This window comes from Pseudomonas sp. EL_65y_Pfl1_R83 (assembly GCF_963970695.1).
Taxonomy (GTDB): Bacteria; Pseudomonadota; Gammaproteobacteria; order Pseudomonadales; family Pseudomonadaceae; genus Aquipseudomonas; species Aquipseudomonas tritici.
In genome coordinates this window covers 57672-114109 of the sequence record NZ_CAXAQI010000019.1, presented here as the reverse complement: position 1 = coordinate 114109, position 56438 = coordinate 57672, and the positions used below count along the sequence as shown (strand labels likewise).

Here is a 56438-nt window from a genome sequence, read left to right as displayed (position 1 = left end):
TCGGCAACACGCCGCTGGTTCGGGTCAGCGGGTTCGACAAGGTGCGCCAACGCAGCGCCGGGCACCGCTTCAGCTTTGTCGACCTGAGTGATTTTTTGGCGTTTGAGGCCAGCTTGCAGGACGACACGCGCATGGTCTGGGTCGAGACCCAACCCCCTGCTGAGCCTCACCGACCTTACCCGGGCCTGGCGTCCCATCCGCAGCATGAGCTGGCACGAAAACAGATGCGTGGGTTTGGCGCAGGCCCTGGCAAAAATCTAACAGCAGAAACCGATCACATGTGGGAGCTGGCTCCCACAGGCGTTTGCGTCAGGCTGAGGTGATCTTGGCCCGCGCCGAATGCAGCTTCTTGTAACTCTCGATTAGGCGCTGATGCCGCTCCAACCCTTCCAGCTTCATACTGGTCGGCGTCAGGCCATAGAACCGCACATCGCCCTTCACCGAACCAATCACCGCGTCCATCCGCTCATTGCCAAACATGCGGCGGAAGTTGGCTTCGTAATCCGCCCGTTCCAGGTCGTCGTCCAGTTCCATCTCCAGCACCGCATTCATCGCTTGATAGAACAGGCCACGCTCAGCGGTGTTGTCGTTGTACTGCAGGAACATCTCCACGCACTCTTTGGCTTCCTCGTGTTGCTGCAAGGCGAGGAAGATCAGCAGTTTCAACTCCAGAATGGTCAACTGACCCCAGGCGGTGTTGTCGTCGAACTCGATGCCGATAAGGGTGGTGATATCGGTGTAGTCGTCCAGCTCGCTTTCGATCAGACGCTCGACCAACGCTTGCAGCTCTTCCTCATTGAGGCTGTGCAGGTTGAGGATATCCGCGCGGAAAAACAGCGCCTTATTGGTGTTGTCCCAGATCAGGTCATCCACCGGGTAGATTTCCGAGTAGTCCGGCACCAGGATGCGGCACGCGGTGGCGCCGAGGTGCTCGTACACCGCCATGTAGGTTTCTTTACCCATGCTTTCAAGGATGCCGAACAGCGTCGCGGCTTCCTGGGCATTCGAGTCTTCGCCCTCGCCGGAGAAATCCCACTCAACGAACTCGTAGTCCGACTGGGCACTGAAGAAGCGCCACGACACTACGCCGCTGGAGTCGATGAAGTGCTCGACGAAGTTGTTCGGCTCGGTCACCGCCTGGCCTTCGAAGGTCGGCTGCGGCAGATCATTCAGACCCTCGAAACTGCGGCCTTGCAGCAGTTCGGTGAGGCTGCGTTCCAGTGCCACTTCCAGACTCGGGTGCGCGCCGAAGGAGGCGAAGACGCCGCCGGTGCGTGGGTTCATCAGGGTCACGCACATCACCGGGAATTCACCGCCCAGGGACGCATCTTTCACCAATACCGGGAAACCTTGGGCTTCGAGTCCCTGGATACCGGCGAGGATGCCAGGGTACTTGGCCAGCACCTCGGCCGGTACGTCCGGCAAGGCGAACTCACCTTCGATGATTTCACGCTTCACCGCGCGCTCGAAAATCTCCGACAAGCATTGCACCTGGGCTTCGGCCAAGGTGTTGCCGGCACTCATACCGTTGCTGAGGTAAAGGTTTTCGATCAGGTTGGACGGGAAGTACACCACCTCACCGTCGGACTGGCGCACGAATGGCAGCGAAACAATCCCGCGCGCTTCGTTGCCGGAGTTGGTATCGAACAGGTGCGAGCCACGCAGTTCGCCATCGCGGTTGTAAACCTTGAGGCAGTAAGCGTCGAGGATTTCGCTTGGCAGCGCGTCCTTGGGACCTGGCTGGAACCAACGCTCATCCGGGTAATGCACGAACGCTGCATTCGCCAGCTCTTCACCCCAGAACTGGTCGTTGTAGAAGAAGTTGCAGTTGAGCCGCTCGATAAACTCGCCCAACGCCGACGCCAAGGCGCCCTCTTTGGTCGCCCCCTTGCCGTTGGTGAAGCACATCGGCGAATGCGCATCGCGAATGTGCAGCGACCAGACGTTGGGCACGATATTGCGCCACGAAGCGATTTCGATCTTCATGCCCAAGCCGGCGAGAATGCCGGACATGTTGGCGATGGTCTGCTCCAGTGGCAGGTCTTTGCCGGCGATGTAGGTGCCGCCCTCGGCCGTAGAACCTGGCATTAACAACGCCTGGGCATCAGCGTCCAGGTTCTCGACTTCTTCGATGACGAACTCAGGCCCGGCCTGCACCACTTTTTTAACCGTGCAACGGTCGATGGAGCGCAGGATGCCCTGGCGGTCCTTGTCGGAGATATCCGCCGGCAACTCGACCTGGATCTTGAAGATCTGGTTGTAGCGGTTTTCCGGGTCGACGATGTTGTTCTGCGACAGGCGAATATTGTCCGTGGGGATATTGCGTGTTTCGCAGTACAACTTGACGAAGTACGCCGCGCACAACGCCGACGACGCCAGGAAGTAATCGAACGGCCCCGGTGCCGAGCCATCGCCTTTGTAGCGAATGGGCTGGTCGGCAATCACCGTGAAGTCATCGAACTTGGCTTCAAGCCGGAGGTTGTCGAGAAAGTTGACCTTGATTTCCATGGGGGCACACCAGAATAACGGCTAAACAAAAATGGCCGCCATTATGAGGGGTTTCATCTGCAAGTTTCAGGCTTTTGACCAGTGGCTGGCGAATTAGCCAACGTGTATTAACCTTTTTGCAGTTGGCGCCGATGGACTGAAGGCAACCAGGGAGTAGTCTGAATGCGCAATAACCAGCCTGTAACACAACGCGAGATTTCCCTCGCGCCGCAACAAAAACTCATCTCCGCCACGGATGTGCGCGGCGTCATCACTTACTGTAACGACGCCTTTGTCGAGATCAGCGGCTTTGAACGCGCCGACCTGATCGGCGCGCCGCAGAACATCGTACGTCACCCTGATGTGCCCCCCGCGGTTTTTGCGCACATGTGGAGCGCGCTCAAACAAGGCCAGCCGTGGATGGGCATCGTCAAGAATCGCTCGAAAAATGGTGACCACTATTGGGTCAACGCTTATGTCACGGCGATTTTTGAAGACAATAAGGTTGTCGGCTTCGAGTCAGTGCGGGTCAAGCCCAGCGACGACGAAATCCGCCGGGCCCAGGCCCTGTATCAGCGTATCAGCCGGGGCAAACCGGGCGTGCCACGCCAGGATGCCTGGCTGCCGGCCGCCGTCAGCTGCGTGCCTTACGTGGCAACCGGACTGGCTGGCAGCCTCGCTGGATTATTCCTCAGCGCACCGCTGGCCATTGCGGTGGCCGTCGCCGTCGCCGTGCCGGTCGGTATGCTTTGCTCACGCTGGCGCCAAGGCAGCACCTTGCGCCTGCTGCAAGGTGTCGAACCCTCGACTTCGGATGCGTTGATCGCGCAGATGTACAGCGACGCCCGGGGGCCACAGGCACGCTTGGAAACAGCGTTCCTCAGCCAGAGCGCGCGCCTGAAAACCTGCCTCACCCGCCTGCAGGACAGCGCTGAACAACTAAGTGCCCTGGCCGGGCAATCCGATCAGTTGGCCACTGCCAGTTCCAACGGCCTGGACCGCCAGCGTGTCGAAACCGAACAAGTCTCCGCCGCCGTCAACCAGATGGCCGCGACCACTCAAGAAGTCGCCAGCCACGTACAGCGCACTGCGGATGCCACCCAGCAAGCCAACGTGCTGACCGGACGCGGTCGTGAGGTGGCGCGGGATACCCGTGAAGCCATCGAGCGCCTGTCCACTGTCGTCGCCGAGACTGGCGTCACCGTGGCGCAATTGGCTCGGGACAGCGACGAAATCGGCAGCGTGGTGGATGTGATCAAAGGCATCGCCGACCAGACCAACCTGCTGGCGCTCAACGCGGCTATCGAAGCGGCCCGCGCGGGTGAAATGGGCCGCGGCTTTGCCGTAGTCGCCGACGAAGTGCGCCAACTGGCGCAACGCACCTCCCAATCCACCACCCAGATCCACGGGCTGATTACCCAGTTGCAGGTGTCCTCCAACAACGCCGTGAACAGCATGGCAAACGGTCAACGCCAAGCGCAGGAAGGCGTCGCTTGGGTGCTCGAAGCTGACCAGGCTCTGGTAGGCATCAGCGAAGCGGTGTCCCATATCACCGACATGACCACCCAGATCGCCGCCGCCACCGAAGAACAGAGCGCGGTCGCCGAGGAGATCAGCCGCAACATCACCACCATCGCCGAACTGGCTGACCAGACCTCGATACAAGCCCATCAATCCACAGACCTGAGCAAGGAGCTGACGAGTACCGCATCCACCCAATATGCGTTGGTTGAGCGGTTCAATCGCTGATCAGCAGTCATCCAGCACCCGTCATCGAAACGACGACGGGTGCACGCCGCAGATATTTTTCGACGAATTCAGCGCTATGTCCTAACCTTGCATAGCGCCTCGACGGATCATACCGTTGGTTGCTGAACTCATGGATGAGAGAAGGACCAGCCGTAGCGGAAACGGGTCGTTGTCCCCAGTGGTAGCACAGCTCGTTGTGTGCAGGGCGAAACTTGGCCTATCACCGCAATCCTCCCCTGAATGACCCCCTCCGCATTATGGCTTCGGCTTCGGCGAATAATCATTCCGACTCTCTCATTTAAAGGAATTTACCCATGAGCGATACACTAACGCCCGCCGCAGATGATCAACCCTTCGTACCCGATGGTCCCCCCCTGACCTCTCGCGGCGGCAGCCAATCCCCTCCGGATGACGAGTGGCTCAACCTTGAGCTGGAATATATCGACGACGACGGTAAAGTCAGGAAAGGCCATGCTTACTTTGTTGGTACCAATCCGACGTGGAGCTTCTACGACTACATCAGCGCAACCGCGTCCAACGGTCCGAAAGCCAAGTTCAAGAAAGTCTCCAACGATGGCAACTTCTTAGTCCTTGAGACTCAGGACGGCAACTATCTGTCCTGCCGAGCGGCCCCTCGCTGGTGGGTTTACCGCTCCTCGGCCTACCCGTTAGGCTGGGAGATTGTTGACGGGAAGTTGTACACCAACTATCACGACGGCGCCGTGGGTACAGTTCACCAGCGTAATGGTGCACCGGATGCCTATTACTTGCGCGTGAATGGTGGAAATACGCTGACAAACTGCAAATGGGTCAAGGCCGACAATTGACCGCTCTGTAGCCGGCAAAGGTGCCCGTTTACCGGTCACCTTTGCCGGCGTCAACGTTCCCCCTCACCGGGCCCCTGCCACCCCGTATGGGCGTGCGTGAGTTGACGCCTGACCACGCTCAGCTCGGAGGGAAAAGCGTTCTCCGGCCGCCCGCGAACCGCTGAAGAAATTGCTGTTTATGCTGACGGAATGGCTGATATGTTTCAGGCCTACGTAATCGCGCTACCCAGCAACTGGAGAGCCACGGCGTACTCTCCCTGGAACTGCCCGGTTTCAGCCAATCGCACTTGATGAGCGATCAACTGCCCCACCTGTTTGTCACCACTGACGACGCCGCCGGCGTACTGCTCGGCGGCCCAGCTCCAGACTTCCCTACCCGCCTCGACGACATGCCGCTGTCACCGGTACACCTGGTGCCGGTGGTGCTGATCACGGCTGCGGTTGGAGTATGTGCGTACCGGCGGGCGCGCGGCGCGGGAGGATCTGGTGGCACGGTTGCAGGCGGCAGGGGTTGGGCATGTCAGCAGCGTATATCGGGAGAGTGTGGTCTAGCCTCGTGAGCCGCCTGGGAGATCACCCGCTGATGAAAGCGGATGTTGAGTCGAGAATCTAAAGACGGGAGCGCCCGGCCCGATATTCCTCTTGCGTTATCTCATCGCCGAAGCGGAGCGCTTCATTAAACAGGCGATTGTCGTGAGGGACTGGCTGGCTACTTTCGGGATCGCCGAAAAACCGCACAAACACGCGTTTTGAACGATGATCCCAGCGAAACATGACTTCTTCGTAAGGATAGGCTACGAAGATATCTTCTGTTTCGAATCGTTTGCCTTTACTTAATCCCATTAAGGCTTCCTACCGTGGCGTAGTTTGTCATCTGGCTCGCCACCGAGCCCATGGAAATGCGCGCCGTTAAACTGCGCGTACGCCATTGCGATGCACGTGTATAGGTGAAATGGAATCACTGCGTCGACACGTGGGAACCTACCCGCCGACTCATCTGTAGTTTGGCAACATTGCACCGTCAACTGAGCCGCGCACTAGCCCCTCTACATATGAAACTGCTTCACGAGCCTATTCAATTCGACCGCGAGTTTGGTCAGTTCAGACGTTGCAATAGCGGTCTGACTTGAACCCTCTGAAGCTTGACTTGATAGATCTCGGATGCTGATCAGGCTGCGATCCACCTCCCTGGCAACCTGAGCCTGCTCTTCCGATGCAGTTGCGATCAAAACATTGCGCTCGGTGATATTATCGATAGAGTCGGTGATTTCCACCAAAGCAGTACCGGCGCCTTGAGCTGTGTCAAGCGTTCTCTGAGCTTGGGCGTTGGTGTGGGTCATTGCCGAAACAGCCGCTCCAGTGCCTTTCTGAATCGAGCTGATCATCTGTTCAATCTCACTGGTCGACTGCTGCGTACGATGAGCCAAAGCTCTTACTTCATCCGCCACTACCGCGAAGCCTCGACCTGCCTCACCGGCACGAGCAGCTTCGATAGCAGCGTTCAATGCAAGAAGATTGGTCTGCTCGGCGATAGCCCGTATCACATCCAGAACCTTGCTGATGTCGGTCGCCATCACGGCGAGCCCCTGTACTTCTTGGGAAGCGTCTTCAACATTTGCGACCATTAAGCTGATGGCCTGAACGGTTTCATCTACGCGTGAACGACCTGCCAATGCGGCGGAGTTGGATCGATTGGCTGCTTCGGAGGCTGCTGAGGCATTTCTAGCCACTTCCTCTACGGCTGCGCTCATCTCGGTGACCGCAGTAGCGGCCATCTCGACCTCGTTATTTTGGCGCAGCATGCCTTTATTAGCATCCTCAGTGACGGCATGCATTTCTTCAGAAGTAGACGCTAACTGGCTGGACGAATCAGATATCAAAGAAAGCGTATTTCGCAGCCCCTGTTGCATGGCCTTCAAAGCCTGCATGAGCCTGGCAACTTCGTCGCTTCCTTGCACCTCAATGACCTCGCTGAGATCGTTTTTGGCAATACGCTCAGCGATGGCCAGTGACTGGCTGACCGGGCTAGTCACGCTGCGGGTATACATCAGAGCGAGAGTAATGGCAGCCAATGTGCCGACCAAGATAAAGCACCCAACAATAATTTTGGCCTGATCGTAGATGAGAGTAGCTTCCTCGCCTGCTTTTTTAGCTTTGTTGGTGTTCAGTTCAATAAGTTTTTTTATATCCCGCTCCACAGTGTCTGCCGATTGCTTCATTGCTTCGTTAGACAATTTCACAGCGTCATCAAGACTGCCAGAAGAAATAAATGACAGGTATTGATCTTGTACTTTTTGGTAAGCGGAATAGCTTTGAGACAATTCACCGAAAACCTGTATCCCCATAGCGGTGACTATGTACGGCTCAAGCGTCGAAAGTGTTTCTTGGACGCTTGCGCGGGCTTTACTTACGTCCTCAAGTGCTTGAGTTTTACGATTTTCTGGCTCGACAGGATTACGCAACCGCGCGTTGCTACCTCTAATACTAATAAAATCCCGGTCAATCGTTCCCAGCAAAGAGATGCTAGGCACTACGTTGGTTTCTACGAACTTTTCAGAAGCGTTCAAACTTGCCATCTGGTTAAGGGCGATGAGCCCCAACGCAATAATCACTAGGCAAAATAACCCGAAGCACAGGGCCGAGCGGGGAGCGAGATTGAGCTTGCGCAGTAACATAGGAAAACCTCTCTTCGTTTTATCTCTCTCGACGCTTCTGAACAGACCTGAAGCGCCGCCCGTCGCCCAAATGAAAACAGTCCATAAACGCGAGCGTTCAAAGAAAAAAAACATGTATCTAAATGTTATTCTTGTTAGCTCAAAGCCGAAGGCTGACTCAGCTAAGTATGGTCTGAAGTAGCCGCCTATTTCATGTTTTTTGCTGCTGCGAGTGCCTCCTAGCAGCCATTTCCCCCATTACGGACGCACCTGTCCCACGCCGCAGAGTAAATGTCGACGCGCCATCCACAGGTTCGACAAGGCGAACAGCGTCACCAGCTGAGCAGTGTTTTTCACCAAGCCCCGGAAGCGCACTTTCGTGTAACCAAACTGGCGCTTGATCACCCGCAATGGATGCTCAACCTTGGCGCGAACCTGAGCCTTGGCTTTATCGATCTTGCGTATCGCTTTGTACAATACGCGGCGTTTGCCATGTTTTTTGTAGGTGCTGCGCCGGGCTGCAATCTGCCAGATCTCGTGGCGTCCCGCATGCTCTTCGCGCTTCTCGACACCGGTATAGGCTGCATCGGCGCAGACCACGTTCTCAGCACCGTGTAGCCGTTTGTCGACTTGGGTTATGTCCGCGACGTTGGCCGCAGTGACCGCCACGCTGTGCACCAGCCCTGACCCATCGTCGACACCAATGTGAGCTTTGGCACCGACTTAGTTTTTCAGCATGAGCGTTGGACGGCCGAAGGTTTGGAAAAAGCTGACGCGGTGACGTAGCGGAGCCTAAAAAGCACAGTCAGAACGTGTATTTCAATTTGCGATCCAGTGCCAGGCTGCCGCTGCCACGCACAGCGATGTACAGGGCGAGAAACGTCATCAGTACCGGGTATTCAATTCCCCGGTCGACCCACGGCCACGTTGGGCCGAGAGCGCAACTGATCCCTACCATTTCCAGAGCGACGATCAGAGCAACTGGTCGTACCCACAAGCCAACGGCGAGCATAAAAGCACCCAGGGTCTCCAGTAGCATGACAAGAAACGCAAGCTCGCTGGCGAACGGCAGCCCCAGGACGTTCTGCATAAGGTTGATGGAGCCTTCCATGGGATTTGCCATGGAGCCATGCGATATTCCTAACGCTTTCGGCAGGCCGTGAGTAAACAAAATAGCGCCGAAGGCCGCGCGCAAGACGGCATACATAACCGGCTCTCCCCGCGCATACAGGGGCGCTAGCGCTGGGAACAACAGGCGCTCCTGGCGGCTTACACTCTCAGTTAACAGCTGAACATCGTGTATTGATTTTTTCATATCCATACTCCTTAGAACCATTAAGCAAGCCCCGCCCCGATCAGATATAAATCCCGGTGGTTGCGAGGCGTTCTAGGGTTAGGCACTTAACGTCCCTGAGTTGGGGAACGCGTTTGCAGTGACCTTTTTAACCGACCTGGGGCCCAGCAAGTTGATCAGTTCACTGAGCGCAGGGTGGCAAAAGTGGCGCTCCATGGCCTGAGGCGACTCCCACAGGCCGGTCATAATCCAAAGGTCCTTTTTCGTATGACTTTGAAGCGCTTGATAAGTGATGCATCCAGGCGAGCCCAGGATGGTTGTCGCCAAGGATGACAAACGCGACTCGCACGACGATGACGCCTCGGTCTGCACGTGGACTTCAATAATGCTGATCGCTTCAGTCACAACGGTATTGCTCGATGACTCGCCCGTTTCAGTCAACATTTCGCTTCTCCGGATACCTGCGAGGCGCGACCACCGTCAGTCGTGCGCATGCTGGCGTAGACAATATGGCCTGCGTCGGCCAACGCGCTCGCGCACATCGCGCCGAACCCACTGGATGCTCCGGTGATCAGAATAACTTGGCTCATGACATGACTCCTTGGTTGACTTAGGCGAAACCGCCATTGCTGCGAAGCACGTGCGAATTGATCCAGCCGCCGTCCGGTCCTGCCAGGAAGGCCACCGCACTGGCGATGTCCTCTGGGGTTCCCAAGCGTTCCAGCGGCGCAAGGTTGGCGATCTGCGCTATTTGTTCCGGGCTCTTGCCCTCAAAGAACAAATCAGTACCGACGGGTCCGGGTGCAACGGCGTTGACTGTGATGCGACGACCTCGCAGCTCGTTGGCAAGCACGTGTATAAGTCCTTCAACGCCTGCCTTAGACGCGATGTAGGGACCGTAGGAGGGGAACGATTTGGCGATCACGCTGGTGGACAGCGCGATAATGCGACCGCCGTCATCGACATGTGCAGCCGCTTGACCCAGTACCAGAAACGCACCCCGCAGGTTGGTGGCAATGACTTTGTCGAAGTCAGCCAGACTGCTTTCTCTGATGGTCGCCATCGGCATAATGCCTGCGCTGTTGACCACGACATCAATCCTGCCGAAAGCCTCTTTGGCGGCCGTGAACAAGGCAGCTACGTCCTCCGGATTGCCGACGTCACCCTTGACTGCGATGGCTCTGCCGCCGACAGCCTGGATCGCTGCAACTGTTTCTTCTGCCTTTGCGGTGTTGTGAGCGAAGTTGACCACCACAGCAAAGCCGTCGGCGGCGAGGCGCATGGCGATGCATTGGCCGATGCCACGAGAGCCTCCGGTAACAAGGGCCGTTTTCAAACTATTGTCAGTCATACAGGACTCCTGATTTGCAAGTCAGTGGGCGACAGTGCCCTTGAGTCCTATGTTGCTTGTTTGCCAGAACTGGATAAATACAGCTAAATGGCCAATAAAATTCCACCAGGAACAACAATAGATGGATCGCTTCGATTCACTCCAGCTGTTCGCGCGTATCGTTGAGTTGAGCAGCTTCAGCCGCGCAGCGGCAGCGCTCGACATTCCACGTGCCACCGCGACTCACGCCATCAAAGAGCTGGAAAGCCGACTGGGGATTCGACTACTGGAACGCACCACTCGGCATGTGCGACCGACAGTCGACGGGCAGGCGTTCTACGAGCGATGTGTTTTCGTGCTGAGTGAACTGGACGATGCCGAGTCATCATTGCGCCACGTAGCGTCTAATCCGCAAGGATTGCTGCGCGTGGATATGCACGGTACTCATGCGACCAAGATTGTGCTGCCAAGGATTGATGAGTTTCGGGCGCGCTATCCAGGAATCGAATTGACAGCCAGTGGTGGTGATCGCTTGGTGGATCTCGTTCGGGAGGGGGTAGATTGCGTCGTGCGCGCAGGCACCCCCCAAGACTCGACTCTGGTAGCCAGGCCTCTTGCGGTAATGCCCCAGATCATTTGCGCGAGTCCTGAATACCTGACGCGTTTCGGCAGCCCTAAAAAACCTGAAGATTTGGCCGTGCATCAAACAGTAAAGTTCTTTTCGAGCAATGGCTCCTCGAATCTTCCTTTGGAATTGGTCCTCGGTGGCCAGATACGCCAGTTCACACTCAATGGCTGGATGGCAGTGAACGATGCTGAAAGCTACGTCGTATGTTCATTGCGTGGCTGCGGTCTGATTCAGGTGCCTCGTTACCACATTGAAGAGTATCTGGAAGCGGGGCGCCTGGTGGAAGTCTTGAGCGATTGGAAGAGCCCCGGCCTGACGGTTTCTGCCATGTACCCGCATCATCGGCACCTGTCGCCACGGGTACGCGTTTTCATTGACTGGCTGGGTGAGATCTACAGCGACATGTTTGGCACACTTCCAGCCAACTACTTGCAATCGACTTGAGACGCTGGGGTGTCCAGTCGCGATGAGTTTTGTGCGATGCCGGCATATGTTCGCTTTGGGGGCTGTAGGCGCCGCGCGAGCAACAGGTGGGTGGCGACCCGGCGATGGCCGTGCAGGATCTCGACGGCATGGGCGCTCACCCGGGCGTCAACGCTTTGCCGGACCAAGGCGCGTTGCTCCGCTATTGCAGCGGAATATACACATCTGTTTGCCATTGATCCTGCGGCGTCTCGGGGTAGGCGCTGAGGTAATGGAAAAACAGCGGCTGGTCACGAAGCTCCTCCCCACTGGCAGGAAGCCAATCGCGGTAAATGGGATAGATCGTTTCGCCGATGTGGTCCGGTGACCCCACGTGTCGCACCACGACGCAGCGACCGCCAGGAATGAGGAGCTCGTGCACGCCGAACGCATTCGCCGCCACAGCCTCGTGGATTTCGCCGCAGATTGCGAAGCGGAATGCTTGTGGGGGTGTCGTATCGGGGTTGTTAAAGGGAATGCCAAAGGTGCGACTCGACGCCACTGGCGACTGTCCGCTCTGTACACGCCACTCAATGAACCTGCGCACGCTCTCATTGACAAGCCCCGGTGGTCCGCAGTGCTCAAGCGCGGCCACCTTGACTTCAGGGAAATCTACAATTCGTATTTGCATGGTGATAGTCCTGGAAAAGTGAGGGATTGCGAATACCGTATTCCAGACTTGCCAGTTAGGTTCCTTCCTGAAAGCACTCGGCGTGGTACCGAACGCTCGCCTGAACGCCCTGCAGAACGCCTCGGGGCTTTCAAAACCTGCATCGAATGCGGCGCACAGCACCGAGTGATCAGCGAGGGCGACCAAGCGATGTGCTGCACGCCGCAGTCGCATCAGTTGCACATAACGTGAAACCGGCACGCCTACGAACGCACTGAATTGTCGATGGAAGTGAAACGTCGAAAAGTTCGCCACCTGGCTTAACGCCCTCACCGACAGGTCGCCTTCGAGATTGGCATCTATGTAGGCGAGTACGGCGTTGAAACGTTTTGTGTAAGCGAAATGGGTCGGCATGTCAGACACGGGAAAAAGCTCCTGGAAGTACGGCCGTCAATAGAGTCGACCATAGCGTCGTGAGCACGCCTAGCCGCATTTGCTAAAGACACGCTTTGGGTTTGCCGATGCGATCCTCTTCCAAGGCGATTTAAAGGGCGGGGCAGTTCAATAATGAGACGGATCGAGCGGGCGTACCGACGCAGTGGTGCCGTACGCCGAGGCTCAGTTAAAGCTGCCCAGGTAGGAAATCGCTGTCTGGATGCCCACATTGGCTGTTATGTTTCGAGCCTCACGAGCAAAGGGAAGTGTCATGGAACCGCCAGCAACCCACGCGGCACTGCTGATCATCGATATGCAGCAAGGCATGAACCAGCCGAAGCTGGGACGTCGCAACAACCTCGACGCCGAAGTGCAGATACAGCGTTTGTTGAGCGCATGGCGCCAATCCAACCGTCCTGTCGTCCACATCCGGCACATTTCCCGCTCACCCGGCTCGGTATTCTGGCCAGGCCAGCCGGGTTGTGAGTTCCAGCCCGCGCTCCAACCGCTGGCGCACGAGCCTGTGGTGGACAAGAACGTTCCGGATGCCTTCACCGCCACCGGCCTGGAGCGCTGGTTGCATGCACGCTCGATCCGGCAGTTGGTGATCGTCGGTGTGATCACCAACAACTCCGTTGAAGCCACGGCGCGCTCCGCCGGCAACCTGGGTTTTGATGTGAGCGTGGTGGCGGATGCTTGTTATACGTTTGATCAGACTGATTTATCCGGGCGGCTGTGGCCTGCGGAGGATGTACATGCGCTGTCGCTGAGTAACCTGGCGATGGACTATGCCAAGGTTGTGGACGCCTCCGTAGTCCTGGGCGGGCTATGAATAGTTGGCGCGTCGCTGGCTTATCATTTGGCGAGCAAAGGCGCGAATGTCACCGCGCTGTGTGCAATCGCCCGGCATGCCGATGTTGTGGCGCTCACCTGCTCGACCTTGGGTCCATCCATTGAAAGAATCGCACCCGATATTCAGGTACCGATTTTGAGGGCGGATGAAGCCTTGGCCGCTACGGCGGTTCGCCACGGCGGCAAGATCGTCGTGCTTTGCGCCATCGAGACAACCCTAGAACCCACCACACGGCTATTTCACAAGGCCGCTCAGCAATCAAACGCAGAGGTTGATGTGCAGCGGGTTCCGGGTGCATGGCATCAGTTCAAGGCGGGAGAGTACCAGGACGCAGGGCTTATTCCGGCCTGATGGACTGAAGGGTCACCTGCGACAGGAAGACGAAAATGCCCTTGTTCATCGATGACCTCGCCCTCTGATCCGAACACATGGACATCCCATGGCCGCGTCGCTGGGGCTCGACAGCTCCCACGGTCGCTCAACCTACCCCCACCTCCACCACCCCACCGTTCAAACGCACCGGCCAGACGCGCAGGCGCTGGTCTGGCGCCTCCAGGCATTGCCCGTCAGCCAGGCGGTAATGCTGCTTGTAGATCGGCGCAGCCACCACCAGCTCGCCTTTGATACTGCCAATCAACCCCCTACCGATCACATTCGCCCCCGATTCCGGGTCGTGGTTATCAATGGCATACAGCGTCTGGTCTTGCGCACCCGGCAGGTAGAACAACGCCACTTGCGCGCCGTCCAACCACACCACCACGCCGGAGTTGGTCACCAGGTCTTGCCTGTTGCACACGGTTTTCCAGATGGGCTGGCTCATCACGCAATCTCCTCGATGACCGGAATCAAGTTGAGTTCAGAGGCCATGATCGGCCGGCGCTGGCCGCGCTCCTGGACGAAGTGGATGTCCGGGTCCGGGCGTTTGTCGTTGACGAAGGTGCGGAAGCGCTTGAGTTTCTCCGGGTCCGCGAGCGCGTTGGACCACTCGCATTCGTAGCGGTCGACCACCCGTTGCATCTGCGCTTCGAGCTCGGCGCCCAGCCCCAGGCTGTCCTCAAGGATCACGTCCTTGAGGAAATCCAGGCCGCCCTCCAGGCTTTCGCGCCATACCGAAGTACGCTGCAACTTGTCGGCGGTGCGGATGTAGAACATCAGGAAGCGGTCGATGTAGCGGATCAGCGTGGCATCATCCAGGTCGGTGGCGAACAGCTCCGCATGGCGTGGGCGCATACCACCGTTGCCAGCGATGTAGAGGTTCCAGCCCTTCTCGGTGGCGATCACGCCGACGTCCTTGCTCTGGGCTTCAGCGCATTCTCGGGTGCAGCCAGACACCGCGAACTTGAGCTTGTGCGGCGAGCGCAGGCCTTTGTAGCGATCCTCGATCAGCAGCGCCATTTTCACGCTGTCCTGCACGCCGTAGCGGCACCAGGTGCTGCCCACGCAAGACTTCACCGTGCGCGTGGATTTGCCATAGGCATGCCCGGTCTCGAACCCCGCCGCGATCAGTTCGCCCCAGATGTCCGGCAGTTCATGCAGCTGCGCGCCAAACAGGTCGATGCGCTGGCCGCCGGTGATCTTGGTGTAGAGGTCGTATTTCTTCGCCACTTCGCCGATCACAATGAGTTTTTCTGCAGTGATCTCCCCCCCCGGAATGCGTGGTACCACCGAGTAGGTGCCGTTTTTCTGCATGTTGGCCATGAACGTATCGTTGGTGTCCTGCAACGGCACCAAGGATGCGTCCATGATCGGCTGGTTCCAGCACGATGCCAGGATCGAGCCGACTGCCGGCTTGCACACATCGCAACCGGTGTGGCCACGGCCGTGTTTGGCCAGCAGTTCGTCAAAGGTGATGATGCCGTCCACACGCACCAAGGCGTACAGTTCCTGCCGGGTGTAGGCGAAGTGTTCGCACAGGCTTTTGTCTACGCTGACGCCACGGGCGATCAGCTCATGCTCGAACACCTGCTTGAGCAACCCGGCGCAGCCGCCGCAACCGGTGCAGGCCTTGGTCTGGGCTTTAAGCAGGCCGAGGTCGCTGCAGCCGCCGTCAATGGCTGAGCAGATCGAACCTTTGGTCACGTTGTGGCAGGAGCACACGGTAGCCGACTCCGGCAACGCGCCGGGGCCCAGGGTGGGAGCGCCGCTGGACGATGGCAGGATCAGGCTGGCCGGCTCGGACGGCAACGTGATGCTGTTCTGCATGTATTGCAGCAAGGTGTCGTAGTAGCTGTTGTCGCCCACCAGTACAGCACCAATCACATGCTTGCCCGAAGCATCCACCACCAGGCGCCGGTAACTGGCGCTGGCTTCGTCGATAAACTGGTAGCTGCGCGCGCCGGGCGTGTGGGCATGGGCATCGCCGATGGAGCCCACGTCCACACCGAGCAACTTGAGTTTGGTCGACATGTCGGCGCCCACAAACGGCTCGGCGGTTTGCTCGCAGAGCAGCGCGGCAACGCCTCGGGCCATCTGGTAGCCCGGCGCGACGAGGCCGAACAGGCTGCCGTTCCAGGACGCGCACTCACCAATCGCGTAGATATTGGGGTCGATGCTCAGGCATTCATCGTTGATCACCACGCCGCCGCGCGGGCCGATTTCCAGGCCAGCCTGGCGAGCCAGCGCGTCTTGGGCACGGATGCCAGCGGAGAACACGATCACGTCGGTTTCCAGGAATTCGTCATTGGCGAAGTTCATGCGGTAGCGATACTCCACGCCCGCGCTGATCGACTGGGTTGCACGGGACAGGTGCACACCGACGCCCAGCCGCTCGATCTGCGCCTTGAGCGCGAGGCCGCCAAAATCATCGAGTTGCACCGGCATCAAGCGCGGCGCGAACTCCACTACATGCGCTTCAAGCCCCAGGCTTTTCAGCGCGTTAGCGGCTTCCAGACCGAGCAGGCCGCCCCCCACCACCACGCCGCGTCGCGCATTGGCGGCCGCCTTGCGAATCGCATCCAGATCCTCAAGCGTGCGATACACCAGCCGCGAATCGCCTTCAGCGCCTTCGATGGGCGGCACAAATGGATAGGAACCGGTGGCCAACACCAGCTTGTCATAGGCCACGCAGCCGTCGGCGGTGATCACCACGCAGCGGGCGCGGTCGATCTCCAGCACCGGCACGCCCAGGTGCAAGGTCACGCCTGGGGTCTGGTACAACGAAGCGTCGGACAATGCCAGCGACTCGGCATCACGGCCGGTGAAATATTCGGACAGGTGCACCCGGTCATAGGCGCGCACCGGCTCCTCGCTGAACACGTGCAAATGGTAGTGATCCAACGCGCCGCGTTCGATCAGTTGCGCCACACAGTGGTGACCGACCATGCCATTGCCGACGACGATCAGGGTTTTGAGACTGTTCATATAAATCACCCGACAAAGCTCATCACGGTTTAAAAAGCAAAAAAAAACGCCTGAAACCTTGCGGTTCCAGGCGTCTTTGCCTGTTCTTATGCGGGTTCGGATCGGGCGACTGCGCCGGACTCACCGCTATTGCCCAATGTTGTCGATCGTCGTTGACCGAGGTGGGTTGAGAGGGAGCTTGCAGGGTCTGTGCCAAACAGTCGGACAGCCTACTGCACCGGCCCCTGGCATCAGCCAACTGCGCCGAACACCTCGCTCAGCGCCTCTCACTGGTGCGCCACGCTTCATAAATGTGCACCCCGACCGATTTTGTATGAGCGGGCTTGTCGAATCGTCGCGCCGCCCGCTCACCACACGCCAGATGAAAAACCTGGCGCGTGACTTGCTAGGAATACTTCAACCAAGCAGTCAACGCTGATTGCTCTCTCACGACAAAGGCGCCGTGTAATCCCCGTTTTCAACGGAGGGTTACAAGGCGCCTTTTTTGTTTACGGGGTCACTGATGGCAAACCAAAACCTGCGCAGCGTGTGCCCTTATTGTGGCGTGGGCTGCGGCATCGTCATGCAGGTCGAGCACAACACAGTGGTCAAGGTGATCGGCGACAAGGCCCACCCCACCAACTTCGGCCGGCTGTGCACCAAGGGCACCACCTGCGGGCACGCCATCGCCGAGTCCGGCCGCATGGAAAGTGCCTACGTGCGCCAGGCGCGCGATCACGACCCGGTGCGCATTGCCATGGACAAGGCCATCAGCGAAACCGCCGCCCGCTTGCGTCACACCCTCGATACCCACGGGCCGGATGCGCTGGCTTTCTACGTGTCGGGCCAGATGTCGCTGGAATCCCAATACCTGATCAACAAATTGGCCAAGGGTTTCGTGCGCACCCCCAACATCGAATCCAACTCGCGCCTGTGCATGGCCAGCGCCGGCAGTGGCTACAAACTGTCGCTTGGCTCCGACGGGCCGCCGGGTTCCTACGAGGACTTCGACCGCGCCGACGTGTTCTTCGTGATCGGCGCGAACATGGCCGACTGTCACCCGATCCTGTTCCTGCGCATGATGGACCGGGTCAAGGCCGGCGCGAAGCTGATCGTGGTCGACCCCCGACGCAGTGCCACGGCGGACAAGGCCCACCTGTTCCTGCCGATAGAGCCCGGCACCGACCTCGCCTTGCTCAATGGCCTGTTGCACCTGCTGGTCAAGAACGGCCACACCGACCCTGCCTTTATCGCGGCCTTCACCGAGGGCTGGGAAGCCATGCCCGCGTTTCTGGAGGACTACTCGCCAGACCGGGTCGCCGCCATAACCGGCCTTGCCGAAGCCGATATCCGCCAAGCCGCCGGCTGGATCGGCCAGGCTGCCGAGTGGATGAGTTGCTGGACCATGGGCCTCAACCAGAGCACCCACGGCACCTGGAACACCAACGCCCTGTGCAACCTGCACCTGGCCACCGGTACCATCTGCCGCCCCGGCAGCGGACCGTTTTCCCTGACCGGGCAACCCAACGCCATGGGCGGGCGCGAAATGGGCTACATGGGCCCCGGCCTGCCAGGGCAGCGCTCGGTGCTGGTCGAGGCCGACCGCGCCTTTATCGAGGACCTGTGGCAGATCCCCCACGACAGCCTGCCGCGCCAGGCTGGCGGCGGCACCGTGGCGATGTTCGAGCAGATGGCGGCTGGGCAGATCAAAGCCTGCTGGATTATCTGCACCAACCCGGTGGCCAGCGTGCCCAACCGGCAAACGGTCATCAAAGGCCTGCAAACCGCCGAGCTGGTGATCACCCAGGACGCTTTCCTCGACACCGAGACCAACCGCTACGCCGACATCCTTTTGCCTGGCGCGCTGTGGGCCGAGGCCGAAGGGGTGATGATCAACTCCGAGCGCAACCTGACCCTGATGCAAAAGGCCGTCGAGCCCCCCGGCGAGGCCCTGCCCGACTGGCAGATCATCGCCAGGGTCGCCTGTGAGATGGGCTTCGCCGAGGCCTTCACCTACGCGTGCGCCGCCGACGTCTTTGAAGAGATCAAACGCGCCTGGAACCCCAAGACCGGCTATGACATTCGTGGCGCGAGCTACCCGCGCCTGCGTGACAAGCCGCTGCAATGGCCCTGCGCGTCAGACGATGCGGCAGACCGTAACCCGATCCGCTACGTGAAGGACGGCACGCTCATTTTCGCCACTGAAAACGGCAAAGCCCAGTTCCTCGCCCGTCCCCATATGCCGCCGGCGGAAATGCCGGATGAAGCGTTTCCCTTCGTGCTGAACACCGGCCGCGTGCAGCACCAATGGCACACGCTGACCAAGACCGGCAAGGTCGCCACGTTGAACAAACTCAACCCTGGCCCCTTCGTGGAACTACACCCCGAAGACGCCGCCCGCCTGGGTATCAAGGACAAGGACCGGGTTGAAATACGCTCACAGCGTGGCCGCGCCGTACTGCCTGCGGTAGTCACCGACCGTGTGCGGGCGGGCAACTGTTTTGCGCCGTTTCATTGGAACGATGTGTTTGGCGAAAACCTCGCGATCAACGCCGTGACCCATGACGCCGTGGACCCGATTTCCCTTCAGCCGGCGTTCAAGTTCTGCGCCGTCGCCCTGGCCCGGGTCGAACTGATCGACCACCTGTTTCTGGACGTCCACACTCCCAGACCAGACGACAGCACCTTGTCGCGCCTTAACGCCTTCGCCGACATCGTCGGCATCCGTCATCTATCGCCGCCGCCACTGAGCGACAGTGAGCGCACTTACCTCGCCGGCTTCCTCAGTGGCCTGCAATCCAGCGCCGCGGGCCAGACTGGCGGTGTACCGACGATGCCGGCGAATGCGCCATTGGCAAGGGAATCCAGGCTGTGGCTGGACGGCCTGCTTGGCGGTTTGTTCAGCCGTACAGACGCCATCGCAGCGCCCTCCCCGGCAGTCACGCTGCTGTGGGCGTCGCAAACCGGCAACGCCGAAGCCTTGGCCGAGCGTTTTGCCAAACGCCTGCGCGACGCTGGGATCACGGTGGAACTGAGCGCGATGGCGGACTTCCCCGCGAGCAAACTGGCGAGCACTCACACCCTCGCGCTGATCAGCAGCACCTTTGGCGACGGCGACCCACCGGACAACGGCGAAAGTTTCTGGCACAGCTTAAGCACCGCCGAAATACGCCTGGAATCCCTGCGCTTTGCGGTGCTGGCCCTGGGCGATCCCAATTACGACCAGTTCTGCAACCACGGCAAGCAACTCGACCAGCGCTTGCTGGAATTGGGCGCCACCCGCCTGCTGGAGCGTGTCGACTGCGACACCGAATTCGAGGAACGCGCCGATGCCTGGCTGGTGCGGTTCCAACACACCCTAAACCCGGCAAAGCCCATTGCGCCGGCCACGCCAGCCGGTAAAACCAAGCTGTACGGGTCACGGCTGCTGCTCAACCGGCACCTGAACCCCCACAGCGCCCAAAAGGAAACCCGCCAGTTTGCCCTGGACCTGGCTGACTCCGGGCTCACCTATGAAGCCGGTGATGCCCTCGGAGTAAGGCCGCGCAATTGCCCTGAACTGGTCAGCGAACTGCTCGACCTCATCCGCCTGAGTGCGAGCACGTGCGTGAACATCGACACCTTCGGTGATGTGCCGCTGCAACAGGCGCTCACCCAGCACTTCGAAATCGCCCGGCCGAGCAGCGACACCTTGGCCTTCATCGCCGAGCGCAGCGCCAACCCAGGCCTCAAACACTTGCTCAACCCCGAGCACAAGGCCGAACTGAATGACTGGCTGTGGGGCCGGCAACTGGCGGACGTGCTGCAGGCATACCCTATCGATTGCGCCGCGGACGAACTGCTGGGCACCCTCAAGCGCCTGCAGCCACGCTTGTATTCGATTGCCTCGAGTGCCAAGGCCTACCCGCAGGAAGTGCACCTCACAGTGGCCGCCGTGCGCTATGGCAAGCGCAAAGGCGTGTCCTCGACCTTCCTCGCCGACCGCGCGGGCGACGCTGAGGTGCCGTTGTTCGTGCAGCCGTCCAAACACTTCCGTACACCCAGCGATGGCGACGTGCCGATGATCATGATCGGGCCTGGCACCGGCGTCGCGCCGTTCCGCGCGTTTTTACAGGAACGCCGCGCCTTGGGGCATCAGGGCCGCAATTGGCTGTTTTTTGGCGAACAGCACGCGGCCAGCGATTTCTACTATCAGGACGAACTGCAGGGCATGCAACGCGACGGCATGCTCACTCACTTGAGCCTGGCGTTCTCCCGCGACCAGCCGCAGAAGGTCTACGTGCAGGACCGCATCCGCGAACAGGGCGCCGAGCTCTGGCGATGGCTGCAGGACGGCGCCAAGCTGTACATCTGCGGCGACGCCAGCCATATGGCCAAAGACGTCGACCAGGCGCTGCGTCAGGTCGCGCAAACCCACGGCGGGCTTGGCGTGGAAGCCGCCGTGGATTACTGGCGGCAGTTGAGTGAACAGAAGCGTTATCTGCGTGATGTGTATTGATTGGATACAGAACAATAAGCAGTTTGTATTGTGTACAAAAAACCCTAAAGTTTTATCGCAGAAGGGCCGAAACATCAGTGATAGCAAATCGCCGTGCTTGCGTGATGGAGAACGATGATTTGGCAACCCTCTACGCTGATGGTCGTCTCGATGAAAATAAAAAATAAGTTGGTGCTGGCATTCGTCTCTGTCGCGTTTATACCGGTAAGCCTGGTGGCTGTGATCTCGGTCATGAACACGCGGACCCAGGCGGTGGATCAGTTTATCGACGGCAGCACCCGGGAAATCCGTCAGATCGATGGCAATATCCGCCAGTTCTTCGACGGCACCCTGCAGAACGTCGATCAAATGGCCACCGATCCTGTATACACATCAGTTAACACGCTGAAAAACTACCAGCCCGCCGACGCGGCCAGCCAGCCCATGCCAGCCGAGGCACAAGCCGTCATCGACCGATTCGCACGCTTTGGCGCCACGCACCCAGCGGCGGCGATCCTGTCCATCGGCCTGGAAGATGGCACCTATGCCAAATGGCCGGATGACCCGCAACTGTCCAAGTACGACCCGCGCACGCGCCCCTGGTACAAAGCGGCCATGGCCAGCCCCGGCAAGACCGTCCGTACGCCCGCCTACTATTACGACAAAGACGACGTGGCGTTGGTCGGCACCGCACGGGCGCTGTTGGATAACGGCAAAGCCAAGGGCGTGTTTGTGGTCAGCGTCTCATTGAAAAACCTCACCGAGCTGGTCAAGAGCATCAAGCTGGGTGAAAGCGGCTACGTGATGCTGATCGAAGACGGCGTGGTGCTGGTGGACCCGCGCGACGCCGCCCACAGTTTCAAACCGCTCAAAGACCTTGGCGCCGCCTATGCGCAACTCGCCGACACACCGCAAGGCTCCACCGAAGTGGAAATCGACGGCGTGCGCTACATGGCCAACGTGTGGACTTCCCCCAGCCTTGGCTGGCGCTACATCGGGCTGATCGAGCAGCGTGAAGTCATGGCTGAAGCCACCCGCATGACCTACCTCACCGCGATCATCGTCGGCGTGCTGGTACTGATCTTCGGATTAATTGCAGCCGCGTTCTCCAAGGTCATCGTCAAGCCCATTGGCCAGGTCAGCACGGGCTTGCAGTCCATCGCCGAGGGTGAAGGTGACTTGCGCCACGAACTGCAGGTGCAGGGCAAGGATGAAACCGCCGAACTGGCCGGTTGGTTCAACAAGTTTCTCGCAGCGATTCGCCAACTGATCCAGCATATCGGCGCGGCTTCGGCCAATCTGCAGAACGCCTCCAAGGTCAACAGCGAGGTCGCGCACAACATGAACGAGGCGGCGGGCCGGCAACGTGAGGCGGTTGAATTGGTGTCCACCGCGTTCAACGAAATGGTTGCCACCGCCAACGAAGTCGCGCGCTCATGCAGCGGCGCAGCGGAGTCCGCCGAAAACGGGCACCGTCGCGTGGCCGAGGGCAAGCAGCAGATCGAGGTCACTACCGATAACGTCAACCGCTTGGGCCGCCGTCTCACCGAATCGTCCCAGGCCATGATTGAACTGGAGGCCGGCAGTCGCAGCATCAACCAGATCCTCGGCACCATTCGCGCGATTGCCGAACAGACCAACCTCTTGGCGCTCAACGCTGCCATCGAAGCCGCCCGCGCCGGTGATCAAGGCCGTGGCTTTGCCGTGGTGGCCGATGAAGTGCGCGCACTGGCCAAGCGCACGTCAGACTCCACCGGCGAAATCGAGCAACTGCTTGGCACCCTGGAAAACAAGACCCAGGAGGTCACGCAAAAGATGGGCAGTTGCCTGGACCTGTCGCGGGCCAGCGTGTCTTCCATCGAAAGCGCGCGGGACAGCTTCGAAGGCATTCAACTGTCAGTGAACGAAATCCGCGACCAGAACCTGCAGATCTCCGCCGCCGCCGAGGAACAACACAGCGTGGCAGAAGAGATCAATCGGCATATCCAGCAGATCTACGACGAGGCACGACTGGTGGAAAGCCTGGCCAACTCGGCGCAGGACGATTCGGGGCGGTTGTCCAACCTTTCGGATGAGTTGAATGGGTTGGTGGGACGGTTCAAGTCTTAGGACCCGTGTGCTTCGGTTGTACCTGCGAACGCAATTTCAGCAGCGGCGCCGATCAAATGTGGGAGCTGTCGAGCCCCGACGAGGCTGCGAAGGCGGCGGTATTGCCAACCTAACGATCGCCTGACACACCGCTTTCGCAGCCTCGCTAAAGCTCGACAGCTCCCACAGGATATCTGCTTTGGATTTCGCCTATACCGGCGAACACCAGCAGAACTACGCTCGCTGTAAAACCATCCAGCTCAGAAAGGCCTGAAGTCGGGCTGAGAATTTTTCGCCGTCGGCACTCGGGTTTCGGGCTTCAAACAGGAAGAACGCCACGTTAACCATCATTGTCGGATGCCCCTGGACGAACAGCGCAACGTGCTCTTCGAGTGTCTGCGGCCACGTCGCCGCATCCTGCGAACGCAATACATGGGTCGCCCTGATCAGCTTGCGTGACGCTTCGCGCTGCCAGCGAAGTCGCTCCCGCTCGGAGTCGGCGTCTGCGATGCGTGCGAGGTAGGCGGTCAATACCGGTTCAAAGTCACGGTTCATGGCCAAGGCAATGTCCACCGAAGGCCGAAACCGCTCAATGTGCAGCGCAAGGTCCTCACCCCACACGCAACGGCAATGGTGCTTGAGCCAGAAGCCCCAGCTCTTGCGGTTTTCCGCCGCCACTCCTGCGACAGAGCGGTGCAGGCCTCCTCAAGCAATGGCTGAAACTCGCTCTGCACGGACGTTTCGAGGACGGTGAGGATGAAACCTTCGGCGTCGACCCCTTTAAAATGCGCTGCACTCACGGGCGATGCACCTCAATCACCAACCCCTCCTCCTCACTCGGCACACAGAAGTGGCGTGTGATCAGGTCAAACTCGGCATCCGTCGCCGCAAAATCGTGCTCACCGTGCGCATTACGCGCATGCAGTCGAGCGCGGCAGGTGTCGTCGTCCAGTTCCAGGTAGTGCAAGCAGTGTGGCACCCCGGCGGCCTGCGCCAGTCCCAGCAGCCACTGGCGGTTAGCCAACGTGTTAGCCGGAAAATCCAGCACCACGTTGACGCCCGACTCCAGCAAACCTACCACCAGCGGCCCCAACACCCCGCGGATGCGTTGGGCGCAGCGCAGGTAATCCTCCACCGACAAAATTTCGCCGGGATACAACTGTGCAAGCCACGGGTCCTCGCTTAACCGCATCGCCGCGTGTTCAGCGCTGAGGGTGCTGGCGAGCGTTGATTTGCCCGACGCTATCTTGCCGCATAGCAGATGCAGGGTTGGCATGAGTAAAGGATCCCTTTTTTAAACTGAACGTCGCTTGAAAGGCTTATAAAACGCCCAAGCTGCCACATTCTTGTCCTTGGACTCCAGCATGATGTCGAAACGATCGAAAAACTGCAGCGCGTAGTCGTTGGTCCGGCGGTTCCACATGTGTGCGCTGTGGGCATACAGGTCGCGCTTGTAAGCCACCTTCAACAGTGCGTCCACTTCCAGCGTGTGCTCGGCGTCGAAACCGAGCCCCTGCAAGACTTCCTGGGGCTGGGAGTAATGCAGGCTAGGCCGCACGCCCTGTGCCGAATGGTGCGAAAAACATCTCGACACCAATCCCTAGTGAACTTTCTGATAAACGAAAAGCTCCTCTGCTATGCGAAGTCACCGCGCCCTGACGCCAGGAGCGCTGAACAATAAGGAGCCGCTACCCCCATGACTACCCTCCCCGCCTACTACGCGACAAGACCTGGCCCGCTGCATTCGATAGTGCTCGCCGGCAGCGTGCCGCTGTTTCTGGGTGCACTGCTCAGCGACATTGCCTACGGCCAGACCTACCAGATTCAGTGGGCCAACTTCGCGTCCTGGCTGATTGCCGGCGCGCTGGTGTTCAGTGGATTTGCGCTGTTGTTCGCGCTGATCAATCTATTGCGCGCCGAGCGTAAATCCGGGCGACCAGCCGCGTATTTCCTGCTGTTGTTAGCCGCCTGGGTAGTGGGCCTGGTCAATGCCTTTCAGCATGCCAAGGATGCGTACGCCATGATGCCCACGGGCTTGGTGCTGTCGGCGATTGTCACGCTGCTGGCATTCGTCGCAACGTGGATCGGCCTGACTAACCTGCGCTCGGGAGCTGCCCAATGAAAACGTCCAGCACGCTGACCCTATTAAGCGCTGCGCTGTTGCTGACCGCATGCGGTGGCGAAGGCGACAAGACCCAGGCCCGCGGCCCAGACCCCAAGTTGCCGGAACAGCAAAGCAGCCTGTTACCCAGCATGAAGATTGCCGAGCCCGTGCCTTGGGGCGAGCAGAAACCCAAGGTACCGGACGGCTACAGCATCTCCGCTATCGCCACTGACCTGGCCATCCCACGCCAGACCCTGGTGCTGCCCAACGGCGACATCCTGGTCGCCGAAGGCCGTGGCGGCAGCGCGGCCAAGCTCAAGCCCAAGGATGTGATCGCCAGCCTGATCAAGGCCGAAGGCAACACCAAGGTCAAGGGCGGCAACCGCCTGACCCTGCTACGCGACGCCGACGGTGACGGCACCTACGAACTCAAGACCGTGTTCGCCGATAACCTGAACGCGCCGTACGGCTTGGCCTTCGCCGACGGCAAGCTGTATGTGGCCAACCAGGATGCGCTGGTGCGCTTCGACTACACCGACGGCCAGACCAAAGCCAGCGGCGCGCCCATCAACGTCACCAACCTGCCGGCGCAGATCAACCACCACTGGACCAAATCCCTGGCCGTGAGTGCTGACGGTCGCCAGCTCTACGTGGGTATCGGCTCCAACAGCAACGTGACCGAACGCGGCATGGAAGTGGAGATCGACCGCGCGATGGTCTGGCAGATCGATGCCGCCACCGGCGCGCACAAACCTTACGCGACAGGCCTGCGCAACCCGACGGCGCTGACTATTCAGCCGGACACCGGGCAACTGTGGACGGTGGTCAACGAACGCGACGAACTCGGCCCGGACCTGGTGCCGGACTACCTCACCTCGGTGCGTGAAGGCGCGTTCTACGGCTGGCCCTACAGCTATTGGGGCCAGAACGTCGACCCACGGGCACAGCCACAGAACCCGGCCAAAGTTGCCGCCGCGATCAAGCCGGATTACAGCCTCGGCTCCCATGTGGCGGCGCTGGGCGTGGACTTTTCCATCGCGCAAATGGGTGAGAAGTTTGCCGATGGCGTATTTGTTGGCGAGCACGGCAGTTGGAACCGCGACAACCCGGTGGGCTACAAGGTGATCTTCGTGCCCTTCAGCAACGGCAAGCCTTCTGGTGAACCCATCGACTTTGCGACCGGTTTTCGCGGTGACGACGGCAAAACCCGCGGCCGGCCGGTGGGTGTGACGGTGGACCCGAAAGGCGCGCTGATCATTGCCGATGATTTGGCCAATACTGTGTGGCGAGTGACACGTAACCCCTAGCCGTGCACGACAGGGGCGGATAACGCCCCTGTCATCCGTCCTTCAGCAGTTGAGCCTCGAGCCAGGCGAGCAGCGCCGCCACCTCGTCCCGCGTCCCGGCCGCTTGATGCCGATAAACCGAAATAGCTTCGGGCAAGTGCACGCTCTCGGCGCACGGCCTCACCAGCGCGCCACTTTCAATCAAGCGGCTCGCGGTGCGACGCCAGCCCATGGCAATCCCGTACCCCTCGACAGCGGCCTGCAACATCAGTGGGTAGCTGTCGAACGTGGCACTGCGCGCGTCCCCCGCCAGCCTCTGGCCAAACACCTGCAGCCACTCATCCCACTCCATCAGATGCGGCGGCGGCGCGCTGTGGTGCAAGAACGTATGACGCTGCAATGCATTCAGTGACAGCGGTTGCTCTACGGCCAGGTAGAGCGGACTGCACACCGGAAAGACCTCGTCCGAGGCTGTGAATATCAGCGGATGAGCCCCGCTGGCGCGCCGCGTGCTTTGCAGTGCAACGTCAAAGGGGTCGTTGAATTCAGTCAAGGGTCGAGTGGTGGTCACCACCTGGATTTCGATATTCGGGTATTGCTGGTGAAACGTCGATAATCGCGGCATCAGCCAATAAAACGCCTCACACAACTGGCAGAGCAGCACCACGCGGTTGCTGTGGTGCACCGCGCGCAGGCGGGCGGCGCCTTCACCGATGCGGCGCAGCGCCTCGCCGATCACACGCCCCAGCTCGCGCCCCTCTGGCGTGAGGAACACGGCACGATTGCGGCGCTGAAACAGTTTGATCCCGAGGTTATCCTCGAGCCCACGAATCTGCCGGCTGATCGCGGCCTGGGTAATGTGCAGCTCAGCGGCTGCCTTGGAAAAACTCTCCAGGCGTGCCGCCGCTTCGAAGGGCAGCAAGCTGGCAAGGGGCGGTAAGGTTTTGCCGAGCGCATTCATAATCTTTGGTTATGTATCCAGGGCTGAGAACTCGTTTGTAGCACGGCCGTGCGGCTGGGCACCATGCGTATCCATTACTTAATGGATAACCCGGATGAATTCTGCACCCGCGTCAATACTTGTCGGACTGTTCCTTGCCGTGATTGCGACCCTCGGCTGGGCGCTGAACTTCATCACCCCCTACGTTTCCGGCGAATACAGCCTCTACGACCTGATGCTCGTGCGATTCCTGTTCGTCGGCGGGCTGGGCGGCGGTTGGATACTCCTGAGTCGCGCCCATTTGCACCTGATTATGCCTGGCCAACGATTATTGGCAGGCGGGCTGGGCGCGCTGGGGTGCCTGGGTTATGGCGTGTGTATCGCCGCCGGCGTGCACTTTGCCGGGCCGGTGCTCACGCCGGCGGTGATCGGGACGGTGCCGGTGCTGCTCGCGTTGCTGGGCAATGCGCGGCACAAGACCGTCGAATGGCAACGACTGATCACCCCCTTGTCGTGCCTGATGACAGGGCTGGCATTGTCGAACGTCGGCAGCCTTCATCAACCGTCGTTGAGTGCCGATTCGTGGCTGGCGGGGTTGTTTTGTTCGCTGGGTGCCGTGGCGTTATGGCTACTGTTCAGCGTGCTCAACCAACAGCACCTGATGCAGTTGCCGGCTCAGGCGACCGGGCTTTGGACCGCGTTGATGCTGGCCGGTGCCGGCATCGCTGCGCTGTGCCTGTGGCCGATCATGCAGGCCCTGGGGTTGCTGAGGCTGCCAGTCCTCGGCGCTGGGCTTGAACAGGCAGCGCCGTTGTATGCCTGGGGCTTGGTCATCGCCGTGATGTCCACCGTGGTCGGCGCGTGGGCCTGGAACGCTGCAACGCGTCGCTTACCCATGGTCCTGAGCGGCCAGTTGATTGCCCTCGAATCACTGTTCGCCACCCTGCTCGGCCTGGGCTTCGCAGGTCGGGGCCCGACACTCATGGAAGCGGCAGGCCTCGCGGCGGTGCTGATCGGCGTGGTGATGGCGGTGCGCATCATCCTGATAGCCAGGCCCGACACCGCCTCGTCCATGCCAATTACAGGTCAGTGATTTCCTTGTGACGCGGCACCAGCGCCTTCATCACGCTCCAGGCCACCAGGTAGGCCAGTGCGCAAATGGCGAACATGATCATGTAGCCGGTGTGGATGTCGTTGATGGACTTGTAGTAGTCGAACACCCAGCCACCGATCTTGGTCATCACCACGCCGCCCAGGCCGCCGGCCATGCCGCCGATGCCGACCACCGAGGCTACGGTCTTCTGCGGGAACATGTCAGACACGGTGGTGAAGATGTTGCACGACCACGCCTGGTGCGCCGACGCGCCCACGCCGATCAGTAATACCGGGATCCAGAAGCTGATGTAACCCAACGGCTGCGCCAGCAGCACCACCAGCGGGAACAGCGCAATCACCAGCATCGCTTTCATGCGGCCGTCATACGGCGCATCGCCGCGCGCCATGAAGTAGCTGGGGAACCAGCCGCCGCCAATACTGCCCACCATGGTCATGCTGTACAGCACCGCCAGCGGCAGCACGATGTCGGGGCCCTTCATGCCGTATTGCGCCGACAAGTAGGTGGGCAGCCAGAACAGGAAGAACCACCACACGCCGTCAGTCATGAACTTGCCGAAAGCAAAGGCCCAGGTCTGGCGGTAAGTGAGCAACTTGAACCACGAGACTTTTTTCGCCACTGCGCCAGCGGGTTCAGGCGTGAAGGGCTGCACGGTCTGGTCGCTGCGGATGTAGGCCAGCTCTTCGGGCGACAGACGCTTTTGCTCGTCCGGCTTCTTATAGAGTGCGACCCACACCGCCACCCACACGAACCCCAACCCACCGATCACAATAAATGCCGCTTCCCAGCCCCATAAACCGGCAATCAACGGCACGCAGATAGGCGCCAGGATGGCACCGACGTTGGCCCCGGAGTTGAAGAGGCCGGTGGCGAGCGAGCGTTCTTTCTTGGGGAAGTATTCGGCAGTCGCCTTGATCGCAATTGGGAAGTTGCCCGCCTCGCCAATCGCCAACACTGCACGGGACAGCATGAACCCTGCAATCGACACAGGAATCACCGCCAACCCAATCGCGCCGCTGATCGCCGCGATGCCCTCGCCCATCGGCACCGAGAACGCGTGCATGATGGCGCCCGTGGACCAGATGCCAATCGCCAGCACGTAGGCTGCCTTGGTGCCGATCTTGTCGACAAAGCGCCCGGCGAACAGCATGGAGATCGCGTAGACAAACTGGAAAACTGCAGCAATGTTGGCGTAGTCGGTGTTGCTCCAGCCAAATTGCGTCGACAGCTGCGGCGCCAGCAGGCTGAGCACCTGGCGGTCGAGGTAATTGACGGTGGTCGCGAAGAACAGCATCGCGCAGATGGTCCAGCGATAGTTGCCTACAGCTTGGCCAACGCGGTGGGCGTGGATGGGCTCGTTCAAGTTCATGGCATCACTTTTTATTTTTGTTAGGTAGGACATATGTAACGTCATATGTCGTCGTACAACTGCGGCTTTTATATCGGGACGCCCACACGGTGTCAATTTGAAATATTGCCGTTTATCGCGGTATTGCGCGGCTATGTGATAGATCAGGCAAAAGCAGTTGTAGGATGACAAATGCGAAACACCAGGCTCGGCGACTTGCCCGGCACATCGTCAAGCGCGCCGAAAGGCTGCATGCCGATCTTTTCCAGCACGCGGATCGACGCTGCGTGGTCCGGTCGTACCAGGCCAAACACTTCGGGCACGCCCAGGGTGTCAAATGCCAGCGCCAGCGCATCGCAGCCAAGTTCGGTCGCGTAGCCCTGCCCCCAGGCTTGCACTGCAAACCTATAACCCAGGTTGACGCGCTGCTCGGTCAAGTAGTTGAGTGGCGCTATCCCACCGAAGCCGATGATGTGTTCCGGCGCCTCATTTCGCGCAATCGCCCACCAGCCATAACCCTCAGCGGCCCACTGCCCTAGCCAGCGATCCAGCAGGCGTTGCGCCTCGTCGAGGGTGGCCATGGGGCCGGCAGGATTAAACAGGTTGGTCTGCGGGTCGCCGAAGATCGCGAACAATCGCTGCACGTCTGCAGGCTGTGGTTGACGGTAGATCAGGCGGGAGAAAGTCGTTGGCATAGAAATCGCTCCGTTGTGAACCGAAGAAGTTCAATGCATCTGCAAAAAAAAGCAAATAACGCTGAATTATTTCGTGTCCGCTTGTATCTGAACTGACAGAGCGGCGCCATCGCTGCGATGGCACCTCCCCTGTTCTGCTTTAGAGTGCCCCGCATGAAATTACGTAAGAAAAGCGTCAAACCGATCGGATTGAAAGACATCACCATTGTCGACGACACCAAGGTGCGCAAGGCAATCACCGCCGCCGCACTGGGTAACGCCATGGAATGGTTCGACTTTGGCGTCTACGGATTTGTCGCCTATGTGCTCGGCAAGGTGTTCTTCCCCGACGCCTCGCCCAGCGTACAAATGATCGCTGCACTCGGCACCTTCTCCGTGCCGTTCCTGATCCGCCCCCTGGGTGGCCTGTTCTTTGGTGCGCTGGGCGATAAGTACGGGCGGCAAAAAGTACTCGCCGCGACCATCGTGATCATGTCCCTGAGCACCTTTGCCATTGGCCTTATCCCCGGCTATGCCTCGATTGGCATCTGGGCGCCGGTCCTGCTGTTGTTGTGCAAAATGGCCCAGGGTTTCTCGGTGGGCGGCGAATACACCGGCGCGTCGATCTTCGTCGCCGAGTACGCCCCGGACCGCAAGCGCGGCTTCCTGGGGAGTTGGCTGGACTTTGGTTCCATCGCCGGTTTCGTCCTGGGCGCAGGCGTGGTCGTACTGATTTCTAGCGTCTTGGGCGAAGCGGACTTCGAAGCATGGGGTTGGCGCCTGCCGTTCTTCCTCGCCTTGCCCCTGGGCATCATCGGCCTGTATCTGCGCCATGCGCTGGAAGAAACCCCAGCGTTCCAACAGCACATGGACACACTCGAGCAAGGCGACCGCGAAGGCCTGACCCACGGCCCCAAAGTCTCGTTCAAGGAAGTCGCGACCAATCACTGGCGCAGCCTGCTGACCTGCATCGGTATCGTCGCGGCGACCAACGTGACGTACTACATGCTGCTCACCTACATGCCGAGCTACCTGTCGCATAACCTGCACTACAAAGAAAACAGCGGCGTGCTGATCATCATCGCGATCATGGTCGGCATGCTATTCGTGCAGCCGTTCATTGGCTTTATCAGCGACAAGGTCGGCCGCAAGCCCTTCATCATCGCTGGCAGCATCGGTTTGCTGTTCCTGTCCATCCCGGCGTTTATGCTGATCACCAGCGGCAAGATCGGGCTGATCTTCGCCGGCTTGCTGATCCTGGCCGTGATCCTCAACTTCTTCATCGGCGTGATGGCCTCGACACTGCCCGCGATGTTCCCCACCCACCTGCGCTACAGCGCCTTGGCCGGCGCGTTCAACGTTTCGGTACTGATCGCCGGCCTCACGCCAACCGCCGTGGCCTGGCTGGTAGAAAGCACCAACGATCTGTTCATGCCCGCCTACTACCTGATGGTGTTTGCCGTGGTCGGCCTGATCACCGGCCTGACCATGAAGGAAACAGCCAACAAGCCACTGCGCGGCGCAGCGCCGGCCGCTTCGGACATGGAAGAAGCCAAGGAGTTGCTGCAGGAACACCACGACAATATCGAGCAAAAAATCGAAGACATCGATGCAGAAATTGCGGCTCTGGAAGCCAAGCGCCAGAACCTGGTGCAGCAGCATCCGCGGATCAATTAAAGCCTGAATGTGCGGGGTGGCCCCGGCCACCCCGCCCTCAAAAGATAGGTAGATGCCAATCCCTCCATCGGAGTGTCACCCAGGGTTGGATTCGCGCGATGCTGTCCGAGCTCCCAACCTGCCGGAAACTCTGAGCCTGTTTGCACGGTCGAGAACCCTGCCCGACGATGCCGAAGCCGGGGGCGGCTTGATGGTTGCGATCATTCAACTGGCGATCGCCTCGGGCGCTATCGTGGGAGGCCTGGTGTTTGGCCTGAGCGGGTATCAGGCGACATTCGAGTTGGGTGCGGCAGTGCTGGGCGCCGCGGCCTTACTGGCTTGGCTGGCAGCACGCGCCAGCGGTAATCACCTGTGGCGGTCTAAATATTTCGCCGGGCTCGCCGATAACAAGGGATAACCCTTGACTTGCAGAGACGCCCTGCGGGAAACAATGCCGAATACTCTCGCCCCTATTGTCCGCTCGCTTTCCGATCGCACCAGCCTTTCGCTGGCACGTACCTCATTGTTCAAGTTCATGGCGTTGCTGGCCGTCGTCTTTGCGGCGGCGGCTTATTCGCTGGTTTACCTCGCCTATGAGATGGACCGCACCGAACAGGCGAAAAGTGCCTTCTATACCCGTAAAGCCCTGCAATCCCTAGAAAAATCCCTGCGGGTGACGGTCAAGGACTACGCGTTCTGGAGCGATGCGTACAAGCACCTGCACGTTAAAGTGGACACTGATTGGGCGTATGTCCGGGGCAATATCGGCGCCACGCTGTTCGATGATTTCGGTTTTCAAGGCCTGTTTGTGGTCAACGATGCCAACCGCACGGTCTATGCGGTCGTCGATGGCAAGCTGCAAGATGTCGAACTCACGCAATCGCTCGACCAGCCCTTTGCCGGGATTGTGGAGCAGGCACGTGCAGGCGCTGACAACGAAACACCCGTCACAGCCTTCATCAACGTCAAGGGCAGCCCCGCGCTGGTGGCCGCAGCCGCCATCACCCCCGGCACAGACCCCACGGTGAAGCCCGATGGCCGACCCGCTTCGGTCCTGATCTTCGTCGACATCCTCAACAGTGCCAAGCTGGCCGTGATCGGCAATGAATTCGGCGTGGCCAAGCTGCACATCGCCACCCCTGATGAAATCGGCCAGACGTTGCTGTTCCCCCTCGGCGACAACGGTGCTGCCGGCAGCCTGCATTGGGAGCCGGCCCGACCCGGTTTGCGCTTGATGGGCGTCGGCCTGCCCCTGCTTGGCCTGGCAGCGTTATTGGTATGCGTGATGAGCTGGGTCATTTCACGCCGCACCACGGCGGCCGCGCTCGCCCTGGACGCTAGCCATTCGTCGCTGCAAAACAGCCAGAATGCCCTGGCGACCAGCGAAGCACGCTTTCGCGATGTGGTAGAGGCGAGTTCCGATTGGGTGTGGGAAATCGACGCCAGTTGGCGCTTTACCTACCTGTCGGAGCGCTTCGAAGGCGTCACCGGGTTGGCGCGGCATGCGTGGATCGGTGCGACGATGAACGACTTGCTCGAGACCGAGACCGGCCTGCTCTCGCAATGGCTCAGCACCCCCGGACGCCGCCCGGATATCAGTGTGCAGTGCCGATACGTCGATGCACTGGGGCTGGAACGCAGCACACGGCTGTCAGCGCGGCAGATGCCGTGTGGCGGCTTTCGCGGGACGGCCACCGACGTGACGGAAGAAGTCGAGTCCCGTCGACGCATCGAGTTCTTGTCCCAGCATGACGCCCTCACCGGGCTGCCCAATCGCACGCGGCTGCAAGCGTTCCTGGAGGGCAAGTTCAAGGCGCTGTCGAGTACGGCGCTGTCGGCAGCTGAGTTGTCCACCTCAACGCAGCCGTTGGTAATGCTCAGCCTGGACCTTGATCGGTTCAAACCGGTCAACGATCTGCTCGGGCATGCTGCCGGCGACCGGGTACTCAACGAAGTCTCGGCCCGCCTGGCCGCCTGCGTGCGCCATGGTGATCTGGTCGCCCGTGTGGGTGGTGATGAATTTGTGCTGATCCTGAGCGATGCAGGCACTCAAGACGAGGTCGAAGCCCTGTGCAAGCGCTTGATCGAATCGATCGAGCGCACGATCAGAATCGACGAGCAAGAGGTGTTCGTCAGCGCCAGTATTGGCATCGCCCTCGCCCCCAATGATGCCCGCGAAGCCACGGAGCTGCTGCGTTACGCCGATATTGCACTATACGAGGCAAAGGCTGCGGGCCGTAATACCTGGCGGTTCTACTCCGGCGATATGAACGCGCGGATCATTGAACGCCGACGCCTGGAGAGCGACCTGCGCTTTGCAATCAAACATGCAGAGCTGCGCCTGCACTTCCAACCGCGCTATCGCATCGCCGACGGCCAGATGGTCGGCGCGGAAGCCCTGGTGCGCTGGCAACACCCGTTGCGCGGCCTGATCACGCCGGACACCTTTATTCCGATCGCCGAAGAGTCAGGGCTGATCCTGGCCCTGAGCGACTGGGTACTTGAAACCGCTTGTAAATGCGCCGCCCAGTGGCCCGAGCATCTTTTTGTGTCGGTGAACCTGTCACCCATGGAATTCAGGCGTGGCAACCTGGTAAAGCGCGTACGGCAGGCCCTGAAGACCTCAGGTATCGAACCCGCGCGCGTGGAACTGGAAATCACCGAAAGCGTCATGCTCGAAGATGCCACCGGGGCGCTGGAGGTCATGCGCACGCTCAAGCAATTGGGCATACGCATCGCCATGGATGACTTCGGCACCGGCTACTCATCCCTGAGCTACCTGCGCACGTTCCCGTTCGACGGTTTGAAGATAGACCGCAGCTTCCTGACCCGGCTGGAAGAAAGTGATGATGACAAGGCGATTATCCAGGCCATCGTCGGCCTGGGTCGGGCCCTGGCACTGACCGTAACGGCCGAAGGCGTGGAAACGGCTGAACACCTGGCATTGCTCAAGGCCGTGGCCTGTGAAGAGGGCCAAGGCTATTTCCTCAGTCACCCCCTGGATATCGAAACCTTCACTCGCCTGTTGGGCGTGCACGCCGGCATCGTGCAGGGATAACGCCGGGCGCTACCTGAAAAAATGGCTGGGCGTCTTGCCGAACTGCTTCTTGAACATGCTGGTGAATGCGCTCGGGCTTTCATACCCCAGCTCCAAGGCGATATCGATCACCTTTTCGCCCACCGCAATGCGCTCCAGCGCCAACAGCAGCCTTGCTTGTTGGCGCCACTGGCCGAACGTCATGCCGGTTTCCTTGCGGAACAAGCGCTGGATGGTTTTCTGGTCAAGGTTCAAGCGCTCGCTCCAGTCCGCGACCGTCGAGGCGTCGCCCGGTTCATCCTGCAACGCCAGGCAGATCCGGTGTACGCGCGGGTCGGCAGGCAGCGGCAGCAACAGCGGCAACGCCGGTAACAGCGCCAGCTCGTCCAGAATCAGGTGCATGATGCGCGCATCCCGGGAGTCCTCGGCATACGGTGGTTTCAAGCTCACCGACGCCTTGATCAGCTCACTCAGCAGGGGCGAAATACTCACGGCCTTGGTTTCGGTGGGCAAGTTGGGAAAGCTGTCGGGACGGACAAAGACGCTGCGCATCTTCAACGGGCCTACACAACGCAAGGAGTGGACGTGCCCACTGGGCATCCAGAAGCCGCGATTGGGCGGCACCGTCCACTGGTTCTGCGCCGAGTGCACCACCATCACGCCTTCGGTGGCGTATAGCAGTTGATGCTTCTCATGGCTGTGGTCGGGGATCACCCAGTTCTCCGGATAATCGGTGGCCGAACTGATGACAGCCCAATCGCCCTCGTCGATCTCCTGTAGAAAAACATCCAGTGACTTGATCATTTCGCCCTTTTTGCGATAGTTGCCTCCCGAATTTCGCGAGACAGGCATTTGCGGCGAATCTAGCATAGCTCCCGAATCATTTTGTATTGGATGGCGACCTTAAGAAGTTGCCACCTGTGTTCGCCGCCTTGAATGGAATGCCTGCATGTCGACCCTCACTGCGTCACCCGCCGCTGCAACCACTGCGCCCCAGGCCAGCCCGTTGGTCATGCGCGTCCTTGGCGCCTGCGCCCTGGCGCATTTAATCAATGACCTGATCCAGGCCGTGCTGCCGTCGATCTACCCGATGCTCAAGGCCAACTACGGCCTGTCGTTTACCCAGGTGGGCCTGATCACCCTGACCTTCCAGTTGACCGCCTCGTTGCTGCAGCCGTGGATCGGCTACCACACCGACCGCCACCCTAAACCGTGGCTGCTGCCAGCGGGCATGGTGTGCACCCTGATGGGCATCCTGATGCTGGCGTTTGTCGGCAGCTTCCCGGCCATCCTGATCGCAGCCGGCTTAGTCGGTGTCGGCTCGTCGACCTTCCACCCGGAAACCTCGCGCGTCGCACGCCTGGCCTCTGGCGGGCGCTACGGCCTGGCGCAGTCGACGTTCCAGGTCGGCGGCAACACCGGCAGCGCCCTGGGTCCGTTGCTCGCGGCGGCAATCATCATTCCCTACGGCCAGGGCCATATCGCCTGGTTTGGGCTGTTCGCGGTGTTCGCGATCCTGGTGCTCTACGGTTTGAGCCGCTGGTACCGTAACCACCTCAACCTGTTCAAGCTCAAGCAAGGCGGCCAAGCCACCCATGGCTTGTCCAAAGGCCGTGTGACCTTTGCCTTGGTGGTGCTGGCTGCGCTGGTGTTTTCCAAGTACTTCTACATGACCAGCCTGACCAGCTACTTCACCTTTTACCTGATTGAAAAATTCCAGCTGTCCGTCGCCAGCTCGCAGATGTACTTGTTCCTGTTCCTTGGTGCGGTTGCCGTCGGCACCTTCGCGGGCGGCCCGATTGGCGACAAGATCGGCCGCAAGAAGGTCATCTGGTTCTCCATCCTCGGCGCCGCGCCATTCACCCTGGCGCTGCCCTACGTTGACCTGTACTGGACGGCGGTGCTGAGCGTGGTGATCGGTTTTGTGCTCGCCTCGGCGTTCTCGGCCATCGTGGTGTTTGCCCAGGAACTGGTGCCGGGCAATGTGGGCATGATCGCCGGGATATTCTTCGGCCTGATGTTCGGCTTCAGCGGGATTGGTGCAGCGTTGCTGGGGTTGCTGGCCGATAGCCACGGCATCGAATACGTCTACAAAATCTGCTCGTTCCTCCCGTTGGTCGGCATCCTGACGATAGTGTTGCCGTCAACCAAAGGCGTTTGACGTCTACGGCATGCGCAGGCACGAACGCCTGCGCATGCTGAGCAGGCCAATCCATGTTTAAATCCTTGTTTGGCGGCTTCCTGTGCGTTCACGCTTGCCGCCCCACCAAGGAACACCCGTATGCGCCTGGCAGATTTCATTATTGAGAACCTCGAGCCGATCCTTCAGGCCTGGGAGGACTTTGCCCGGACCATTCAGACCCCCGGGGCCGATCTCAACCGTATAGACCTGCGTGATCATGCCGAACAGATGCTGCGGGCCATTGCGCAGGATCTGCGCAGCGCACAGACCGCGCAGGAGCAAATCGACAAGGCCCAGGGCCTCGCACCGCAGGACGAACACGAAAGCCCGGCCGAAACCCATGCCATGACGCGCTTGATGGCGGGTTTTTCGTTTGATCAGATGGTGTCTGAATACCGCGCGCTGCGCACCAGCGTGCTCAGCCAGTGGCTCCGGCAGGTCAAACACGGTACGCCACGGGATATCGATGACATGAACCGCTTTCACGAAGCCATCGATCAAGCCCTCACGGAGTCCATTGCCAGTTACTCGCGGGCGGTGGAAGCCTCGCGCAATGTGTTCTTGGGTATCCTCGGCCATGACTTGCGCACGCCCTTGGGCGCCATTCTGCTAGGCGCCAACATGCTGCGGCGTTCGGAAGAGGTCGGGGAGCGCGGTAACAAAGTCGCCGGGCAGATTTACACCAGTGTTCAACGGGCGAGCCAAATTGTCAGCGACCTGCTGGATTTGACCCGTTGCCAGATGGGCCCCGGCATCCCCGTGAAACGCATGGACATTGACCTGGCCCCCTTTTGCGAACGCATCGTCGAAGAAATGCGCTCGTTTCACCCACACGCGCAACTCGAATATGAAACAACAGCGCCCGCACTTGGTGCGTTCGACGGCGCGCGCATGGAGCAGGTGTTCTCCAACATCATCAGTAACGCCGTGCAGCACGGCAATGCTCGCCTGCCGATCACGGTGCGACTTGCGGTTTCAGATGGCCGCCTGCTGTTCACCGTTCACAATCAAGGCGAGCCGATTCCGGAGGATGTGCTGCCGTTCATTTTCAATCCCATGGGGCGTTTTTCGCAGCGCTCGGTGATTGAACATGGCCCTGCGGAAGGCCTTGGACTGGGGCTTTTCATCGCGTCTGAGATCGTGGCGGCCCATGAGGGTTCGATCGAGGTCACGTCAACATCGCAGTGGGGTACGGAGTTTCGGGTAACGGTGCCGTTGCTTGCAACTGGAGAGGCTTGATAGCCACTCCACACGACGGCTGTTCATATCAACCCGGCCACCAGCATGCCGCCCAGCCCAAAGAGACACGCTACGCCAACCCCATAGGCCAACGTGCGCCAAGGTTGCCACTGCGCCAGATACGTCACCGTGTGCACCAACCGCGCCAGCGTAAACCCGGCGAATAAGCAGACAATGGGGAAACTGGACGCCCCCAGCGCCACGCACAGTCCTCCCAACACAAAAAACAGGGGGATATTCTCCAAGTCATTCGCCCATGCCTTGGCGGCCCTGGCGACTTGCGGCACTTCCTCCGAATGCACAACGCGATTGAAGAACGCCGCATCCTCACGATTGGTAAATGCGAAACCCCGTATCCGGAAAAAGCCCTGATAGCAGGAAATCGCAAACATCTTCAGGCAGAGCACCAGCACACACAGCGCGTAGACGTGCAAAAGCTCATTCATCGCGGTACCCATTCACCACGAGATAGAGCAACGGCCCCACCGACACAAGCACCGCCGTCAGCACCCAGTACGGCACCACCGAAGCCATCGACCGCCCTCGCCGGCGCGCATCCCGGTACATCCACGCGCACGCCAGCACCGCCATCAAGTACAGGTCTATGACCACCTGCGCCGTGTCCGGCCGCGACATCAGTTGCAGCCCAAATGCCAGCAGCGACTGCTCCGCCGTCAGCATCGTCGCCAGGGTGTACAGCGAAAATCCCAGCAAACTGGCCAGGGCAATATAGGGTCGTCTCATGGTCGCTTCCTTGGAATGATGCAGGCTTAAGTTAGTGATAAGGTTCAGCCCTTCGCAATGACCTCGGAGGTCATGACCACGCCATGGACACCCCTTCTACTGCCGGCGAGCAACTGCGCCAATGGCGCCGACAGGCCAAGCTGAGCCAACTCGATCTGGCGCTCATCACCGGTATTTCCCAGCGCCACCTCAGTTGCCTCGAAACAGGCCGCGCCAAGCCGAGCCCAGCCACCTTGCATAACCTGCTGACGGCGCTGGAGGCACCGTTGGACCAGTGCAACCGAGTCTTCCTCGCGGCCGGATTCGCTCCGCGCTACACCGCCACACCGCTCGCCTCGCCCGCCATGGCCGCGATTCGCGAAGCGGTCAGCCATGTATTGCACGCCAACAACCCAGCGCCTGCGATCCTGTTGGATAGCCAGTGGCAAGTGCTCGCGGCGAATGCCAGTACCAGCGTGCTGTTTGCTTTAGTGGGTAGCCCGCCCGAGACGGCTGAAGGTTTGAACCTGCTGACCACGCTGCTGCAGGCGGGTGGCCTCGGCGATCACTTGGTCAATGCCGATGAGATCCGCACCCTGGCCTGGCAGCGTGCTACTCGCGAGGCGCTGGGCAACCCGGACCTGGCCGCGCTGCTGGCGAGCCTGCCAACCCCGACGAACGCTGAACTGCCCGCGCACCTGCCACCGCTGGTGCTGACCCGCCTGCGCTCAACCCAGGGCGAGCTGAGCTTTTTGTCCACCTTCACTACCTTCGGCATGCCCCAGGACATCACCCTCACCTCCCTGCGTATCGAACACCTGATTCCCGCTGACGACGCCACTTGGCAGGTGATGCGCGGCGCCTATGTGGATTATGCGGCGCTGGTTTTGTGAAATATCTGTACGTAGACTGCCGCCATACCCCCACTTGAAGGCGGCGAAAAACACGTGATGCAAGTTACCGAAGTCTCCATTGCCCAATTGCGCGCGGCGCTTGAGTCCGGCCAGACCACGGCCGTTGAACTGGTCCAGGCGTACCTGGCGCGAATCGATGCCTATGACGGTCCGCAGACCGCCACCGCCTTGAACGCCGTGGTGGTGCGCAACCCCCAAGCGCTGAAAGAAGCCGAAGCGTGCGATGCACGCCGGGCCAAAGGCGAAACCTTGGGGCCCTTGGACGGCATTCCTTACACCGCCAAAGACAGCTACCTGGTCAAGGGCCTGACTGCGGCATCCGGCAGCCCGGCATTTGCCAAGCTGGTCGCGCAGCGTGATGCGTTCACCATCGAGCGCCTGCGCGCCGGCGGTGCCATCTGCCTGGGCAAGACCAATATGCCGCCGATGGCCAATGGCGGGATGCAACGTGGCGTGTATGGCCGCGCAGAAAGCCCGTATAACGCCGATTACCTGACCGCGCCGTTCGCCTCCGGCTCGTCCAACGGCGCTGGCACCGCGACGGCGGCGAGTTTTGCGGCCTTTGGCCTGGCAGAAGAAACCTGGTCGAGCGGGCGCGGCCCGGCGTCCAACAATGGCCTGTGCGCCTACACCCCATCCCGCGGGGTGATTTCGGTGCGCGGCAACTGGCCGCTCACGCCGACCATGGACGTAGTGGTGCCCTACGCCCGGACCATGGCCGACCTGCTGGAAGTGCTCGACGTGGTGGTCGCCGAAGACCCGGACACCCGTGGCGACCTGTGGCGCCTGCAGCCGTGGGTGCCGATCCCGAGCGTCACCTCGGTGCGCCCTGCTTCCTACGCTGAATTGGCGGCGCCTGCCGAGTCCCTGGCGGGCAAACGCTTTGGCGTGCCGCGCATGTACATCAACGCCGACCCCGACGCAGGCACCAGCGAAAAACCCGGAATCGGTGGCCCGACCGGGCAGACAATCAACACCCGCGCCAGCGTGATCGACCTGTGGCAAGACGCACGCCAGGTGCTGACAGCGGCCGGCGCGGAAGTGATTGATGTGGATTTCCCGCTGGTGTCCAACTGCGAAGGCGACCGCCCTGGCGCACCTACCGTGTTCACCCGGGGGCTGGTGTCCAAGGAATTCCTCCACGATGAACTGTGGGAACTGTCAGCCTGGGCGTTTGACGACTTCCTGCGCGCCAACAACGACCCGGCGCTCAACCGCCTGGCGGATGTGGACGGGCCAAAGATCTTCCCCCACGACCCGGGCACCCTGCCCAACCGTGAGGACGACTTGGCCGCCGGCATGGATGAATACGTGCGCATGGCCGAGCGCGGCATCACCCCGTGGGACCAGATCAGCACCGTCCCCGATGGCCTGCGCGGATTGGAGCAAACCCGGAGAATCGACCTGGAAGCCTGGATGGACAAGCTCGGCCTCGACGCGGTGCTGTTCCCCACCGTGGCCGACGTGGGCCCGGCGGATGCCGACGTGAACGAAGCCTCGGCCGATATCGCCTGGAGCAACGGCGTCTGGGTGGCCAACGGCAACCTCGCCATCCGCCACCTGGGCGTGCCGACCGTTACCGTGCCGATGGGCGTAATGGCGGATATCGGCATGCCGATAGGGCTGACATTCGCCGGGCGCGCCTATGATGATTCGGCGCTGCTGCGGTTTGCTTGCGCGTATGAAGCGACGGGCAGCAAACGCCAGATTCCGCCGCGCACACCGCCGTTGACGCCGATGTAACTGACTCAACGCTCCCACCTTTGCGCCTGCATTTCACATCAAGCCAGGTGGGGCACGGCAACCAGCAGGATTGCCGTGCCATGGGTCAGCGTCGCCGCCAACACGCCATAGCGCATGCGCACCAGCGCACAGGCCAACCCTTCGATCAGCGTGAACAGCAACACCGGCCAGCCCAATTGGGTGACGCTCAGTGCCAGGAACGCATGGCAAGCGGCAAACGCCACGCCGCTGGCCAGTGCGGCGCGTAAGGGCGCGACATGCTGTTCCAGATAACCTTGCAAATAACCGCGAAACAACACTTCTTCCAAGGCATTGGCGCCATAGGCCAGCACGACCATCCCCGGTAGCCATACCCAATAACCCGGGATCGCTGACACCTCGATACCCTGGTAAAACCGTAGCGGCACACCGATCAGGCACCCGACCACGATCCCGACCGTAAGGCCTGACGCGCAATGCCCCTTGGACCAGAGGATAAGCGGCGACAAGTCTGGCGCCACGCGCACGAGCAAGACGATCAACAGCACCGAGAAGCCACCCAGGGCTGCCAATACAAAGGTGTTTGCCGTGAATGCCAGTTGCACTTCGGTGCCAAGCGACCACATGCCCAAAGGGGTCATCACATCGCGCATCAGCACAAACGCTGCCAATAGAATCAGGACGCGCATACCCGTCAGCGACTTGGGCGTGAGTGCGAGCCACAGGCAAAACAGCAGCAGGCCCGGCGCCAGATACGTGCCGTAGTTGATCAGTACCGCCATTCCCTGGGTAATCATCGGTCGCTCAATCGTGTGCCACCGCAATCATATCGACCTCCACCGCCGCCGACTTCGGCAACTGCATCACCCCCACCGACGTACGCGTGTGCGACCCGGCAGCGCCGAGAATCTCGTGTAACAAGTCAGACGCGCCGTTGGCCACTTCACTCTGCTGATCGAAATCCTCGGCACTGCGCACATACACGGTGATACGCGGGATCGCCTTGACCCGGTCCAGTGAACCCAACGCCTGCTTGAGCAACCCCAAGCAACGCAAGGCACTGATACCGGCGGCGATTTGCGCCTGGGCCACGGTCAGGCTTGCTCCAACCTTGCCCGGCAGCACGATTACATCGCCGACGCGGGGGATCTGGCCACTGATGTACAGGTGGTTGCCGTCGCGAACCAACGGCGTGTAGTTGCCGCCGATTTTGAGTTCGTCCAGCTGATAGCCAAGGCGTTGCTGGGCGGCCTGGTATTTTTCATCGGGTGTCATGGGCGTGAATCCTCGTTTCTGCGTTGCCACTCATCCACCACGTCGCCCAGGGTCTTGGGCTGGTCGTTGCGAATCCAGGCCATGAAGGGACGGTCAAACTTGAACCCCGGACCGCAGTGCTCAAGCATGAAGCGGCGTACATTTTGAGTGTTTTTATAGTGTGGGGTCACGGGGGTGCTGCGAGTGATGGGATCGCTGTGCCAATTGAAGTCCATTTGCTTGACGCTCTGATGCCTCAGGAGGCTGCAGCATAGCGTCAAAAGGCCACGCTGAACGCCGGTCAACCGATGTTCAGCGTGGTTTTTTTGCATTACCCGCCGAAACCCGCGTCTCGCGTATTCACGAACAGCGCATAGATCGAATGGCTGCCAGCCATGAACAGGCGGTTACCTTCGCGGCCGCCAAAACACAGGTTGGGGCAGCGTTCGGGCAACGAGATATGCCCGATGGCCTTGCCTTGTGGATTGAATACGCGCACGCCATGCCGACCGATATCGACAACTTCCAGGTCTGGCAGAAGCAGGAAGGCAAGTGGCTGCTGATCGGGCGCCAGGCTTACAAATACTGAGTACGCACCCCGAAAATCACTCTCCAGGACGGTGGGTAACGGGTTAGCATCAAAGCCCCGACACTCACCGAGCCTGAATATGGACACTCACTCGATCCTGGCCTTCACCCTTGTCGCGGCCATTGCCATCGCAAGCCCCGGCCCGGCCATCCTGATGGCACTGAACAACAGCCTGGCCTACGGCGCGCGCACCACACTGTGGTCAAGCGCAGGCAATGCCAGCGGATTGTTTTGTATGTCGGCTGCCGCGATGCTCGGGCTTGGCGCGTTAATCGTCAGCTCGGAATGGGTCTTCAATGGCGTGAAGCTGATTGGCGCAGGGTATCTGTTCTACCTCGGCGCCAAGACGCTGTTCAAACAGAGTCCTGCGCTGGCAACCCATGCTCAAGCGCCTGGGCGCGTCCAGCCACCGAGCCGCTGGAAGCTTTACAAACTGGCGTTCCTGACGGCGGTCACCAATCCCAAGGCGGTGCTGTTCTTTACCGCACTATTTCCACAGTTCATCAACCGAAACGCCGCGCTGGTTCCGCAGTTTCTGGTGCTGACCCTGATATTCATTGCGCTGTCCGTAATGACGCTGAGCCTGTATGCCCTGCTCGCTTCTCAGGCCAAGGGCTTGCTGGCACGCCCGACTTTTGCCAAGTGGGTCAACCGTGCAGTGGGCTCCACGTTTATTTTCTTCGGCAGCGCACTCCTGACAATGCGGCGCCAGACGCTTTAGTAGGCTTCGACCACCCGTCGCACTTTCAGCAGCGCCTCGCGCAGCGCCGACAGGTCCACCGAACCCAGCGCCAGGCGCAGCGCGTGGGGCACATAAGCCGTGACGGCAAACGGCTCGGCGGTGGATACCGAGATATTGTCGCACTGCAAGGCCATGGCGATCTGGTCGGCGCGCGCGTCCTCCGGCAGGGGTAACCACAAGAAATACGACGAAGGATGGCTGGTGTAGGCCAGCCCTTTCAACACCTGCGCCGCCAAGGCTTGCCGCGCCTGGGCGTCCTGGCGCTTTTGCGCTTCCAGTTGCGCCACCGTGCCATCTTCGATCCACGCCACGGCAATGGCGCTCATAACACCGGGCACGTTCCAAGTGGTGGCCATGATGGTGCGCTCGAGTGCCTTAACCCAGTCACTTGGCACCGCGACAAACCCCACGCGCAAACCGGTCGCGACACTTTTTGAGAGCCCGCCCACATACACCGTGCGTTCCGGCGCCAGGGTGGCCACGGGTGGCGGTGCGGTTTCGACCAGGAACGCGTAGGCCGCGTCCTCAATGATCATCAGATTGTGCTGCCGGGCGATGGAGACCAATTGCTCGCGCTGGTCCCTGTCCATCACCCAGCCAAGGGGATTGTGCAGGGTTGGCATGCTGTACACGGCGCGCACCGGGCGTTTGCGACACAGGTTTTGCAAGGCGTTCAGGTCCGTGCCGGTGGGCGTGACCGGGATCGCGACAACTTCCAAATGCAGGGTCTCGGCCAGCACCTTGAACCCGGAATAGGTCAACGCATCGACCGCGATCACATCGCCCGGCTTGAGCAACGCCATCATCGTCACCGCCAAGCCGTGCTGGGCGCCGCTGACCAGCAACACCTGGTCGGCCTCTACCGTCAGGCCTCGGCTCAGTAAATGCCGTGCGACGGCAGCCCGCTCATGCAAACGCCCCGCGTGAGGTTGGTAACGCAACAGGGCCTCGAGGTCGCCGGACAGCGCCAACTGGCGCAACGCCGTGCGCAGCAGGTCCGCCTGGCCTGGCAGTGAGGGATAGTTGAAATTGAGGTCGAGCATGCCCGCCGCAACCGTCATCTGCCCACTGCCCTGCCCTGGCGGCAGCGAGATCTCGCGCACAAAGGTGCCGCGTCCGGTTTCACCGCTGACCAGCCCCATGGCCTCCAGTTCGGTATAAACCCGGCTTGCGGTCACCAGTGCCAGGCCATGATCGGCGGCCAGTTGCCGGTGTGTCGGCAGACGCGTACCCGGCGGCATTTTCCCCGAACGGATGCCCTCTGCAAACGTGTCGACCAACGATTTATAGCGGGCGCGCGGCATAGGGATGTATCCATGACAATTTTTTGATTGTCTTAATGCTCGCCCCTAGGATGGCTTGAACGCAACCCCCTCATTATTCGGGCGCCTCCTCATGGAATGCACATCCCCCTTCAGCACCCTGGATACCCGCACCCAAGGCTGGGTCAATGGCTTTATTGGTGTGGTGATTTTCAGCGGCTCCTTACCCGCCACACGGCTGGCCGTGATGGAGTTCGACCCGGTGTTCCTCACCATGATCCGTGCCGCCATCGCCGCCAGCCTGGGGTTGTGCCTGCTGTGGTGGTTCAAGGCAAAACGCCCCGCGCGCACCCAATGGGTGCCCCTCGCTCTTGTTGCTCTTGGCGTGGTGATCGGCTTTCCCTTGTTGACCGCACTGGCGCTGCAGTACGTGACCTCGGCCCACTCCATCGTGTTTATCGGCCTGCTCCCCCTCGCGACCGCGGTATTTGGCGTACTGCGCGGTGGTGAGCGCCCGCGTCCGGTGTTCTGGTTGTTCTCGATCCTGGGCAGCGTGCTGGTGATGGGTTATGCCGTTGCCCAGGGTTTGAACGCCGCACCCGCCGGCGATTTGCTGATGCTGATGGCGGTGCTGGTCTGCGGCCTGGGTTATGCCGAGGGCGCCACGTTGTCGCGCAGCCTGGGCGGCTGGCAGGTGATCTGCTGGGCGTTGGTGGTGGCGATGCCGGTGGTGCTGCCCTTGAGCCTGCTCCTGGCACCGCCAAGCGTGCGCGGCATCAGCCTGCCCGCCTGGCTGAGCCTGGGCTATGTGGCGTTGTTCAGCATGTTGATCGGCTTTGTGTTCTGGTACCGCGGCCTGGCCCAGGGGGGCATTGCCGCCGTCGGCCAGTTGCAATTGCTGCAACCGTTTTTCGGCCTGGCATTGGCGGCGGGCTTGCTGCATGAGCAGGTCAGCCTGGGCATGGTGCTGGTGACGGTCGCGGTGATCGGCTGCGTGGCGGGCGCGAAGAAGTTCGCCGGTTAACGCTGCGGGGCAACCATCTTGAACTTGATGTTGATGTCATTCGACACCACGCTGTTGCCGGCCCACTCGCCCTCGCCAATCTTGAAATCGCCGCGTTTGAGGATGAATTCGCCGTCGAACACGCCGATACCGCTTTGCTCCTTGAGCACCACGTCGACATCCACTGGGCGTGTGATGCCCTTGATGGTGAGGTTGCCGCTGATCTTGAAGCGGTTATCCCCCAGGACCGCGACGCCGATGGATTCGTAGACGCCCACTGGATAAGTCGCGGTGTCAAACCACGACGCACGTTGCAGCTCGTCATTCGCGTCCGGGCTGCCGGCGTCGATGCTGGCCAGCTGGATCTTGAGCAATGCATGCCCGGCTTCCGGCTTTTGCGTATCGAACGTCAAGAAGCCTTCGAACGCGCTGAAGGTGCCGTACACCCGCTGCCCCAACTGTTTATAGGTAAAACTGATCTGGCTGGCGGTGCGGTTGACGTCGTTGTACTCCACCGCCTGGGCGCTGGAATAAAACGCAAGGATCAGGACCAGTATGGCGACCGAGGGCATTCGACGTTTCATGCAACGCTCCGCAGAGGAAAAGACACAGGCACCGAGCCAACACGCTTTAACAGGGATTTATTCCCATCAGGCGTTTGTCCTGCTAAACAGAGTAGTCGCCCCAGAATAATAAGGACGCTCCATGCATTCCCCTTCGCTTCAGGACCTCACCGCGCCGGACGGCATCTGCTATGGCTGCGGTGGCAGCAACCCCCACGGCCTGCATATCAAGAGCCGTTGGGACGCGGACGGCATCCACCTGATCGCCGAGCATAGGCCCGACGCAAAATACAGCGGCTGGCCCGACCTGGTCTATGGCGGCCTGATCGCCATGTTGGTGGACTGCCATTCCAACTGGACCGCCATGGCCTACCACTACCGCGCCGAGGGGCGCGAACCCGGCAACCTGCCCCGCATTGACTGCGTGACCGGCAACCTGGGCATCAAATTCATCAAGCCAACGCCCATGGGCGTCATCCTCACCCTGCGCGCACGGGTCGAGGGCGACGTGGGGCGCAAGACCCGCGTGATCTGCGAGGTGTACGCCGGCGACGTGCTCACCGCCATGGGTGACTCGGTTTTCGTGCGCGTCGATACCGGCCAATTGGCAGCGGCCGCCCATGGGCGTGAGGGCTGATCCTGATCTACATTGACTGCCACCGCTAATCGAGGACGCACCGATGACTCGTCTCACCGCGAAAGACTTTGCCCCCGAACTGCTGGAACTCTACGACGGCTACGCCCACGGCAAGATTAACCGCCGCGAATTTCTCGACCGCGCCGCGCTGTTCACCTTGGGTGGCCTTACCGCCTCGGCCCTGCTCGCAGCCCTCAGCCCCAACTACGCACTGGCCGAACAAGTGAAATTCACCGACCCGGACATCGTTGCCGACTACATCACCTACCCCTCGCCCAAAGGCAACGGCACCGTGCGCGGCTACCTGGTGCGCCCGGCCAAGGCCGCGGGCAAGTTGCCAGCCGTGGTGGTCGTGCATGAAAACCGTGGCCTCAACCCCTATATCGAAGACGTCGCCCGGCGCCTGGGCAAAGCTGGCTTCATCGCCCTGGCGCCGGATGGCCTGACTTCGGTGGGCGGCTACCCCGGTAACGACGAAAAAGGCGTGGCGCTGCAACAGACGGTTGACCCGACCAAGCTGATGAACGATTTTTTCGCCGCCATCGAATGGCTGATGCACCACGACAGCAGCACCGGCAAAGTCGGCATCACTGGGTTCTGTTATGGCGGCGGCGTGGCCAATGCGGCGGCGGTGGCTTATCCGGAACTGGGCGCGGCCGTGTCGTTTTATGGGCGCCAACCAGAGGCCAAGGACGTGCCACGGATCAAGGCGCCGATCATGCTGCATTTCGGTGAGTTAGACACGCGGATCAATGAGGGCTGGCCGGCGTATGAGACGGCGCTGAAGGCTGCAGGCACGAACTATGAGGCGTATACCTACAAAGGCGCCAATCATGGTTTTCATAACGACTCGACGCCGCGATATGACGAGGCGGCGGCGAATCTGGCGTGGGAGCGGACGCTGGGATGGTTTCGCAAGTACCTTGCTTGATGCCAACACCGTGTAGGCGCTAGCGTATCAGCGCCGACACGGTGTTGGGTCAATGTTCGAGGGCATATCTGCGGCAATGGTTGAGGTACCCCTGCTCATGGCTACCCACCAGTTGCACCACACTGGTCCACAGCCAGGACGGCGCATCGAGTTGCTTGGAGCGGTTTTCCTGAAGCACCGCCATCCAGTCCTTGCGCGTATCGCGGTCCATCTGCCGAGCATGGGCAATGCCCACGACCCGCGCCAGGTAACCGGCGGCGTGCATGGCGTCGGTTTCGTTCAATTCGTCCAGCTCCAACTTCATGTCCTGGGGCAGCAGTTCGCGGATGAAGAATCCGTGATCCAGAAAACGCGTTGCCATCATGCGCTCACCCAGGCTCGGAGAGAGCTGACGCGCGCCCTCCACCACTCGACGACCATTATCCCTGGGCATCTTCGCCCGTGCCGCGCGGGGTGCAGCAGCGCCGACGGCTTCCTTGATATCAATCAGGCAATATTCCTCATCGCCCTTGTCACCCACGCCGAGCAGTACGGCATAACGGAGCAGCCCGAGGGAGCTACAACCCTTGACCCAGTAGGCCGAGTCCAGCAGTTCAACCCTGGCGTCCTTGGGCCGCCCCTTGAGCGAGGTGACCAACTGGTGGACTTCATCCGAGGCACAGAGGGTTTCCAGCGCAACCTTCTCGGCCCGTGACAACGACCAGAAGTGCTTGCCCAGCGGGATGGTCGGCCGAGCGTTCTCGATACGCTCACGCGCGAGGTTTTTCCAAGTGCGCTCCACCGCGGTGCGCATGCTCGCCTTGACCTGGGACGGGCGCGGCGGCGCGGCGTCGGGTTTGTCCTTGAACGCCTGTTCGTAGCCGCCCATCATTTCTTCAAGCATGCGCGCAGTGGTTACTCCAGGCAGGTCCGAGCCGCGCGCAGCAGTGGCCAGGGACAAGGCCAAGCGCACCAGGTCGTGAGTCGGGTTACCGATCACCGCCTGGTCAAGGTCACGGATATGCATATCGATGCGGCCCTTCGTGTCTCCCGTAGGGCCCAAGTTACCGGCGTGGCAGTCGCCGCAGATCCAGATCGCCGGGCCGTGGGGCAAACGTCGACCCGTCTGGCTGTGCAGCCACTCGTAGAATTGCACCGTGCTGCCACGTACGTAGGCGTGAGCAGAGCGCGCCATCTTGAGGTTTCGCAATTGGATCAGGTGGGGCATACGGGCGCAGGGGCGTGGTATTTTCATGGAATAACTCAGTACAGGTGTTGCTGTAGAGCGAAGGCCCTGAGCAAATGTTTCATTATATTTCAAAAATAAGCACGTTCAGCCTTGCATCTTCATTTCCTGCAACCACCCCTTGAACGCCAACATCGCCGACGTCTCGGCCCGCGACTGCAAACGCGTCAACCAATAGCTGCCGGTGGTGATGCCGACGTCGAACGGCTGGCGAATCACATCATTCTCCAGTTGGCGCGAAAACATCATTGCCGGCGCCAATGCCAACCCCATTCCTTGCAAGGCCGCTTCCATCATTGCCAACGAGGAATCAAACACGATACTGCGCGGCACCAGGGTGTCGGCGGGCAGGCCAGCGGCCTGGAACCACAGGCTCCACTCATCGGCGCGGTAGGAGCGCAGCAAGGTGTGTTTCAACAGGTCGACAGGGGTGTGCAGTTGCTCGGCCAGTTGCGGCACGCAAAGCACGGTGAGGGGCGCTTCCAGCAGTTCGCAGGCATCGGTGCCGTGCCAGGCTCCCGCGCCGAAGCGGATCGCGTAGTCGAGGCCTTCGGCGGCCACGTCGACGCGGTTGTTGTGGGTGGATAACCGCAGATCGATAAAGGGGTAACACGCGTGAAAACCCGACAAGCGTGGCAGCAACCAGCCCACCGCAAAGGTGCCCACTGCGCCCACGGTGAGCACTTCGCGGTAGTGCCCGCCTTCGAACTGGCTGAGCGTCTGGGCGATGCGGTCGAACGACTCACGCACTACCGGCAGTAAGGTTTCGCCTTCACGGGTGAGCATCAGGCCTCGAGGAAGACGCTTGAATAATGTGACATTAAGTTGCGCTTCCAGGCTCTTGACCTGATGGCTGACCGCCGCCTGAGTCACGCATAACTCGATAGCTGCGCGGGTAAAGCTCAAATGCCGGGCTGAAGCCTCGAATGCGCGCAGGGCATTGAGGGGCAGATGGGAACGCAGCATGTTTGACCCCAAATTTTCTAATGGCTGGTGCGAAATATCATTGTTTGCCCAGAGGCAAGAATCCGCCTAACTTTGCGGCGCCTGCGCAGGCACTGATCGTTAGCCCATCACTTACATGGACGCCAGATTACTATGTGCGAAAGATCTCACTTAAACGTACGAAGCTTCTTATTTTCGGCCTTGTTGTTCGCCTCCGGCACCTGCATGGCCAACACCGATTTGCGCAAGGTCGTGGACAATAGCGTTGAACCCCTGATGCAGCAACACGGCATCGCTGGCCTATCGGTCGCTGTGGTAAATAAAGGCAAGGTGCAATACTTTAATTACGGCATCGCCAATAAAGACACCCAGCAACCCGTCACCCAAGACACGTTGTTTGAGATCGGTTCGGTGAGCAAAACCTTCACCGCCACACTGGGGGGTTACGCCCAGGCCAGTGGCAAGCTCAAGCTGTCGGACAACGCCAGCCAGCACCTTGCAGCACTCAAGGGCAGCGCCTTCGACCGCATCAGCCTGCTACAACTGGCAACCTACACGCCAGGCGGCCTGCCGCTGCAGTTTCCGGACGCTGCCGACAGCGCGGGCACCATGCTCGGCTATTTCCAGCAGTGGAAACCTGCGTACGCGCCCGGTGCGCAGCGTCTTTATTCCAACCCTAGCATTGGCCTGTTCGGCTACCTGAGCGCACAAAGCCTCGGCGAGCCGTTCAACGTGGCCATGGAGAAAATCCTACTGCCCCAACTGGGCCTGAAGAACACCTATGTCAGCGTGCCTCCCGACAAAGCCAATCTCTATGCCCAAGGTTACGACAAGGACCAGAAACCCGTACACGTCGGCCCTGGGGCGCTGGACAGCGAAGCCTATGGCATCAAAACCAGCACCCAGGACTTGGCGCACTATGTGAGGGTGAACATGCACCCGCAAACGCTGGGGAAACCGTTGCAACAGGCAATCGCCACCACGCATACCGGCTACTACACCGTAAATGGCATGACCCAAGGGCTCGGCTGGGAGTACTACCCCTACCCGATCAAGTTACAAGCGTTGATTGATGGCAACTCTACATCGATGGCGATGGAGCCACACAAGGTGAACTGGCTAAGTCCCGCTCAGGCGCCACCAACCAACGCCCTCTACAACAAAACCGGTTCGACCCGTGGTTTTGGCGCCTACGTGGCGTATGTGCCGAGCAAGGATGTGGGCGTGGTGATCCTGGCGAACAAGAACTATCCAAATGCGGAACGGGTGAAAGTAGCGCATGCGATTCTGAGTGTGCTGGGCAATTAGACGACTACCATTTGCACGGGCGCTGTTTACCCGTGCTTTGCGAGTAACCACTCGTAGTAGTCGTCACTGGGACTCGGTTGGAAATGGATACCCTGCAAAAATACTTCAAGCCGCTCGACGATGACGCTGGCGCCGAGTTGGCGAATAGCATCCGACGAGCAGCCCGTCTGATGCCGCGGCTATGGAAGCAGCGGGTTGGCGAACAATATTTGAATTACCTTTTGCCCTGTACTACGGCGTTAATGCACCGCACACATAACACCCAGCCAGGTATCGAAGGCTACGAGAACCTGTGGCAAAACGCCGGCGGACTCCAGGTTTGCGTGGAGTTCACGTACATGGTCCAAAATATTCACTTGCCGTCATCCCTTTACTACAGCCAGCCCTGGCAGGAGCGGCGATGCCTTGCCCTGAACCTGTTTAGAGCAGTCAACGACTTGTTGTCTTTTCGAATCATGAAAAACCCTGATGACGATGTCTACAACCTCCTTAACCATCTGAGGCACACCCAGGGCTATTCGGCAGAGCAGGCTGCGCGTGAAGTCGAACGATGGGCCAATCAGGACCATCCACAGATCATTAGTCGCGGCATCGCAGCACCAGACGTTGATACCAGGCTCGATCAGTGCAGGCTGAGGTTACGCTGGCTGGCGCCTTCGACCCTGATGTGACTCACACGCCCCTGGTCGTCGAATAACAGCCAGCCGTCCCCGGTACGACGGATATTCACCTCGTACCGGGGCCACTGCACCACTGCGCAGAGGTGGTCGCTGGCGCGATGGATAAAGTGCCAACGGGTGTCGCGCTCGCTGACAACGTAGCCAAATACCAGCCACTCGGTGTCCAGGGCGATGCGCAACGGGTCGCCGTCGAACACCGCTTCATCGCACCCGACCATGCGATAACCCTTACGGTTGCCGTCAATGCTGATGACCAGCACCGGCTCTTCGTCGTCGCTGCTCTTGACAAAATATTCAACGGTTTGATTGAGCGCACAAAACAGTGCATTGCCCTCGTCCACCAGCAACGGCAGCAGCTCACGCCCGGCCAACCGCCGCTCTGGCAGGCGATAATGCCAGCGTTCGTAGCTTTCAAGCGGGTCATAGAGCCAAAGGTACTCGTTGTGCTCATCACTTTTGAGGACGCGAACCGGCCCTGGCAAATCGCTCACGTGCCAAAGGGTTTCAAAGCCGCGATCCACATCGACCACACGCAATTGCCGGCCTTGGCCGATGGTCCAAGTGCTGCCGTCAAACACGTTGGCGAACACGTCCAGCACCAGCACACCAAGGTCGGTGGCGGCACGGTTGACCAGGTCCAGCTTGCTGATGCGCCACACGGTGTCGCGTCGGGTCAGCACCAGCGCCATGTGCCGGCTGTGGGCCAGGACGATCCGCTGCGCCGGCACGGCGAAATGAAACAGCGGCTTTCCGGTGGCGTCAGTGACCACCGTACCGGCCTCACCCAGCGCGACCAGATAACGCTCGTCATCCAACGCTACCGCATCCTGCACAGGCCGGCTGCCCATGGCGGGCGCGGTCCATTGCACGGCATCGCCGACACGCTGGAGCGACCGCACGGGAGGACGTTTAAGTGCCTGGCCGGGCAAGTCCGCCTGCAACAATTTATCCCGGCTCATTTTGACCAATGACCGCATTTGATTGAAGTTCAGCCCCCCGCAACCACTGAGCTGATCGGCAAGAATCGCGTGCACGGTTGCACCCGCTAGCCAAGCCAGCGCGGCCGTCTCCGACTTGTGCGCCAACAAGGCCTGTGCCAAGGCATCTCGCTCAGCGGAACGGGCGGGGTCGTCGCGCAACTGTTCAAGCCATGCGCCATACGCGTCTATGGTTTGCGGCAGTAGAATCGCGCGTTTGACCAACGCCTCCATCGCCAGGCGCCCACCGGCGGCTTCGGCATTGAGCAGCCATTGCGCAGCGCGCGGGCGCTCTTCAGGCAGGCTCCAGACCACTTCAACTGCTTGCAGCCACAGCCCCTTGGCGACCAGCGATTCAGCCCACTCCAGGCGCAGACGGTCGGCTATCTGCGGCTGTTTGGCTTCAAGCATCACCACCGCATCGGCAAACGCATTATCGCGACGCGCCACCAGCAAGGCTCGCTGCCAGTTCTCGGCCACGCACAACAGACGCACGATCACCGCTGCCGGCATGTCCCAGGCCAAGGCCAGTTCGGCAGCCTGTTGGTAGCGGGCGCGTTTCTCCAGGTAATCGAGGGCTTCCTGGCGTTCCTTGAGCAGCTCCGCCAGCACAAATACCGCTTCTTCGATACGCCCCTCACGGGTCAGGCGCTCGTAGGAGCGCCGATAAACCTGCCGCAGGTGCTCGGTCAGGCCTTCTTCGAACCGGTAGGTACGGCTGGGCCCGCTCTGTTGGTTGAGGGTCAGGTCCTGGCGGCGCTGCGGCGTGCCAAAGGCTTGCTCGTCACTCGGCTGCTGGCCGCCCAAGGGGATGGCATGGCGCAAGGCTTCGGCGAAATCGCCGTTTTCAAACATGTCCAGCATGCGCTGCATGTACGCCGCCTGGCGTTTGCCGTACAGCTTGGAGAGTGTTGAATGCTGGGTCAGCCGAGTCAGCCAACGGCGCCAGGCCGCCGGTTTGTGACGACCTGGGCTGGCACGCTGGGGGATACCTGGATTAGCCGGGGCTTGCGGCACAGCACGGGCGGCCTGTGTACCTCGCTTCAGAAATCTGTTCAGTCCCATCAGCAAGCCGGTGAAGACAATAGCGCTCAGCAGCATGCCCAGAATCACGCGGGCGATGTCTTCTTTGTCCGCGCCAGTATCCAGTGTCAACGGTGTAGATTGACTGGCCATCCAGATCAACCCGGCAATCAGCGCCAGGGTGATGCCCAGTTTCAACGCCGGCTTTTGCGCTGGCGCCTGCGTACCCGACTCGTGCTCAGCCTTGGAGGGCTGCGGTTTGGGCGCCGGGCGCCGAGGCTCCAGCAAGGCCTGTATCACCGCCGCCTGCTCGGGGCTCACCGGTTCCAGTCCGCCAAGAATCTCGCGCACATCGGTGACGAGCGGCTCGGGCAGAGACTGCGCACTGGGCGCATGACAATCGAAGGTGTCGAGCAGTGTGCAGGCGCTGATATCGAGCCACAGCCCAGGTTCAAGGACCTCGGCATCACGCAACTGCAGGGCGTGTACCTGGCTGCCGCGCACCAGCCACAGGTCAGCGGCCGGCAAGGCACGCAGTTCCTCGCAAGCCAGCCGTGCCGAACACAGGCCACGGCCTTGGCGGACCAGCGGCCAACAGGCAAGGGTCTGGCAATCCAACGCGACTGGCGTGCTGAACTGCAACAAATCGCCGTCGGCAAAGCGGTAGGCCGCCGCGCCTGTGCGCCATTCACCGAGGATCAGGCAAGCCCGCTCCTGCAGCGCGAAGCGTTCGGCGGGCAACCACAGGCCGTCGATATACTGATGCCCGGTCAACAGCGGCCGGCGGATCAGCAGGGAGTTGTGCTCAAGCATTGGTAGGCTCTTGTTTCAGGTCGCACATCAATTGCAAGCGCATGGCGCGCTCGGAAACGTTGAACACCAGTAATTCCCGGGCGGTGGTCAGCACCGCCACCAGGCCGCTCATGGGGCAGAAACTCGCTCGGGCAATCGGCGCCGAGGTGGTGAACAGCGTCTGTTGTTGCCCGTCGCTGCACAGGTCAATGGTGTGCTGGTCCGGCCCCAGCAGCACCAGTGAATAGCGCTCTTGCGCTGCTACCTGATGATGCAGGCCGATAGCTTTCCAGCCGGGGGCCAGGTAGATATGCGCCTTTTTCGCGGGGAAGCTG

The 56438-nt window shown here is 60.4% G+C and carries 50 protein-coding genes and 11 pseudogenes (2 of these 61 cut by a window edge); 29 read left to right on the top strand and 32 right to left on the bottom strand.

Annotated elements, in window-relative coordinates; genetic code table 11:
- Positions 1-192, top strand: a pseudogene (locus tag AACY08_RS23655) (hypothetical protein); its annotated part reaches 37 nt to the left of the window's first position; the annotation flags it as partial.
- A 117-nt stretch (positions 193-309) separates the two neighbouring features.
- Here the strand turns inward: AACY08_RS23655 and AACY08_RS23650 are convergent.
- A complete protein-coding gene (locus tag AACY08_RS23650) occupies positions 310-2508 on the bottom strand; it encodes an OsmC domain/YcaO domain-containing protein (protein ID WP_339471637.1) in 2199 nt (732 codons plus the stop codon).
- 162 nt (positions 2509-2670) lie between these two features.
- Between AACY08_RS23650 and AACY08_RS30665 the strand changes: the two are divergent.
- The 5 genes and pseudogenes from AACY08_RS30665 to AACY08_RS23630 all read left to right on the top strand — a co-directional run.
- Positions 2671-2952: pseudogene (locus tag AACY08_RS30665) on the top strand (PAS domain-containing protein); the annotation flags it as partial.
- Between the two features lie 249 nt (positions 2953-3201).
- Entirely contained in the window at positions 3202-4236 is a 1035-nt protein-coding gene (locus tag AACY08_RS23645; RefSeq protein ID WP_445261438.1) for a methyl-accepting chemotaxis protein, read from the top strand.
- Between the two features lie 314 nt (positions 4237-4550).
- A complete protein-coding gene (locus tag AACY08_RS23640; RefSeq protein WP_339471635.1) occupies positions 4551-5063 on the top strand; it encodes a hypothetical protein in 513 nt (170 codons plus the stop codon).
- A 108-nt stretch (positions 5064-5171) separates the two neighbouring features.
- The gene (locus AACY08_RS23635; protein ID WP_445261439.1) at positions 5172-5354 is read left to right on the top strand and encodes a hypothetical protein; all 183 of its coding nucleotides are present in this window, start codon (positions 5172-5174) and stop codon (positions 5352-5354) included.
- Positions 5288-5615, top strand: a pseudogene (locus AACY08_RS23630) (suppressor of fused domain protein); the annotation flags it as partial. The gene AACY08_RS23635 and the pseudogene AACY08_RS23630, both read left to right, overlap by 67 nt.
- 57 nt (positions 5616-5672) lie before the next feature.
- Here AACY08_RS23630 and AACY08_RS23625 read toward each other — a convergent pair.
- From AACY08_RS23625 to AACY08_RS23595, 8 genes and pseudogenes are all read right to left on the bottom strand, one after another.
- Positions 5673-5906, bottom strand: a complete 234-nt coding sequence (locus AACY08_RS23625; protein WP_339471634.1) for a hypothetical protein — start codon at positions 5904-5906, stop codon at positions 5673-5675.
- A 203-nt stretch (positions 5907-6109) separates the two neighbouring features.
- Entirely contained in the window at positions 6110-6838 is a 729-nt protein-coding gene (locus AACY08_RS30660) for a methyl-accepting chemotaxis protein (protein ID WP_445262041.1), read from the bottom strand.
- A 129-nt stretch (positions 6839-6967) separates the two neighbouring features.
- Positions 6968-7738 (bottom strand): annotated as a pseudogene (locus AACY08_RS30655) (MCP four helix bundle domain-containing protein); the annotation flags it as partial.
- A gap of 237 nt (positions 7739-7975) precedes the next feature.
- A pseudogene (locus AACY08_RS23615) lies at positions 7976-8437 on the bottom strand (transposase); the annotation flags it as partial.
- Positions 8438-8522: 85 nt separating this feature from the next.
- A complete protein-coding gene (locus AACY08_RS23610; RefSeq protein ID WP_339471633.1) occupies positions 8523-9032 on the bottom strand; it encodes a DoxX family protein in 510 nt (169 codons plus the stop codon).
- A gap of 78 nt (positions 9033-9110) precedes the next feature.
- On the bottom strand, positions 9111-9455 hold the full coding sequence (locus AACY08_RS23605) for an antibiotic biosynthesis monooxygenase (protein ID WP_339471632.1): 345 nt from the start codon (positions 9453-9455) through the stop codon (positions 9111-9113).
- Positions 9449-9601, bottom strand: a complete 153-nt coding sequence (locus AACY08_RS23600) for a hypothetical protein (protein WP_339471631.1) — start codon at positions 9599-9601, stop codon at positions 9449-9451. The genes AACY08_RS23605 and AACY08_RS23600 overlap by 7 nt, the downstream gene beginning before the upstream one ends.
- 20 nt (positions 9602-9621) lie before the next feature.
- The gene (locus tag AACY08_RS23595; RefSeq protein ID WP_339471630.1) at positions 9622-10362 is read right to left on the bottom strand and encodes an SDR family oxidoreductase; all 741 of its coding nucleotides are present in this window, start codon (positions 10360-10362) and stop codon (positions 9622-9624) included.
- 121 nt (positions 10363-10483) lie between these two features.
- Here AACY08_RS23595 and AACY08_RS23590 point away from each other — a divergent pair, with 121 nt between their 5' ends.
- The gene (locus AACY08_RS23590) at positions 10484-11413 is read left to right on the top strand and encodes a LysR family transcriptional regulator (RefSeq protein WP_339427561.1); all 930 of its coding nucleotides are present in this window, start codon (positions 10484-10486) and stop codon (positions 11411-11413) included.
- Here the strand turns inward: AACY08_RS23590 and AACY08_RS23585 are convergent.
- Positions 11412-11583: pseudogene (locus AACY08_RS23585) on the bottom strand (IS21 family transposase); the annotation flags it as partial. The gene AACY08_RS23590 and the pseudogene AACY08_RS23585 sit on opposite strands and share 2 nt — an antisense overlap.
- 11 nt (positions 11584-11594) lie before the next feature.
- Complete coding sequence (locus AACY08_RS23580) at positions 11595-12464, bottom strand: AraC family transcriptional regulator (protein ID WP_339471629.1); 870 nt, start codon at positions 12462-12464, stop codon at positions 11595-11597.
- 283 nt (positions 12465-12747) lie between these two features.
- Here AACY08_RS23580 and AACY08_RS23575 point away from each other — a divergent pair, with 283 nt between their 5' ends.
- Both AACY08_RS23575 and AACY08_RS23570 read left to right on the top strand, forming a co-directional pair.
- Complete coding sequence (locus AACY08_RS23575) at positions 12748-13308, top strand: cysteine hydrolase family protein (RefSeq protein ID WP_339471628.1); 561 nt, start codon at positions 12748-12750, stop codon at positions 13306-13308.
- Positions 13309-13335: 27 nt separating this feature from the next.
- Positions 13336-13680: a hypothetical protein gene (locus AACY08_RS23570; protein ID WP_339471627.1), complete on the top strand. Its 345-nt coding sequence runs from the start codon at positions 13336-13338 to the stop codon at positions 13678-13680.
- A 127-nt stretch (positions 13681-13807) separates the two neighbouring features.
- Here AACY08_RS23570 and nirD read toward each other — a convergent pair whose 3' ends face one another.
- On the bottom strand, positions 13808-14149 hold the full coding sequence (gene nirD, locus AACY08_RS23565) for a nitrite reductase small subunit NirD (RefSeq protein WP_339436571.1): 342 nt from the start codon (positions 14147-14149) through the stop codon (positions 13808-13810).
- Complete coding sequence (gene nirB, locus AACY08_RS23560) at positions 14149-16689, bottom strand: nitrite reductase large subunit NirB (protein WP_339471626.1); 2541 nt, start codon at positions 16687-16689, stop codon at positions 14149-14151. Before nirB ends, nirD begins: the two co-directional genes overlap by 1 nt.
- 502 nt (positions 16690-17191) lie before the next feature.
- On the opposite strand from nirB, the gene AACY08_RS23555 reads away from it, so the two are divergent.
- From AACY08_RS23555 to AACY08_RS30645, 3 genes and pseudogenes are all read left to right on the top strand, one after another.
- Positions 17192-21166: a bifunctional nitrate reductase/sulfite reductase flavoprotein subunit alpha gene (locus AACY08_RS23555; RefSeq protein WP_339471625.1), complete on the top strand. Its 3975-nt coding sequence runs from the start codon at positions 17192-17194 to the stop codon at positions 21164-21166.
- Positions 21167-21280: 114 nt separating this feature from the next.
- A pseudogene (locus AACY08_RS30650) lies at positions 21281-22399 on the top strand (cache domain-containing protein); the annotation flags it as partial.
- An 87-nt stretch (positions 22400-22486) separates the two neighbouring features.
- Positions 22487-23254 carry a methyl-accepting chemotaxis protein gene (locus AACY08_RS30645; protein WP_445261440.1) on the top strand — a complete coding sequence of 256 codons (768 nt, stop codon included), beginning with the start codon at positions 22487-22489 and terminating at the stop codon, positions 23252-23254.
- A gap of 213 nt (positions 23255-23467) precedes the next feature.
- Here the strand turns inward: AACY08_RS30645 and AACY08_RS23545 are convergent, their stop codons facing one another.
- From AACY08_RS23545 to AACY08_RS23535, 3 genes and pseudogenes are all read right to left on the bottom strand, one after another.
- A complete protein-coding gene (locus AACY08_RS23545) occupies positions 23468-23911 on the bottom strand; it encodes a hypothetical protein (RefSeq protein WP_445261436.1) in 444 nt (147 codons plus the stop codon).
- 118 nt (positions 23912-24029) lie between these two features.
- Positions 24030-24509 (bottom strand): AAA family ATPase, encoded by a 480-nt coding sequence (locus AACY08_RS23540; RefSeq protein WP_339471621.1) that lies wholly within the window; start codon positions 24507-24509, stop codon positions 24030-24032.
- Positions 24510-24527: 18 nt separating this feature from the next.
- Positions 24528-24803, bottom strand: a pseudogene (locus tag AACY08_RS23535) (UV damage endonuclease UvsE); the annotation flags it as partial.
- 126 nt (positions 24804-24929) lie between these two features.
- On the opposite strand from AACY08_RS23535, the gene AACY08_RS23530 reads away from it, so the two are divergent.
- Both AACY08_RS23530 and AACY08_RS23525 read left to right on the top strand, forming a co-directional pair.
- The gene (locus AACY08_RS23530) at positions 24930-25355 is read left to right on the top strand and encodes a DUF2231 domain-containing protein (RefSeq protein WP_339471620.1); all 426 of its coding nucleotides are present in this window, start codon (positions 24930-24932) and stop codon (positions 25353-25355) included.
- Positions 25352-26644 (top strand): PQQ-dependent sugar dehydrogenase, encoded by a 1293-nt coding sequence (locus AACY08_RS23525; RefSeq protein ID WP_339471619.1) that lies wholly within the window; start codon positions 25352-25354, stop codon positions 26642-26644. Before AACY08_RS23530 ends, AACY08_RS23525 begins: the two co-directional genes overlap by 4 nt.
- 31 nt (positions 26645-26675) lie before the next feature.
- On the opposite strand, the gene AACY08_RS23520 is transcribed toward AACY08_RS23525, so the two are convergent.
- Positions 26676-27584, bottom strand: coding sequence for a LysR substrate-binding domain-containing protein (locus AACY08_RS23520; protein ID WP_339471618.1), 909 nt, complete (start codon positions 27582-27584; stop codon positions 26676-26678).
- A 94-nt stretch (positions 27585-27678) separates the two neighbouring features.
- Here AACY08_RS23520 and AACY08_RS23515 point away from each other — a divergent pair, with 94 nt between their 5' ends.
- On the top strand, positions 27679-28656 hold the full coding sequence (locus tag AACY08_RS23515; RefSeq protein WP_339471617.1) for a DMT family transporter: 978 nt from the start codon (positions 27679-27681) through the stop codon (positions 28654-28656).
- Here the strand turns inward: AACY08_RS23515 and AACY08_RS23510 are convergent.
- Both AACY08_RS23510 and AACY08_RS23505 read right to left on the bottom strand, forming a co-directional pair.
- On the bottom strand, positions 28643-30046 hold the full coding sequence (locus tag AACY08_RS23510; protein WP_339471616.1) for an MFS transporter: 1404 nt from the start codon (positions 30044-30046) through the stop codon (positions 28643-28645). The genes AACY08_RS23515 and AACY08_RS23510 overlap by 14 nt on opposite strands.
- A gap of 143 nt (positions 30047-30189) precedes the next feature.
- The gene (locus AACY08_RS23505; protein WP_339471615.1) at positions 30190-30720 is read right to left on the bottom strand and encodes a GNAT family N-acetyltransferase; all 531 of its coding nucleotides are present in this window, start codon (positions 30718-30720) and stop codon (positions 30190-30192) included.
- Positions 30721-30873: 153 nt separating this feature from the next.
- Between AACY08_RS23505 and proP the strand changes: the two genes are divergently transcribed.
- The 3 genes and pseudogenes from proP to AACY08_RS23490 all read left to right on the top strand — a co-directional run bounded on the left by proP (position 30874) and on the right by AACY08_RS23490 (position 35413).
- Positions 30874-32376 carry a glycine betaine/L-proline transporter ProP gene (gene proP, locus AACY08_RS23500; protein WP_339471614.1) on the top strand — a complete coding sequence of 501 codons (1503 nt, stop codon included), beginning with the start codon at positions 30874-30876 and terminating at the stop codon, positions 32374-32376.
- Positions 32377-32524: 148 nt separating this feature from the next.
- Positions 32525-32773: pseudogene (locus tag AACY08_RS23495) on the top strand (MFS transporter); the annotation flags it as partial.
- Between the two features lie 33 nt (positions 32774-32806).
- Complete coding sequence (locus tag AACY08_RS23490; RefSeq protein WP_339471613.1) at positions 32807-35413, top strand: bifunctional diguanylate cyclase/phosphodiesterase; 2607 nt, start codon at positions 32807-32809, stop codon at positions 35411-35413.
- 9 nt (positions 35414-35422) lie between these two features.
- On the opposite strand, the gene AACY08_RS23485 is transcribed toward AACY08_RS23490, so the two are convergent.
- On the bottom strand, positions 35423-36244 hold the full coding sequence (locus AACY08_RS23485) for an AraC family transcriptional regulator (protein ID WP_339471612.1): 822 nt from the start codon (positions 36242-36244) through the stop codon (positions 35423-35425).
- A gap of 97 nt (positions 36245-36341) precedes the next feature.
- On the opposite strand from AACY08_RS23485, the gene AACY08_RS23480 reads away from it, so the two are divergent.
- Positions 36342-37553 carry an MFS transporter gene (locus AACY08_RS23480; RefSeq protein ID WP_339427572.1) on the top strand — a complete coding sequence of 404 codons (1212 nt, stop codon included), beginning with the start codon at positions 36342-36344 and terminating at the stop codon, positions 37551-37553.
- A gap of 120 nt (positions 37554-37673) precedes the next feature.
- Positions 37674-38813, top strand: a complete 1140-nt coding sequence (locus tag AACY08_RS23475) for a sensor histidine kinase (protein WP_339471611.1) — start codon at positions 37674-37676, stop codon at positions 38811-38813.
- A 23-nt stretch (positions 38814-38836) separates the two neighbouring features.
- Here the strand turns inward: AACY08_RS23475 and AACY08_RS23470 are convergent, their stop codons facing one another.
- Both AACY08_RS23470 and AACY08_RS23465 read right to left on the bottom strand, forming a co-directional pair.
- Positions 38837-39259 (bottom strand): MAPEG family protein, encoded by a 423-nt coding sequence (locus AACY08_RS23470; RefSeq protein ID WP_339471609.1) that lies wholly within the window; start codon positions 39257-39259, stop codon positions 38837-38839.
- Positions 39252-39557 (bottom strand): DUF2834 domain-containing protein, encoded by a 306-nt coding sequence (locus AACY08_RS23465; RefSeq protein ID WP_339471608.1) that lies wholly within the window; start codon positions 39555-39557, stop codon positions 39252-39254. The genes AACY08_RS23470 and AACY08_RS23465 overlap by 8 nt, the downstream gene beginning before the upstream one ends.
- An 83-nt stretch (positions 39558-39640) precedes the next feature.
- Here AACY08_RS23465 and AACY08_RS23460 point away from each other — a divergent pair, with 83 nt between their 5' ends.
- A complete protein-coding gene (locus AACY08_RS23460) occupies positions 39641-40429 on the top strand; it encodes a helix-turn-helix domain-containing protein (RefSeq protein WP_339471607.1) in 789 nt (262 codons plus the stop codon).
- Positions 40430-40483: 54 nt separating this feature from the next.
- On the top strand, positions 40484-42193 hold the full coding sequence (locus tag AACY08_RS23455; protein ID WP_339471606.1) for an amidase: 1710 nt from the start codon (positions 40484-40486) through the stop codon (positions 42191-42193).
- A gap of 38 nt (positions 42194-42231) precedes the next feature.
- Here AACY08_RS23455 and AACY08_RS23450 read toward each other — a convergent pair whose 3' ends face one another.
- From AACY08_RS23450 to AACY08_RS23435, 4 genes and pseudogenes are all read right to left on the bottom strand, one after another.
- Positions 42232-42969 (bottom strand): CPBP family intramembrane glutamic endopeptidase, encoded by a 738-nt coding sequence (locus tag AACY08_RS23450; protein ID WP_339471605.1) that lies wholly within the window; start codon positions 42967-42969, stop codon positions 42232-42234.
- A gap of 7 nt (positions 42970-42976) precedes the next feature.
- Positions 42977-43447, bottom strand: a complete 471-nt coding sequence (locus AACY08_RS23445; RefSeq protein ID WP_339471604.1) for a RidA family protein — start codon at positions 43445-43447, stop codon at positions 42977-42979.
- Complete coding sequence (locus AACY08_RS23440) at positions 43444-43662, bottom strand: DUF6434 domain-containing protein (RefSeq protein ID WP_339471603.1); 219 nt, start codon at positions 43660-43662, stop codon at positions 43444-43446. Before AACY08_RS23440 ends, AACY08_RS23445 begins: the two co-directional genes overlap by 4 nt.
- Positions 43663-43757: 95 nt before the next feature.
- Positions 43758-43958 (bottom strand): annotated as a pseudogene (locus AACY08_RS23435) (SMP-30/gluconolactonase/LRE family protein); the annotation flags it as partial.
- Between AACY08_RS23435 and AACY08_RS23430 the strand changes: the two are divergent.
- Both AACY08_RS23430 and AACY08_RS23425 read left to right on the top strand, forming a co-directional pair.
- Positions 43929-44015 (top strand): annotated as a pseudogene (locus tag AACY08_RS23430) (nuclear transport factor 2 family protein); the annotation flags it as partial. The pseudogenes AACY08_RS23435 and AACY08_RS23430 sit on opposite strands and share 30 nt — an antisense overlap.
- A 79-nt stretch (positions 44016-44094) precedes the next feature.
- Positions 44095-44736: a LysE family translocator gene (locus AACY08_RS23425; RefSeq protein ID WP_339471602.1), complete on the top strand. Its 642-nt coding sequence runs from the start codon at positions 44095-44097 to the stop codon at positions 44734-44736.
- Here the strand turns inward: AACY08_RS23425 and AACY08_RS23420 are convergent.
- On the bottom strand, positions 44733-46061 hold the full coding sequence (locus tag AACY08_RS23420) for an aminotransferase-like domain-containing protein (RefSeq protein ID WP_339471601.1): 1329 nt from the start codon (positions 46059-46061) through the stop codon (positions 44733-44735). The genes AACY08_RS23425 and AACY08_RS23420 overlap by 4 nt on opposite strands.
- 91 nt (positions 46062-46152) lie before the next feature.
- Between AACY08_RS23420 and AACY08_RS23415 the strand changes: the two genes are divergently transcribed.
- Positions 46153-47043 carry a DMT family transporter gene (locus tag AACY08_RS23415; RefSeq protein ID WP_339471600.1) on the top strand — a complete coding sequence of 297 codons (891 nt, stop codon included), beginning with the start codon at positions 46153-46155 and terminating at the stop codon, positions 47041-47043.
- Here the strand turns inward: AACY08_RS23415 and AACY08_RS23410 are convergent.
- Positions 47040-47606: a YceI family protein gene (locus AACY08_RS23410; RefSeq protein ID WP_339471599.1), complete on the bottom strand. Its 567-nt coding sequence runs from the start codon at positions 47604-47606 to the stop codon at positions 47040-47042. The genes AACY08_RS23415 and AACY08_RS23410 overlap by 4 nt on opposite strands.
- 121 nt (positions 47607-47727) lie before the next feature.
- Here AACY08_RS23410 and AACY08_RS23405 point away from each other — a divergent pair, with 121 nt between their 5' ends.
- Together AACY08_RS23405 and yghX are read left to right on the top strand one after the other, a co-directional pair.
- The gene (locus tag AACY08_RS23405; protein WP_339471598.1) at positions 47728-48222 is read left to right on the top strand and encodes a PaaI family thioesterase; all 495 of its coding nucleotides are present in this window, start codon (positions 47728-47730) and stop codon (positions 48220-48222) included.
- 43 nt (positions 48223-48265) lie between these two features.
- Positions 48266-49153 carry a YghX family hydrolase gene (yghX, locus tag AACY08_RS23400; protein ID WP_339471597.1) on the top strand — a complete coding sequence of 296 codons (888 nt, stop codon included), beginning with the start codon at positions 48266-48268 and terminating at the stop codon, positions 49151-49153.
- Positions 49154-49202: 49 nt separating this feature from the next.
- Here yghX and AACY08_RS23395 read toward each other — a convergent pair whose 3' ends face one another.
- Positions 49203-50387 carry a DUF2252 domain-containing protein gene (locus AACY08_RS23395; protein WP_339415959.1) on the bottom strand — a complete coding sequence of 395 codons (1185 nt, stop codon included), beginning with the start codon at positions 50385-50387 and terminating at the stop codon, positions 49203-49205.
- Positions 50388-50465: 78 nt separating this feature from the next.
- Positions 50466-51344, bottom strand: a complete 879-nt coding sequence (locus AACY08_RS23390; protein WP_339471596.1) for a LysR family transcriptional regulator — start codon at positions 51342-51344, stop codon at positions 50466-50468.
- Between the two features lie 132 nt (positions 51345-51476).
- On the opposite strand from AACY08_RS23390, the gene ampC reads away from it, so the two are divergent.
- Positions 51477-52631, top strand: coding sequence for a class C beta-lactamase (gene ampC / locus AACY08_RS23385; protein WP_339471595.1), 1155 nt, complete (start codon positions 51477-51479; stop codon positions 52629-52631).
- A gap of 83 nt (positions 52632-52714) precedes the next feature.
- A complete protein-coding gene (locus AACY08_RS23380) occupies positions 52715-53302 on the top strand; it encodes a terpene synthase family protein (RefSeq protein ID WP_339471594.1) in 588 nt (195 codons plus the stop codon).
- Here AACY08_RS23380 and AACY08_RS23375 read toward each other — a convergent pair.
- Both AACY08_RS23375 and AACY08_RS23370 read right to left on the bottom strand, forming a co-directional pair.
- On the bottom strand, positions 53254-56124 hold the full coding sequence (locus AACY08_RS23375; RefSeq protein WP_339471593.1) for a bpX6 domain-containing protein: 2871 nt from the start codon (positions 56122-56124) through the stop codon (positions 53254-53256). The two genes, AACY08_RS23380 and AACY08_RS23375, sit on opposite strands and share 49 nt — an antisense overlap.
- On the bottom strand, positions 56117-56438 hold the 3' portion of the coding sequence (locus tag AACY08_RS23370; protein WP_339471592.1) for a hypothetical protein. The gene runs 1475 nt beyond the window's last position; only the last 322 of its 1797 coding nucleotides appear in the window; its start codon lies off the right edge, out of view — the gene reads right to left on this strand; the stop codon is at positions 56117-56119. The genes AACY08_RS23375 and AACY08_RS23370 overlap by 8 nt, the downstream gene beginning before the upstream one ends.

Excerpts from the sequence above, each read along its gene's own strand:
- AACY08_RS23650 (WP_339471637.1), bottom strand. The coding sequence starts at position 2,508 with ATGGAAATCAAGGTCAACTTTCTCGACAACCTCCGGCTTGAAGCCAAG.
- AACY08_RS23640 (WP_339471635.1), top strand. The coding sequence starts at position 4,551 with ATGAGCGATACACTAACGCCCGCCGCAGATGATCAACCCTTCGTACCC.
- AACY08_RS23625 (WP_339471634.1), bottom strand. The coding sequence starts at position 5,906 with ATGGGATTAAGTAAAGGCAAACGATTCGAAACAGAAGATATCTTCGTA.
- AACY08_RS30660 (WP_445262041.1), bottom strand. The coding sequence starts at position 6,838 with ATGGCCGCTACTGCGGTCACCGAGATGAGCGCAGCCGTAGAGGAAGTG.
- AACY08_RS23610 (WP_339471633.1), bottom strand. The coding sequence starts at position 9,032 with ATGAAAAAATCAATACACGATGTTCAGCTGTTAACTGAGAGTGTAAGC.
- AACY08_RS23605 (WP_339471632.1), bottom strand. The coding sequence starts at position 9,455 with ATGTTGACTGAAACGGGCGAGTCATCGAGCAATACCGTTGTGACTGAA.
- AACY08_RS23600 (WP_339471631.1), bottom strand. The coding sequence starts at position 9,601 with ATGAGCCAAGTTATTCTGATCACCGGAGCATCCAGTGGGTTCGGCGCG.
- AACY08_RS23595 (WP_339471630.1), bottom strand. The coding sequence starts at position 10,362 with ATGACTGACAATAGTTTGAAAACGGCCCTTGTTACCGGAGGCTCTCGT.
- AACY08_RS23590 (WP_339427561.1), top strand. The coding sequence starts at position 10,484 with ATGGATCGCTTCGATTCACTCCAGCTGTTCGCGCGTATCGTTGAGTTG.
- AACY08_RS23575 (WP_339471628.1), top strand. The coding sequence starts at position 12,748 with ATGGAACCGCCAGCAACCCACGCGGCACTGCTGATCATCGATATGCAG.
- nirD (WP_339436571.1), bottom strand. The coding sequence starts at position 14,149 with ATGAGCCAGCCCATCTGGAAAACCGTGTGCAACAGGCAAGACCTGGTG.
- nirB (WP_339471626.1), bottom strand. The coding sequence starts at position 16,689 with ATGAACAGTCTCAAAACCCTGATCGTCGTCGGCAATGGCATGGTCGGT.
- AACY08_RS23555 (WP_339471625.1), top strand. The coding sequence starts at position 17,192 with ATGGCAAACCAAAACCTGCGCAGCGTGTGCCCTTATTGTGGCGTGGGC.
- AACY08_RS30645 (WP_445261440.1), top strand. The coding sequence starts at position 22,487 with ATGAACGAGGCGGCGGGCCGGCAACGTGAGGCGGTTGAATTGGTGTCC.
- AACY08_RS23540 (WP_339471621.1), bottom strand. The coding sequence starts at position 24,509 with ATGCCAACCCTGCATCTGCTATGCGGCAAGATAGCGTCGGGCAAATCA.
- AACY08_RS23530 (WP_339471620.1), top strand. The coding sequence starts at position 24,930 with ATGACTACCCTCCCCGCCTACTACGCGACAAGACCTGGCCCGCTGCAT.
- AACY08_RS23525 (WP_339471619.1), top strand. The coding sequence starts at position 25,352 with ATGAAAACGTCCAGCACGCTGACCCTATTAAGCGCTGCGCTGTTGCTG.
- AACY08_RS23520 (WP_339471618.1), bottom strand. The coding sequence starts at position 27,584 with ATGAATGCGCTCGGCAAAACCTTACCGCCCCTTGCCAGCTTGCTGCCC.
- AACY08_RS23515 (WP_339471617.1), top strand. The coding sequence starts at position 27,679 with ATGAATTCTGCACCCGCGTCAATACTTGTCGGACTGTTCCTTGCCGTG.
- AACY08_RS23510 (WP_339471616.1), bottom strand. The coding sequence starts at position 30,046 with ATGAACTTGAACGAGCCCATCCACGCCCACCGCGTTGGCCAAGCTGTA.
- AACY08_RS23505 (WP_339471615.1), bottom strand. The coding sequence starts at position 30,720 with ATGCCAACGACTTTCTCCCGCCTGATCTACCGTCAACCACAGCCTGCA.
- proP (WP_339471614.1), top strand. The coding sequence starts at position 30,874 with ATGAAATTACGTAAGAAAAGCGTCAAACCGATCGGATTGAAAGACATC.
- AACY08_RS23490 (WP_339471613.1), top strand. The coding sequence starts at position 32,807 with ATGCCGAATACTCTCGCCCCTATTGTCCGCTCGCTTTCCGATCGCACC.
- AACY08_RS23485 (WP_339471612.1), bottom strand. The coding sequence starts at position 36,244 with ATGCCTGTCTCGCGAAATTCGGGAGGCAACTATCGCAAAAAGGGCGAA.
- AACY08_RS23480 (WP_339427572.1), top strand. The coding sequence starts at position 36,342 with ATGTCGACCCTCACTGCGTCACCCGCCGCTGCAACCACTGCGCCCCAG.
- AACY08_RS23475 (WP_339471611.1), top strand. The coding sequence starts at position 37,674 with ATGCGCCTGGCAGATTTCATTATTGAGAACCTCGAGCCGATCCTTCAG.
- AACY08_RS23470 (WP_339471609.1), bottom strand. The coding sequence starts at position 39,259 with ATGAATGAGCTTTTGCACGTCTACGCGCTGTGTGTGCTGGTGCTCTGC.
- AACY08_RS23465 (WP_339471608.1), bottom strand. The coding sequence starts at position 39,557 with ATGAGACGACCCTATATTGCCCTGGCCAGTTTGCTGGGATTTTCGCTG.
- AACY08_RS23460 (WP_339471607.1), top strand. The coding sequence starts at position 39,641 with ATGGACACCCCTTCTACTGCCGGCGAGCAACTGCGCCAATGGCGCCGA.
- AACY08_RS23450 (WP_339471605.1), bottom strand. The coding sequence starts at position 42,969 with ATGATTACCCAGGGAATGGCGGTACTGATCAACTACGGCACGTATCTG.
- AACY08_RS23445 (WP_339471604.1), bottom strand. The coding sequence starts at position 43,447 with ATGACACCCGATGAAAAATACCAGGCCGCCCAGCAACGCCTTGGCTAT.
- AACY08_RS23440 (WP_339471603.1), bottom strand. The coding sequence starts at position 43,662 with ATGGACTTCAATTGGCACAGCGATCCCATCACTCGCAGCACCCCCGTG.
- AACY08_RS23425 (WP_339471602.1), top strand. The coding sequence starts at position 44,095 with ATGGACACTCACTCGATCCTGGCCTTCACCCTTGTCGCGGCCATTGCC.
- AACY08_RS23420 (WP_339471601.1), bottom strand. The coding sequence starts at position 46,061 with ATGCCGCGCGCCCGCTATAAATCGTTGGTCGACACGTTTGCAGAGGGC.
- AACY08_RS23415 (WP_339471600.1), top strand. The coding sequence starts at position 46,153 with ATGGAATGCACATCCCCCTTCAGCACCCTGGATACCCGCACCCAAGGC.
- AACY08_RS23410 (WP_339471599.1), bottom strand. The coding sequence starts at position 47,606 with ATGAAACGTCGAATGCCCTCGGTCGCCATACTGGTCCTGATCCTTGCG.
- AACY08_RS23405 (WP_339471598.1), top strand. The coding sequence starts at position 47,728 with ATGCATTCCCCTTCGCTTCAGGACCTCACCGCGCCGGACGGCATCTGC.
- yghX (WP_339471597.1), top strand. The coding sequence starts at position 48,266 with ATGACTCGTCTCACCGCGAAAGACTTTGCCCCCGAACTGCTGGAACTC.
- AACY08_RS23395 (WP_339415959.1), bottom strand. The coding sequence starts at position 50,387 with ATGAAAATACCACGCCCCTGCGCCCGTATGCCCCACCTGATCCAATTG.
- AACY08_RS23390 (WP_339471596.1), bottom strand. The coding sequence starts at position 51,344 with ATGCTGCGTTCCCATCTGCCCCTCAATGCCCTGCGCGCATTCGAGGCT.
- ampC (WP_339471595.1), top strand. The coding sequence starts at position 51,477 with ATGTGCGAAAGATCTCACTTAAACGTACGAAGCTTCTTATTTTCGGCC.
- AACY08_RS23380 (WP_339471594.1), top strand. The coding sequence starts at position 52,715 with ATGGATACCCTGCAAAAATACTTCAAGCCGCTCGACGATGACGCTGGC.
- AACY08_RS23375 (WP_339471593.1), bottom strand. The coding sequence starts at position 56,124 with ATGCTTGAGCACAACTCCCTGCTGATCCGCCGGCCGCTGTTGACCGGG.